At 36.4% G+C, this 57168-nt stretch carries 64 protein-coding genes, 1 tRNA gene, 8 pseudogenes and 2 other annotated features (2 of these 75 running past the window's edge); of the genes and pseudogenes, 1 reads left to right on the plus strand and 72 read right to left on the minus strand.

From position 1 onward, the window contains the following. From rpsI to OEI98_RS12515, 67 genes and pseudogenes are all read right to left on the minus strand, one after another. Positions 1–102: the beginning of a 30S ribosomal protein S9 gene (rpsI, locus tag OEI98_RS12180; protein WP_003870239.1), read on the minus strand. Its footprint begins 291 nt before the window's first position; the window shows 102 of its 393 coding nt (coding positions 1–102); its start codon is at positions 100–102; its stop codon lies off the left edge, out of view. 14 nt (positions 103–116) lie between these two features. Continuing rightward, a complete protein-coding gene (rplM, locus tag OEI98_RS12185; protein ID WP_004402339.1) occupies positions 117–548 on the minus strand; it encodes a 50S ribosomal protein L13 in 432 nt (143 codons plus the stop codon). Between the two features lie 88 nt (positions 549–636). Then, positions 637–1371, minus strand: coding sequence for a tRNA pseudouridine(38-40) synthase TruA (gene truA, locus OEI98_RS12190; RefSeq protein ID WP_004402341.1), 735 nt, complete (start codon positions 1369–1371; stop codon positions 637–639). 2 nt (positions 1372–1373) lie between these two features. Then, complete coding sequence (locus tag OEI98_RS12195) at positions 1374–2180, minus strand: energy-coupling factor transporter transmembrane component T family protein (protein ID WP_266038119.1); 807 nt, start codon at positions 2178–2180, stop codon at positions 1374–1376. After that, positions 2173–3032 (minus strand): annotated as a pseudogene (locus OEI98_RS12200) (energy-coupling factor transporter ATPase). The gene OEI98_RS12195 and the pseudogene OEI98_RS12200 overlap by 8 nt, the downstream one beginning before the upstream one ends. Then, positions 3023–3855 (minus strand): annotated as a pseudogene (locus OEI98_RS12205) (energy-coupling factor transporter ATPase). Before OEI98_RS12205 ends, OEI98_RS12200 begins: the two co-directional pseudogenes overlap by 10 nt. Positions 3856–3937: 82 nt before the next feature. Next, positions 3938–4276, minus strand: coding sequence for a 50S ribosomal protein L17 (gene rplQ / locus OEI98_RS12210; protein ID WP_003868588.1), 339 nt, complete (start codon positions 4274–4276; stop codon positions 3938–3940). A 13-nt stretch (positions 4277–4289) separates the two neighbouring features. Then, positions 4290–5237, minus strand: coding sequence for a DNA-directed RNA polymerase subunit alpha (locus OEI98_RS12215; RefSeq protein WP_003870245.1), 948 nt, complete (start codon positions 5235–5237; stop codon positions 4290–4292). 47 nt (positions 5238–5284) lie between these two features. Next, positions 5285–5905: a 30S ribosomal protein S4 gene (rpsD, locus tag OEI98_RS12220; protein WP_003870246.1), complete on the minus strand. Its 621-nt coding sequence runs from the start codon at positions 5903–5905 to the stop codon at positions 5285–5287. A 12-nt stretch (positions 5906–5917) separates the two neighbouring features. Beyond that, positions 5918–6310: a 30S ribosomal protein S11 gene (gene rpsK, locus OEI98_RS12225; protein WP_003870247.1), complete on the minus strand. Its 393-nt coding sequence runs from the start codon at positions 6308–6310 to the stop codon at positions 5918–5920. A gap of 18 nt (positions 6311–6328) precedes the next feature. Continuing rightward, a complete protein-coding gene (gene rpsM, locus OEI98_RS12230; RefSeq protein WP_003868584.1) occupies positions 6329–6697 on the minus strand; it encodes a 30S ribosomal protein S13 in 369 nt (122 codons plus the stop codon). An 11-nt stretch (positions 6698–6708) separates the two neighbouring features. Continuing rightward, a complete protein-coding gene (gene rpmJ / locus OEI98_RS12235) occupies positions 6709–6822 on the minus strand; it encodes a 50S ribosomal protein L36 (RefSeq protein WP_003373491.1) in 114 nt (37 codons plus the stop codon). Between the two features lie 15 nt (positions 6823–6837). Continuing rightward, positions 6838–7056 carry a translation initiation factor IF-1 gene (infA, locus tag OEI98_RS12240; protein ID WP_003870248.1) on the minus strand — a complete coding sequence of 73 codons (219 nt, stop codon included), beginning with the start codon at positions 7054–7056 and terminating at the stop codon, positions 6838–6840. A gap of 24 nt (positions 7057–7080) precedes the next feature. Further along, a pseudogene (locus OEI98_RS12245) lies at positions 7081–7346 on the minus strand (RNA-binding protein). 15 nt (positions 7347–7361) lie between these two features. After that, entirely contained in the window at positions 7362–8108 is a 747-nt protein-coding gene (gene map / locus OEI98_RS12250; RefSeq protein WP_003870250.1) for a type I methionyl aminopeptidase, read from the minus strand. After that, a complete protein-coding gene (locus tag OEI98_RS12255) occupies positions 8105–8758 on the minus strand; it encodes an adenylate kinase (protein ID WP_266038143.1) in 654 nt (217 codons plus the stop codon). The genes map and OEI98_RS12255 overlap by 4 nt, the downstream gene beginning before the upstream one ends. Before the next feature lie 13 nt (positions 8759–8771). Next, complete coding sequence (secY, locus tag OEI98_RS12260; RefSeq protein WP_014063489.1) at positions 8772–10028, minus strand: preprotein translocase subunit SecY; 1257 nt, start codon at positions 10026–10028, stop codon at positions 8772–8774. Position 10029: 1 nt separating this feature from the next. Next, positions 10030–10471, minus strand: a pseudogene (gene rplO, locus OEI98_RS12265) (50S ribosomal protein L15). A 28-nt stretch (positions 10472–10499) separates the two neighbouring features. Continuing rightward, on the minus strand, positions 10500–11003 hold the full coding sequence (rpsE, locus tag OEI98_RS12270) for a 30S ribosomal protein S5 (RefSeq protein ID WP_004402350.1): 504 nt from the start codon (positions 11001–11003) through the stop codon (positions 10500–10502). A 15-nt stretch (positions 11004–11018) separates the two neighbouring features. Further along, positions 11019–11383: pseudogene (rplR, locus tag OEI98_RS12275) on the minus strand (50S ribosomal protein L18). A gap of 11 nt (positions 11384–11394) precedes the next feature. After that, a pseudogene (rplF, locus tag OEI98_RS12280) lies at positions 11395–11936 on the minus strand (50S ribosomal protein L6). Positions 11937–11958: 22 nt separating this feature from the next. After that, positions 11959–12357 (minus strand): 30S ribosomal protein S8, encoded by a 399-nt coding sequence (gene rpsH / locus OEI98_RS12285; protein WP_003868574.1) that lies wholly within the window; start codon positions 12355–12357, stop codon positions 11959–11961. Positions 12358–12375: 18 nt separating this feature from the next. Next, complete coding sequence (locus OEI98_RS12290; RefSeq protein WP_003868573.1) at positions 12376–12561, minus strand: type Z 30S ribosomal protein S14; 186 nt, start codon at positions 12559–12561, stop codon at positions 12376–12378. 16 nt (positions 12562–12577) lie between these two features. Further along, a complete protein-coding gene (gene rplE, locus OEI98_RS12295; protein ID WP_003870256.1) occupies positions 12578–13117 on the minus strand; it encodes a 50S ribosomal protein L5 in 540 nt (179 codons plus the stop codon). A 24-nt stretch (positions 13118–13141) separates the two neighbouring features. Beyond that, positions 13142–13465 (minus strand): 50S ribosomal protein L24, encoded by a 324-nt coding sequence (gene rplX, locus OEI98_RS12300; RefSeq protein WP_003870257.1) that lies wholly within the window; start codon positions 13463–13465, stop codon positions 13142–13144. A 12-nt stretch (positions 13466–13477) separates the two neighbouring features. Continuing rightward, entirely contained in the window at positions 13478–13846 is a 369-nt protein-coding gene (gene rplN / locus OEI98_RS12305; protein ID WP_003868570.1) for a 50S ribosomal protein L14, read from the minus strand. Positions 13847–13867: 21 nt separating this feature from the next. Continuing rightward, the gene (gene rpsQ / locus OEI98_RS12310; protein ID WP_003870258.1) at positions 13868–14122 is read right to left on the minus strand and encodes a 30S ribosomal protein S17; all 255 of its coding nucleotides are present in this window, start codon (positions 14120–14122) and stop codon (positions 13868–13870) included. A 17-nt stretch (positions 14123–14139) separates the two neighbouring features. Next, positions 14140–14349, minus strand: a complete 210-nt coding sequence (rpmC, locus tag OEI98_RS12315) for a 50S ribosomal protein L29 (RefSeq protein WP_003870259.1) — start codon at positions 14347–14349, stop codon at positions 14140–14142. Beyond that, entirely contained in the window at positions 14339–14773 is a 435-nt protein-coding gene (rplP, locus tag OEI98_RS12320; protein ID WP_003870260.1) for a 50S ribosomal protein L16, read from the minus strand. The genes rpmC and rplP overlap by 11 nt, the downstream gene beginning before the upstream one ends. A gap of 3 nt (positions 14774–14776) precedes the next feature. Continuing rightward, complete coding sequence (rpsC, locus tag OEI98_RS12325; protein ID WP_003870261.1) at positions 14777–15442, minus strand: 30S ribosomal protein S3; 666 nt, start codon at positions 15440–15442, stop codon at positions 14777–14779. A 13-nt stretch (positions 15443–15455) separates the two neighbouring features. Continuing rightward, positions 15456–15791, minus strand: coding sequence for a 50S ribosomal protein L22 (gene rplV / locus OEI98_RS12330; protein WP_003868565.1), 336 nt, complete (start codon positions 15789–15791; stop codon positions 15456–15458). Between the two features lie 17 nt (positions 15792–15808). Beyond that, on the minus strand, positions 15809–16090 hold the full coding sequence (rpsS, locus tag OEI98_RS12335; protein WP_003868564.1) for a 30S ribosomal protein S19: 282 nt from the start codon (positions 16088–16090) through the stop codon (positions 15809–15811). Between the two features lie 22 nt (positions 16091–16112). Next, positions 16113–16940, minus strand: a complete 828-nt coding sequence (rplB, locus tag OEI98_RS12340; RefSeq protein WP_004402352.1) for a 50S ribosomal protein L2 — start codon at positions 16938–16940, stop codon at positions 16113–16115. Between the two features lie 24 nt (positions 16941–16964). Continuing rightward, positions 16965–17258: a 50S ribosomal protein L23 gene (rplW, locus tag OEI98_RS12345; RefSeq protein WP_003870263.1), complete on the minus strand. Its 294-nt coding sequence runs from the start codon at positions 17256–17258 to the stop codon at positions 16965–16967. Next, positions 17258–17878, minus strand: coding sequence for a 50S ribosomal protein L4 (gene rplD, locus OEI98_RS12350; RefSeq protein ID WP_003868561.1), 621 nt, complete (start codon positions 17876–17878; stop codon positions 17258–17260). Before rplD ends, rplW begins: the two co-directional genes overlap by 1 nt. A gap of 17 nt (positions 17879–17895) precedes the next feature. Continuing rightward, positions 17896–18528, minus strand: a complete 633-nt coding sequence (rplC, locus tag OEI98_RS12355) for a 50S ribosomal protein L3 (protein WP_003870264.1) — start codon at positions 18526–18528, stop codon at positions 17896–17898. 83 nt (positions 18529–18611) lie between these two features. Beyond that, positions 18612–18920 carry a 30S ribosomal protein S10 gene (gene rpsJ / locus OEI98_RS12360; RefSeq protein ID WP_266038157.1) on the minus strand — a complete coding sequence of 103 codons (309 nt, stop codon included), beginning with the start codon at positions 18918–18920 and terminating at the stop codon, positions 18612–18614. Between the two features lie 189 nt (positions 18921–19109). Further along, a complete protein-coding gene (gene tuf, locus OEI98_RS12365; protein ID WP_003870265.1) occupies positions 19110–20312 on the minus strand; it encodes an elongation factor Tu in 1203 nt (400 codons plus the stop codon). A gap of 14 nt (positions 20313–20326) precedes the next feature. Continuing rightward, positions 20327–22395: pseudogene (gene fusA, locus OEI98_RS12370) on the minus strand (elongation factor G). A gap of 51 nt (positions 22396–22446) precedes the next feature. Next, entirely contained in the window at positions 22447–22917 is a 471-nt protein-coding gene (rpsG, locus tag OEI98_RS12375) for a 30S ribosomal protein S7 (protein ID WP_266038161.1), read from the minus strand. A gap of 78 nt (positions 22918–22995) precedes the next feature. Continuing rightward, positions 22996–23370 (minus strand): 30S ribosomal protein S12, encoded by a 375-nt coding sequence (rpsL, locus tag OEI98_RS12380; RefSeq protein WP_003868702.1) that lies wholly within the window; start codon positions 23368–23370, stop codon positions 22996–22998. A 54-nt stretch (positions 23371–23424) separates the two neighbouring features. Then, positions 23425–23679 carry a ribosomal L7Ae/L30e/S12e/Gadd45 family protein gene (locus OEI98_RS12385; protein ID WP_003870268.1) on the minus strand — a complete coding sequence of 85 codons (255 nt, stop codon included), beginning with the start codon at positions 23677–23679 and terminating at the stop codon, positions 23425–23427. 95 nt (positions 23680–23774) lie between these two features. After that, a complete protein-coding gene (gene rpoC, locus OEI98_RS12390) occupies positions 23775–27329 on the minus strand; it encodes a DNA-directed RNA polymerase subunit beta' (protein WP_266038166.1) in 3555 nt (1184 codons plus the stop codon). A 42-nt stretch (positions 27330–27371) separates the two neighbouring features. Continuing rightward, the gene (rpoB, locus tag OEI98_RS12395) at positions 27372–31091 is read right to left on the minus strand and encodes a DNA-directed RNA polymerase subunit beta (RefSeq protein ID WP_266038168.1); all 3720 of its coding nucleotides are present in this window, start codon (positions 31089–31091) and stop codon (positions 27372–27374) included. A gap of 288 nt (positions 31092–31379) precedes the next feature. After that, positions 31380–32801: an ISLre2-like element ISTet1 family transposase gene (locus OEI98_RS12400; RefSeq protein WP_003869387.1), complete on the minus strand. Its 1422-nt coding sequence runs from the start codon at positions 32799–32801 to the stop codon at positions 31380–31382. A gap of 121 nt (positions 32802–32922) precedes the next feature. Next, positions 32923–33300 carry a 50S ribosomal protein L7/L12 gene (gene rplL, locus OEI98_RS12405; protein ID WP_003870271.1) on the minus strand — a complete coding sequence of 126 codons (378 nt, stop codon included), beginning with the start codon at positions 33298–33300 and terminating at the stop codon, positions 32923–32925. 37 nt (positions 33301–33337) lie between these two features. Further along, positions 33338–33871 carry a 50S ribosomal protein L10 gene (gene rplJ / locus OEI98_RS12410; RefSeq protein ID WP_003868697.1) on the minus strand — a complete coding sequence of 178 codons (534 nt, stop codon included), beginning with the start codon at positions 33869–33871 and terminating at the stop codon, positions 33338–33340. Positions 33872–33884: 13 nt separating this feature from the next. Further along, positions 33885–34007 (minus strand) — a sequence feature (ribosomal protein L10 leader region). Between the two features lie 47 nt (positions 34008–34054). Further along, positions 34055–34747, minus strand: coding sequence for a 50S ribosomal protein L1 (gene rplA, locus OEI98_RS12415; RefSeq protein ID WP_006569571.1), 693 nt, complete (start codon positions 34745–34747; stop codon positions 34055–34057). Positions 34748–34793: 46 nt separating this feature from the next. Then, positions 34794–35216 (minus strand): 50S ribosomal protein L11, encoded by a 423-nt coding sequence (gene rplK, locus OEI98_RS12420; RefSeq protein WP_003868695.1) that lies wholly within the window; start codon positions 35214–35216, stop codon positions 34794–34796. A 46-nt stretch (positions 35217–35262) separates the two neighbouring features. Next, entirely contained in the window at positions 35263–35787 is a 525-nt protein-coding gene (nusG, locus tag OEI98_RS12425; protein ID WP_003868694.1) for a transcription termination/antitermination protein NusG, read from the minus strand. A 32-nt stretch (positions 35788–35819) separates the two neighbouring features. After that, the gene (gene secE, locus OEI98_RS12430; protein ID WP_003870275.1) at positions 35820–36017 is read right to left on the minus strand and encodes a preprotein translocase subunit SecE; all 198 of its coding nucleotides are present in this window, start codon (positions 36015–36017) and stop codon (positions 35820–35822) included. Between the two features lie 29 nt (positions 36018–36046). Continuing rightward, entirely contained in the window at positions 36047–36196 is a 150-nt protein-coding gene (rpmG, locus tag OEI98_RS12435; RefSeq protein ID WP_004402360.1) for a 50S ribosomal protein L33, read from the minus strand. Between the two features lie 184 nt (positions 36197–36380). Further along, positions 36381–37583, minus strand: coding sequence for an elongation factor Tu (gene tuf / locus OEI98_RS12440; protein ID WP_003870265.1), 1203 nt, complete (start codon positions 37581–37583; stop codon positions 36381–36383). A 131-nt stretch (positions 37584–37714) separates the two neighbouring features. Continuing rightward, positions 37715–37790, minus strand: a tRNA-Thr gene (locus OEI98_RS12445). Positions 37791–37851: 61 nt separating this feature from the next. Continuing rightward, the gene (sigH, locus tag OEI98_RS12450; RefSeq protein WP_004404857.1) at positions 37852–38496 is read right to left on the minus strand and encodes an RNA polymerase sporulation sigma factor SigH; all 645 of its coding nucleotides are present in this window, start codon (positions 38494–38496) and stop codon (positions 37852–37854) included. 81 nt (positions 38497–38577) lie between these two features. Next, on the minus strand, positions 38578–39084 hold the full coding sequence (locus OEI98_RS12455; RefSeq protein WP_003870681.1) for an NYN domain-containing protein: 507 nt from the start codon (positions 39082–39084) through the stop codon (positions 38578–38580). Further along, on the minus strand, positions 39084–39827 hold the full coding sequence (rlmB, locus tag OEI98_RS12460) for a 23S rRNA (guanosine(2251)-2'-O)-methyltransferase RlmB (RefSeq protein WP_266038178.1): 744 nt from the start codon (positions 39825–39827) through the stop codon (positions 39084–39086). Before rlmB ends, OEI98_RS12455 begins: the two co-directional genes overlap by 1 nt. A gap of 9 nt (positions 39828–39836) precedes the next feature. After that, positions 39837–40265, minus strand: coding sequence for a Mini-ribonuclease 3 (locus OEI98_RS12465; protein WP_003870683.1), 429 nt, complete (start codon positions 40263–40265; stop codon positions 39837–39839). Continuing rightward, positions 40250–41650 carry a cysteine--tRNA ligase gene (cysS, locus tag OEI98_RS12470; RefSeq protein WP_004404864.1) on the minus strand — a complete coding sequence of 467 codons (1401 nt, stop codon included), beginning with the start codon at positions 41648–41650 and terminating at the stop codon, positions 40250–40252. The genes OEI98_RS12465 and cysS overlap by 16 nt, the downstream gene beginning before the upstream one ends. Continuing rightward, positions 41637–42302, minus strand: coding sequence for a serine O-acetyltransferase (cysE, locus tag OEI98_RS12475; protein ID WP_266038182.1), 666 nt, complete (start codon positions 42300–42302; stop codon positions 41637–41639). Before cysE ends, cysS begins: the two co-directional genes overlap by 14 nt. Positions 42303–42336: 34 nt before the next feature. Continuing rightward, positions 42337–42552, minus strand: a binding site (T-box leader). Next, on the minus strand, positions 42550–44007 hold the full coding sequence (gene gltX, locus OEI98_RS12480; RefSeq protein WP_006569574.1) for a glutamate--tRNA ligase: 1458 nt from the start codon (positions 44005–44007) through the stop codon (positions 42550–42552). (Overlaps the previous feature by 3 nt.) Positions 44008–44338: 331 nt before the next feature. Further along, positions 44339–44578 carry a hypothetical protein gene (locus tag OEI98_RS12485; protein ID WP_003870687.1) on the minus strand — a complete coding sequence of 80 codons (240 nt, stop codon included), beginning with the start codon at positions 44576–44578 and terminating at the stop codon, positions 44339–44341. A 93-nt stretch (positions 44579–44671) separates the two neighbouring features. Next, a complete protein-coding gene (locus OEI98_RS12490; RefSeq protein WP_006569576.1) occupies positions 44672–46384 on the minus strand; it encodes a proline--tRNA ligase in 1713 nt (570 codons plus the stop codon). Positions 46385–46428: 44 nt separating this feature from the next. Further along, the gene (gene ispF / locus OEI98_RS12495; protein WP_004404878.1) at positions 46429–46926 is read right to left on the minus strand and encodes a 2-C-methyl-D-erythritol 2,4-cyclodiphosphate synthase; all 498 of its coding nucleotides are present in this window, start codon (positions 46924–46926) and stop codon (positions 46429–46431) included. Next, positions 46919–48161: pseudogene (locus OEI98_RS12505) on the minus strand (lipase family alpha/beta hydrolase). The gene ispF and the pseudogene OEI98_RS12505 overlap by 8 nt, the downstream one beginning before the upstream one ends. A 66-nt stretch (positions 48162–48227) precedes the next feature. After that, positions 48228–48911 carry a 2-C-methyl-D-erythritol 4-phosphate cytidylyltransferase gene (gene ispD, locus OEI98_RS12510; protein WP_006569578.1) on the minus strand — a complete coding sequence of 228 codons (684 nt, stop codon included), beginning with the start codon at positions 48909–48911 and terminating at the stop codon, positions 48228–48230. 82 nt (positions 48912–48993) lie between these two features. Beyond that, a complete protein-coding gene (locus OEI98_RS12515; RefSeq protein WP_266038191.1) occupies positions 48994–50097 on the minus strand; it encodes a PIN/TRAM domain-containing protein in 1104 nt (367 codons plus the stop codon). A 282-nt stretch (positions 50098–50379) separates the two neighbouring features. On the opposite strand from OEI98_RS12515, the gene OEI98_RS12520 reads away from it, so the two are divergent. Next, complete coding sequence (locus OEI98_RS12520; protein WP_003870691.1) at positions 50380–50775, plus strand: hypothetical protein; 396 nt, start codon at positions 50380–50382, stop codon at positions 50773–50775. Positions 50776–50801: 26 nt separating this feature from the next. Here OEI98_RS12520 and radA read toward each other — a convergent pair whose 3' ends face one another. The 5 genes from radA to OEI98_RS12545 all read right to left on the minus strand — a co-directional run. Continuing rightward, positions 50802–52163, minus strand: coding sequence for a DNA repair protein RadA (gene radA / locus OEI98_RS12525; RefSeq protein WP_003870692.1), 1362 nt, complete (start codon positions 52161–52163; stop codon positions 50802–50804). A 46-nt stretch (positions 52164–52209) separates the two neighbouring features. Then, complete coding sequence (locus OEI98_RS12530) at positions 52210–53475, minus strand: Nramp family divalent metal transporter (protein ID WP_003870693.1); 1266 nt, start codon at positions 53473–53475, stop codon at positions 52210–52212. A gap of 95 nt (positions 53476–53570) precedes the next feature. Further along, positions 53571–54035: a metal-dependent transcriptional regulator gene (locus OEI98_RS12535; protein ID WP_003870694.1), complete on the minus strand. Its 465-nt coding sequence runs from the start codon at positions 54033–54035 to the stop codon at positions 53571–53573. Positions 54036–54107: 72 nt separating this feature from the next. Beyond that, a complete protein-coding gene (locus tag OEI98_RS12540) occupies positions 54108–56558 on the minus strand; it encodes an ATP-dependent Clp protease ATP-binding subunit (protein ID WP_003870696.1) in 2451 nt (816 codons plus the stop codon). Between the two features lie 12 nt (positions 56559–56570). Beyond that, a protein-coding gene (locus tag OEI98_RS12545; RefSeq protein ID WP_004404893.1) for a protein arginine kinase crosses the window boundary here: on the minus strand, positions 56571–57168 show its 3' portion. Its footprint extends 422 nt past the window's final position; the window shows 598 of its 1020 coding nt (coding positions 423–1020); the start codon falls outside the window, past its right edge; its stop codon occupies positions 56571–56573.

Here is a 57168-nt window from a genome sequence, read left to right on the forward strand (position 1 = left end):
AGGTTTATTATTAATTATTATATTTCCCTTTCCAGGCATAAGCCTTACTCTCGCTACAGCTTCTTTTCTTCTTCCTGTTCCGTAATATTGTACTGTTGCCATAGGATATCCTCCTTTCACTCTATGTCTAATTTTTCAGGCTTTTGAGCTTGATGCTTATGCTCAGAGCCCCTATATACTTTCAATCTTTTAATCATTCTGCGACCAAGTCTGTTTTTAGGCAACATGCCTTTTACAGCGTGGTATATTACAAACTCAGGTTTTGTCTGCATTAATTTTTTATACTGAACTTCTTTTAATCCTCCTGGATACCCTGTATAATATTTGTAATACTTATCTTCTAATTTATTGCCTGTCAACACAATTTTTTCGGCATTTAAAACTATCACAAAATCTCCTGTATCTACATGAGGTGTGTAGGTTGGTCTGTGCTTACCCATTAGTATTTTAGCAATTTGGCTTGCTAATCTTCCTAAGACTTTACCCTCAGCATCTATAACAAACCATTTTCTTTCGACCTCGTCAGGTTTAGCCATATATGACTTCATCTTTTATATAACCTCCTTGTCCGTGGTAAATTTCCAACATAGGGCACAATTTCGCATAATATTATTTTAATTCACAGCACTACAACTGTCAATACATAATTTTTATTAAATACAATCCTTGTGGCGGAGCAGTTACGCCTGCTTTTGTTCTGTCTCTTGATTTTAAAATATCATAAACTTCATCTTCTTTTATTTTTCCAAGACCTACATAAACTAGTGTTCCTACAATTATTCGCACCATGTTATACAAAAAGCCATTGGCTTCTATTTCAATGTTGATAAAATCTTCATTTTTTTCAATAGTTAAATCATACACTGTCCTTATAGTACTTGTTTTGCTACTTCCTGAAGCTCTAAAAGCAGAAAAATCGTGAGTCCCAATCAAGTAAGAAGCAGCTTTTTTCATTTCTTCTATATTTAAAGGATAGCCTATATGCCAACAATAATTTCTCATTGTAGGCATTGGAAATTTTCTATTAAGAATAATGTATTTGTATCTTTTTCTTTTTGCACTATATCGAGCGTGAAAAGAGTCTTCCACATCCTTTGCTTGGACAACTACTATATCATCGGGTAATACGCTGTTTAGAGCATAGGGCAGTTTTTCTGCAGGTATTTTAGTATTAGTTCTAAAGTTAGCTACTTGATATAGAGCATGAACACCTGTATCAGTTCTACTTGCACCTATTAAATTAACTTCTTCTCCTGTTACCTTCTTTATTGCTTTTTGCAATACCTCCTGAACTGTCACTGCATTCTCTTGGTATTGCCAACCGTGATAATTGGTACCGTCATATTCTACTACAATCATTACGTTTCTCATTTTTACCACGTCCAAACTCTATTCCATACAATTAGCAATACCATTATAAGGGTCACAGCTAAAGCTTCATAATCTCGTGGTTGGATTTTAAGCTGTTTCATTCGCGTTCTATTTTGCCCGCCTCTATAACACCGAGATTCCATGGCAACTGCTAATTCGTCAGCTCTTCTAAAAGCACTAATAAATAGAGGTACTAAAAGAGGCACTAGTCCTTTTGCCCTTTTTACTATATTGCCACTTTCAAAATCGGCTCCTCTTGCCATTTGAGCTTTCATGATTTTTTCTGCTTCTTCTATTAATGTAGGTATAAATCTTAAAGCAATTGTCATCATCATTGCTAATTCATGAGCCGGTACCCCTATCCGACTAAAGGGTTTTAAAATATGCTCTATTCCATCTGTCAAAGAGATAGGAGAAGTAGTTAAAGTAAGTAGTGAAGTACCGATAATCAAAAATATGAGTCTTAACCCCATAAATACAGCTAATCGCAACCCACTAGTAGTAATTTTCAAGGGTCCTAAAGTATACAATATCGTTCCCCCAGGGGTAAAAAACATATTTAAACTCACCGTCAGTAAAAGAATTATAATAACTGGTCTTAATCCTTTTAAAATATAGCTAAAAGGTATTTTTGAAATTGCTATTACCAAATAAAGGTAAAGAACCGCAAAAATGTAACCTGAAAGTTTATTTATAAAGAATATGGCCACTATAAATATAAAAGTGATAATTATTTTGATTCTCGGATCCAACTTATGAACTACCGAATCACCAGGGATATATTGCCCAATAGTTATATTTCTAAACATTTTTAGTCCCCCTGAGATAACGAATTATATATTCCTTTGCTTCTTCAATTGTTAATATATCTTCTGGAATTGCTACGCCTTTTTTTGTAATTCTCTTGCGAGAGAAGTTATTTGTGGTACCCCTAATCCCATCTTTTCTAATTTTTCAGCTTCTCTAAATACTTCCCTTGGAGTTCCAATAACTTCTATTCTTCCTTTGTTCATCACAATTATTTTATCTGCAAATCTAGCTATATCTTCCATGCTATGGGATACCAAAATTGTTATCATATTATATTTATCATGAATTTCTTTAATTTTGTTTAAAATCTCTTCCTTCCCCTTTGGATCAAGGCCTGCAGTAGGTTCATCTAATATCAAAATTTTAGGCTTCATCGCCAATATTCCTGCTATCGCAATCCTACGTTTTTGGCCACCTGATACTTCAAAAGGGGATTTATCTGCTAATTCTCTACTGATTCCAACAATATCCATTGCTTCATATACTCTTTTTTCAATTTCTTCTTCGCTAAGTCCCAAATTAGTAGGACCAAAGGCTATATCTTTAAAAATGGTTTCTTCAAAAAGTTGATATTCAGGATATTGAAAAACTAATCCTACTTCTTTTCGTACATCTTTCAAACTGACTTTTTTGTCTGTTATATCTACTCCATTTATATATATTTTCCCTGAAGTGGGTTTTAAAAGCCCATTTAAATGTTGTATTAACGTAGATTTACCCGACCCTGTGTGCCCGATGATTCCCACGAACTCTTCATCCTGTATTTCAAAAGTAACATTATTTAAAGCAACAGTAGCATATGGCGTCCCTTCATTATACACAAAGCTTAAATTTTCTACTTTTATCGGCATAAAAATTCCACCATTTCTTCTACTGTTAAAATATCTAAAGGGACGTCAAAGCCTTCTCTCTTCAATTGGTATGCCAACTCTGTAACTTGGGGCACACTAAGGCCAATCTTTTTAAAAGAGCAACTTCTTTAAATACTTCTTTAGGAGTACCATCTAACACTACTTTTCCATTATCCATTACAATAACTCTATCTGCATCTACTACTTCTTCCATAAAATGTGTTATGAGTATTACAGTAATCCCATCTTCTTTGTTGAGCTTTTTTATGGTAGAAATGACTTCCCTTCTTCCTATTGGGTCAAGCATTGCCGTTGGCTCATCTAAAATTATGCACTCTGGCTTCATTGCAATTATCCCAGCAATGGCAACTCTTTGCTTTTGTCCACCTGAGAGCATGTGAGGAGGATAATCTTTGTATTCCCACATACCTACCGCTTTAAGGGCGTATTCAACTCTTTCTCTTATTTCATCAGGTGGAATACCTAAATTTTCTGGGCCAAAAGCTACATCCTCTTCAACAATAGTAGCAACTATTTGATTATCTGGATTTTGAAAAACAAGCCCAGCAGTCTGTCTTATATCCCAAAAATGATTTGTATCTTTGGTGTCCATTCCTTTTACATGTACTTTTCCCTCTGTCGGCAATAAAAGTGCATTAAAGTGTTTAGCAAGTGTTGATTTACCTGACCCATTATGACCAATTATCCCTATAAACTGCCCTTTTTCAAACTGTAAATTTATATCCTTTAAAACTAGGTGTCGAGTTTGTTCTTCGGCATGATATTCAAAAGATAAATTTTGTGTAGTTATTATGTGTTCCATTAAGGACACCTTCTTTTAAGTTAAACTCCTTTATGAAAAATAGGGATTAAGTTGCAGCACCAAACTTAACCCCTTCGATTGTTTACACTAATTCAATAATTACTAATGGTGCGCCATCTCCTCTGCGAGGCCCAAGCTTTAAAATTCTCGTGTAACCACCTTGTCTGTCTTTGTATTTTGGTGCTATTTCGTCAAATAACTTCTTTACTACACTTTCATCTAAGATATAGGCTAAAGCCTGCCTTCTTGCGTGTAAATCGCCTCTTTTACCGAGAGTAATCATTTTTTCAGAAATGCTGCGAACCTCTTTTGCTCGTGCCTCTGTTGTAGTTATTCTACCATATTTCAAAAAGTCTGTGACTAAATTTCTAAGCATAGCCCTCCTCTGGTCAGAAGGACGGCCTAATTTTCTGTAACCCACCTTCAACCCTCCTTTATTCGTCTGCCTTTTTTAAGCTAAGTCCTAATGCTTCGAGTTTTTGTTTAACCTCTTCTAAAGATTTTTTACCCAAATTTCTGACCTTCATCATCTCTTCTTCTGTCTTTTGAGTGAGCTCTTGTACTGTATTTATTCCAGCTCTCTTTAAACAATTATAGGACCTAACAGACAAGTCTAATTCTTCAATTGTCATATCAAGAGGTTTCTCGACTTTTTTCTCAGGTTTGTCCACAAAAATATCTGAACTTTTGTATTCGCCAGTAAAAGATATAAACTTTTGAAAGTACTTAATCAACATATCAGAAGCCATACTAATAGCTTCTTTTGGCGTTATAGTTCCATTTGTCCATACTTCCAAAGTAAGTTTATCATAGTCTGTAACATGGCCTACACGAGTATTTTCTACATTGTAGCTTACCCTTTTTACTGGTGTAAAAATAGAATCAACTGGAATAACGCCTATCGGTTGGTTAGGCTCTTTGTTTTTATCTGAAGGCACATAACCCTTTCCCTTGACAAACACAATCTCCATATGGAGTTTACCATCATCACTTAAAGTAGCTATATGATGGTCAGGGTTTAAAATTTCTATATCAGCACTGCCTTTTATATGACCTGCAGTAACTTCTCCTTTTCCTTCTACATCTATGCGCCCTACCACCGGTTCATCTGAATGCAATTTAACTGCCACTTCTTTAAGGTTAAGTATAATTTCTACTACATCCTCTTTAACTCCTGGTAGGGTTGAAAATTCATGCAATACTCCATCTATTTTGACAGATTTAGGAGCAGCACCAGGAAGAGAGGACAAAAGTACTCTTCTTAAGGAATTCCCAAGAGTTATGCCATATCCTCTTTCTAAAGGCTCCACTACAAATTTCCCATACGTCCCATCTTCCGACTGCTCAACAATCTCTATTTTTGGTTCAATCATTTCAAACACTGTGAACCCTCCTTTTAACTGTTTTATGAGGGTAACCGATTATATCATTACTTAGAATACAACTCAACAATCAAGTGCTCTTGGATAGGTAGATCTATGTGTTCTCTTCTTGGCAATGAAACTACTCTACCTTCAAAAGCATCTTTATTGAGTTCTAACCAATCAGGTACATTTCTTGATACTTCTAAATTATTCTTTATTAATTCCATTGAACGGCTCTTTTCCCTCACAGATATTACATCTCCTGGCTTTACTAAGAAAGATGGTATATCAACTTTCTTACCATTTACTTCTATATGACCATGGCTTACCAATTGTCTCGCTTGTGGCCGAGATGCTGCAAAGCCCAACCTATACACTACATTATCAAGACGTCTTTCTAAAAGTTGTAACAAATTTTCTCCTGTGATTCCTTTCATTCTCTCTGCTTCTTCATAATATCTGACAAATTGTCTCTCTAAAACGCCATAGTACCTTTTGAGTTTTTGTTTTTCTCGTAGTTGCATGCCGTAGTTAGTGAGTTTTTTCTTTTCTTGTCCATGTTGTCCTGGTGCATATCCTCTTCTTGCAACAGGACATTTGTCTGTATAGCATTTATCTCCTTTTAAATATAATTTCATGCCTTCTCTTCTGCACAATCTGCAAGTTGGTCCTATATATCTTCCCATAATCGCACCTCCTTATACTCTTCTCCTCTTAGGTGGTCTGCAGCCATTGTGAGGAATTGGAGTCACATCTTTTATAAGACTCACTTCAAGCCCAGCAGCCTGTAAAGCCCTTATTGCTGCTTCTCTACCTGCACCAGGTCCTTTAACATAAACATCAACTGTTTTCATTCCATGATCCATTGCTGCCTTAGCTGCTGATTCTGCCGCCATTTGCGCTGCAAAGGGAGTTGATTTTCTTGAGCCTTTAAAGCCTATTGTACCAGCACTTGCCCAAGAAATTGTATTTCCAGCAGGATCCGTTATAGTCACAATGGTATTGTTAAACGTAGAATGAATATGGGCAATTCCTCTTTCTACGTGTTTTTTCTCGCGTTTTCTGCCAGCTCTTTTTACTCTTTTAGCCATTATTTCCCCTCCTTATTCTTACTTCTTCTTCTTAGCAACAGTTTTCCTTGGACCCTTTCTCGTTCTAGCATTAGTCCTTGTTCTTTGTCCTCTTACGGGTAGTCCTCTTTTATGCCTTATTCCTCTGTAGCATCCTATATCCATTAACCTTTTGATGTTCATAGCAACTTCTTTTCTTAAGTCGCCTTCAACTTTGTATTCTTTATCAATTATCTCTCTCAATCTAGAAACTTCTTCTTCTGTTAAATCCTTGACCCTTGTGTCTGGATTTACACCTGCTTTAGCAAGTATCTCATTTGAACGAGAACGTCCAATACCATATATATATGTCAAAGCTATTTCCACTCGTTTATCTCTTGGCAAGTCAACGCCTGCAATTCTCGCCATTTTCACACCTCCTAGCCTTGTTTTTGTTTATGCTTTGGATTTTCACAAATTACCATAACTCTACCTTTTCTTTTTATAACTTTACATTTTTCGCAAATAGGTTTTACAGATGGTCTCACCTTCATCTCGCACCCTCCTTATCACTTTCCACGCCATACTATTCTTCCACGACTCAAGTCATAAGGAGACAATTCTACTGTCACCCTGTCTCCTGGAAGTATTCGTATAAAATTCATTCTCAGTTTTCCGGATACATGGGCTAATACTTTATGCCCATTATCTAATTGTACTTGAAACATAGCATTTGGTAAAGCCTCTATCACTGTGCCCTCAACTTCAATAACATCATCTTTTGCCAAGGATATCCATTCCTCCTTATTGACTTAGGATTTATAAGGTTCTAAAAATTTTCTGATTTCTTCATTAGTTAATTTATCGCCCTTTTGAATTTTTTCTTTAATCTGCCAAATCACGTCATTATATCTTTGAAGGTGTTTAAACTTTTTTTCTTAGGTTTTTCTATCTTTCGAAGGTCCCCATCAGCTACAAGAACGTGTTGGTCATCAAACTTTCCTACAACTACAAAAACTCTGCCTTTGTCGCGACCTGCTTTGCTCCTCACTACCTGACCAATTTGCAAGTCTTCCATTAATAAATTCACCTCTTATAAAATGGTCAGTATTTCTGGGTCCCCATCCGTAATAACAATAGTATTTTCGTAATGGGCTGATAAACTGCCATCAACAGTCACTACTGTCCAATTATCTTCTAATGTTCTTACTGCATAATGTCCCGCATTTACCATCGGTTCTATAGCAAGGCACATACCTCTTTTTAATCTAGGCCCTCTTCCAGGGGGACCAAAATTAGGAATCTGTGGATCTTCATGCATTTTTATACCTATCCCATGTCCAACATATTCTCTTACTACTGAAAAGCCATGACTTTCTACATAAGTTTGTATTGCGTGAGAAATATCAGATAACCTATTCCCTTCTCTCGCGTATTTTATACCCTCAAAAAAGCTATTTTTTGTGACCTCAATCAATTTTTGTGCTTCCTTCGATATATCTCCAACAGGAAAAGTTCTTGCTGCATCTGCATTATACCCTTTATAGGTAGCTCCAAGGTCTATACTTATAATATCGCCTTCTTTAAGTTTTCTTAAACTTGGTATCCCATGAACTACTTCTTCGTTTATTGAAGCGCAAATACTAGCAGGAAAACCGTATAAACCTTTGAAGGCAGGTTTACAGCCATTTTTTATTATAAAGTCTTCTGCAATTCTATTAAGCTCTAACGTCGTAACTCCTGGCTTAATTGCCCTTTCTAAAACCTCAAAGAGATTTGCTATTACCTTGCCAGCTGTTCTCATCAAATCAATCTCATTTTTAGACTTGATATATATCATTTGCCTCTGTCTCCCAAAGCCTTTTTTATATCTTCAAATACTTCTTCTACCGATTTATTTCCATCAATATTCACTAAAATGTTTTTCTTTGTATAATACTCAATCAAAGGCTTAGTTTGACTTTCATAAACTTCTAGTCTTTTCACAACTGATTCTAACTTATCGTCGGAACGCTGTATAAGTTTTGTGCTACATTTGTCACATACATTGTCAACTGCAGGAGGAGAAGTCTTTATGTGATAAGTAGCACCACAATTAGGACATACTCTCCTGCCAGTAATCCTTTCTATCAAAGCATCTTCCTCAACTTCAATGTTTAGAACGCAATCAAGATAGGTTCCTTTTTGCTGCAAAAATTTATCCAATTCTTCCGCTTGTGTTACATTTCTTGGATATCCGTCTAACAAAAACCCTTTTTGGCAATCATCTTTTTCTAATCTATCTTCCACTATTTTATTCGTAACCTCATCGGGGACCAATAAGCCTTTGTCCATGTATTCTTTTGCTAGTTTCCCTAAGTCAGTATTATCTCTTAAATTTTGTCTAAAAATATCTCCTGTCGAAATATGAGGAATGTCAAACTCCTTAGCAATTTTCACAGCTTGTGTCCCTTTGCCAGCACCTGGGGGTCCTAAAAGTATTACTCTCATAAATCCTCCCCCTTTATTTCAAAAATCCTTGATAGTTCCTCATGATAAGGTGTCCCTCAATTTGTTTCATAGTATCAAGTGCCACACCAACTGCTATTAAAAGTGCTGTACCTCCAAAGTAAAGTTGTAACCCCGTTACATTCATTAAAATTACTGGCATTGTAGCAATAAATGCTAAGAATAATGCTCCTACAAAAGTAACTCTATTCAATACCCTTGTAAGATAGTCTGTAGTTGGTTTCCCTGGCCTTATTCCAGGAATAAATCCACCATATTTTTTTAAATTATCTGAGACATCTACTGGATTGAAGATTACTGCTGTATAGAAATAAGTAAATCCTATTATCAATAATATATCTAAAATATTGTATATTAGCCCACTTGTGCTAAGCCATTTTTGCACAAAGTTGTAAAATGACGACCGTGGGAAAAAGGTTGCTAATTGTTGCGGAAACTGTAATAGTGAAAGAGCGAATATAATAGGAATAACCCCTGCCATGTTTATTCTTATAGGAATGTGAGTACTTTGGCCACCATAAACTTTTCTGCCAACAACCCTTTTGGCATATTGCACCGGAATTCTTCTTTGCCCTTCTGTTGCTAGAATTATCAATACTATCATTATAAGCTCCGCAACTACAAAAGCAATAGCACCAAAAATATTAGCAGTACCTGCTTGAATATATTCACTTGTCAGATATATCATGTTAGGAATCCTAGAAATTATCCCCGCAAAAATTATTAATGAACTTCCGTTGCCTATTCCATTTTCAGTAATTTTTTCACCTAACCACATCAGAAAAGCAGTACCTGCCGTCAAAGTTATAACAATGACCGTCAAGTTAAAAAATGTAGGATTGATAACTGCACTCTTTAGCCCAATTGTCATTCCTATAGCTTGTATCAAGGCAAGTACAACTGTTAAATATCTGGTATACTGAGCAATTTTCTTTCTTCCCTCTTCCCCTTCTTTTGCCATTTGTTCAAGAGAGGGAATTGCTATTGTCAAAAGTTGCATTATAATTGAAGCGTTAATGTAAGGCACAATGCTCATGGCAAAAATCGTAAATTCTCGAAAAGCACCACCGGATATTATGTCAAAAAATCCGAACAATTGCCCTTGACCAAGTATTTGAGCAATCAGCTTTGGGTCAACTCCTGGCACAGGAATATGGGACCCTAATCTAAATATCACTAGCATTCCTAAAGTATAAAGTATCCTTTTCCTTATATCATCGACCTTCCAAGCATTGACAAGGGTTTGAAACACTTTAAATCACCTCTGCCTTTCCCCCAACGGCTTGTATTTTTTCAATGGCACTTTGACTAAATTTATGAGCCTTAACAGTGAATTTTTTGCTTAAATCTCCGTCACCTAATATCTTAACCCCATCTTTTACATCTTTAATTATACCACTTTCTATTAAAACTTCAGGAGTAATTACCGTTCCATCCTCAAACCTTTCTTCTAAAGTTCCAACATTTACAATTGCATATTCTTTTGAATATGTTAGTAAAACCTCTTTTTGGGAGTCTTCTTGTAAGTGGCATTTGACCTCCTTCAAAGCCCGGACGCACTCCACCGCCACTTCTTGCTTTTTGCCCTTTTTGTCCTCTGCCTGAAGTTTTACCATGTCCAGAACCTATTCCTCTTCCTACTCTTTTTCTTTCACGTCTTGCTCCTTCAGCTGGTTTTAAATCGTGCAGTCTCATCTTTGCACCTCCTATATTGCTTTTGTGTTTATTCAAACAGTTGGCTTACTGGAATTCCGCGTAATCTCGCTACTTCTTCTGCTGTTCTAAGTCTTTTTAACCCTTCAATTGTAGCATAAACCATATTAGTTGCATTAGAAGACCCAAGTGACTTCGTCAAAACGTCTTTTATGCCTGCAGACTCTAACACTGCGCGAACAGGTCCTCCTGCAATAACACCAGTACCTTCTCTGGCAGGTTTCAAGAGTACTTTTCCAGCGCCAAATTCCCCTATGACTTCATGAGGAATAGTAGTTCCTACAATTGGAACTTTAATTAAGTGTTTTTTTGCATCCTCTATAGCTTTTCTAATTGCATCTGGAATTTCTGCAGCTTTACCTCTTCCTACTCCTACATAGCCTTTATCGGCGTCTCCAACTACAACTGTGACGCTAAATCTAAAATTCTTACCGCCCTTCACAACTTTTGCAACACGATTTATGCTTACGACTCTTTCTTTTAAATCTAACTTTGTCCAATCAACTCGAGCCATTCATTTCCCTCCTTGTTAGAAATTTAATCCCGCTTGCCGTGCAGCATCAGCCAATTCTTTTACTACACCGTGATAAATATAGCCGCCCCTATCAAATACAACATCTTTTATGCCTTTTTCTAAAGCTCTCTTTGCAATCAGCTCTCCTACCAATTTAGCAGACTGCTTATTTGCTCCTTTTGCAATGCCTCTAAGTTCAGGATCTAACGTAGAAGCATGGACAAGAGTATGCCCTTTAGTATCATCGATAATTTGCGCATAAATGTGTTTCAAACTTCTAAAAACATTAAGACGTGGTCTTTCTGGTGTTCCAAAAACTTTTTTCTTACTCTTAAATGACGTCTTTTTCTTAATTCGTTCCTATTTGGTTTTGTAATCATCATCTCACCCCTTACTTCTTACCAGTTTTACCTTCTTTTAATCTCACAACTTCTCCTGCATATCTTATACCCTTGCCCTGATAAGCATCTGGTTCACGGACTCTTCTGATGTTTGCAGCAACTTGACCTACTTTTTCTTTATCGGCTCCCCTTACAATTATTTTGTTATTACCTTCTACAACAATTTCAATCCCTGGCTCTTCTTCTATTTCTACCGGATGAGAGTATCCAACATTTAACACTAATTTCTTCCCTTGTTTTGCTGCACGATATCCTATCCCTACAATCTCTAATGTTTTTTCAAAGCCTTGAGTTACGCCTTTTACCATATTTGCTATTATTGCTCTTGTAGTTCCGTGCATTGCTCTTTCTTCTTTATCGTCGCCATTTCGAGTTACAATTACTTGATTATCTTTTACTTCTATATTTACAATCGGCGGAAACTTTTTTCTAAAGTGCCTTTTGTACCTTTTACAGTTACTACATTATCAGGACTTACTTTAACTTCTACTCCCTTTGGTATTTCTATTGGCAATCTACCAATTCTAGACACTGACCACACCTCCTTATTGAAATCACCAAATGTAGCAAATAACTTCTCCTCCAACTCCTGCTTTTCTTGCTTCTTTATCTGTCATGATTCCCTTTGATGTTGAAATAATTGCAATACCCAATCCTCCTAATACTCTTGGCAATTCATCGTGCCTTGCATATACTCTCAAACCAGGTTTGCTTATTCTTTTCAAACCAGATATAACTCTTTCTTTGTTAGGGCCATACTTTAATGTTAGTTTGAGAATACCACCTTTTCCATCGTCTATTTCTTCTACTGATTTTATAAACCCTTCTTTTAGCATAATCATTGCAATAGCCCTTTTCATGTTTGAAGCAGGTATTTCTACTGTTTCATGTCTTGCAATGTTCGCATTTCTTATTCGAGTTAGCATATCTGCTATAGGATCTGTCATTACCATTGTACTACCTCCCCTCTTTTACCAACTTGCTTTTTTAACACCTGGTATCATTCCTTGATGGGCATACTTTCTGAAGCATATACGGCACATGCCAAATTTCCTCAAGTATGCATGAGGTCTGCCACAAATTTTGCACCTATTGTATTCTCTTGTCTTGTATTTTTGAGGCTTTTGCTGCTTTACTATCAAAGCCTTTCTTGCCATATAATTTTACCCTCCTTTACTTTGCAAATGGCATACCTAAAAGTTCTAACAATCCCTTCGCTTCTTCATCGGTTTTAGCAGTTGTAACAATAATTATATCCATTCCTCTTATCTTATCTATCTTATCATAGTCAATTTCAGGAAAAATTAATTGTTCTTTGATTCCTAAAGCATAATTCCCTCTTCCATCGAAAGAATTAGGAGAAACTCCTTTGAAGTCTCTCACACGAGGCAAAGCTATATTGAAAAGTTTATCCATAAATTCATACATTCTTTCTCCGCGCAAAGTAACTTTTACTCCAATTGGCATTCCCTTACGAATTTTGAAATTTGCGATTGACCTTTTAGCTCTTGTAATAACTGGTTTTTGTCCCGCAATCATTGTCAAATCATTGACTGCTGCTTCCAGCGCCTTAGGATTTTCTTTTGCTTCACCCACACCTATATTTATAACAACTTTTTCAACTTTAGGAACCTGCATTATATTTTTATAGCCAAAACGTTCCATCAGCGCTGGCACAACTTCTTTTTCGTATTTTTCTCTCAGCCTTGACATAATGAGCCTCCTTCCTTTTTATAATTATAGCGTTTCATTGCACCTCTTGCAGTAACGTACTTTTTCGCCATTTTCAAGGACTTTTACCCCATAGCGAACTCCTCTTCCACAATTTTCACAATAGAGCATAACCTTCGAACTGTAAATTGGCGCTTCTTGGTGAATTATTCCACCTGGTTTTTGCGGATTTGTCGATTTCCTGTGTTTTGTCACAACATTAACGCCTTCCACAATTACTTTGCCTTCTTTAGGAAAGGCTTGCAATACTTTGCCTTTCTTACCTTTATCCTTACCTGAAATTACAACAACCATATCTCCTTTTTTTACGTGCAATTTATTCTGTGCCATTTTCCACCCTCCTTAAAGCACTTCAGGAGCCAAAGAAATAATTTTCATGAAGTCTTTTTCTCTCAATTCTCTTGCAACTGGTCCAAAAATACGAGTACCTCTTGGTTGTTTATCATCCCTTATAATAACCGCAGCATTATCGTCAAATCTTATATAAGTGCCATCTTTTCGAGCAATTCCTTTCTTTGTCCTTACGATTACCGCTTTAACAACTTCACCTTTTTTCACAACACCACCGGGTGTTGCACTTTTTACAGAAGCAACTATTACATCTCCTACATTTGAAAACTTTCTATTTGAACCGCCTTCCAAGCGAATACACATAATTTCTTTTGCACCTGTATTATCTGCTACTTTCAATCGAGTTTGAGGTTGAATCATTTGAGTTTACCTCCTTTCAAATTATTCAGCTCTTTTAACTATTTCAACTAATCTCCATCTTTTTTCTTTGCTAAGTGGTCTTGTTTCCATTATCTTTACTATATCTCCAACATTGCATACATTATTTTCATCGTGAACTTTGAACTTTTTGGTTCTTTTTATTGTCTTTCCATAAAGAGGATGTCTTACTCTGTCTTCTACAGCAACTACAATAGTTTTTTGCATTTTATTGCTTACTACTGTTCCAATTCTAACTTTCCTGTGGCCTCTTTCCAAGTGAATGCCCTCCTTCCTTATGCTTTATTTTGCCTAATACCTAATTCCCGCTCTCTCAAAATTGTCTTTATTCTCGCAATTGTTTTTCTTACATCTCTTATCCTCATAGGGTTATCTAATTGGCCGGTAGCAAGTTGAAATCTCAAATTAAAAAGCTCTGCTTTTAAGTCCGAAAGCTTTTGAAGCAATTCCTCATTGGTAAGTTCTCTTATTTCCTTAGCTTTCATTATCTTCACCACCCAATTCTTCACGTTTTAAAAACTTTGTCTTTATAGGCAGTTTATGCATTGCAAGCCTTAAAGCCTCTTTTGCAACTTCTTCTGATACTCCACCTATTTCAAAAAGAACTCTACCTGGCTTTACAACTGCTACCCAAAATTCTGGTGACCCCTTCCCTGAACCCATACGAGTTTCAGCAGGTTTTTTAGTAACCGGCTTATCAGGGAAAATTTTTATCCACACTTTTCCGCCTCTTTTTATAAACCTCGTCATTGCAACCCTTGCTGCCTCAATTTGGGTGGCTGTAATCCAACCAGGTTCCAGCGCTTGCAACCCATATTCTCCATAAGTCAGGGTATTACCACGAGTAGCATTTCCTTTTATTCTGCCCCGTTGTTGTTTTCTGTATTTCACTCTTTTTGGCATTAACATGTTTTACTTACCTCCTTCCGCGGTTACCTGCTTTTTAGGCTGTGGCAGTATCTCTCCTTTATTTATCCAAACTTTTACTCCTATTTTCCCATAAGTAGTATTTGCCTCTGCAAAGCCATAGTCAATATCCGCTCTTAAAGTTTGAAGCGGTACAACTCCTTCATGATACCTTTCAGTACGAGCAATTTCTGCACCAGCCAATCTACCCGAACAAGCAATTTTAATACCTTTAGCACCTAATTTCATCGCTCTTGCTATGGCTTGTTTCATAGCCCTTCTATAGGATATCCTTTTTTCAATTTGAGCTGCAATATTCTCAGCTACTAGTTGTGCACTAAGTTCAGGAGTTTTGACTTCCACAATATTAAGGATAACTGTCTTATTAGTCATTTTTTCCAATTCTTCTCTTAACTTGTCAATACCTGCTCCACCTTTGCCAATTACCATTCCTGGTTTTGCAGCATGAATATCTATTTTTATCCTATTGGACGCTCTCTCAATAACTATTTTAGGAATCCCAGCTGAATACAGTTTTTCTTTTATATAGTTTCTTATTTTAATATCTTCTATTAAGAGTTTTGAAAAATCTTTGTCATCCGCATACCATTTAGCTAGCCAATCTTGTGTAACTCCAACTCTAAGTCCATATGGATGTACCTTTTGGCCCACGCATATCCCTCCTTTATTCTTTTTCCTTCACGACTATCGTTATATGACTGGTTCTCTTCCTCATAATATCTGCTCTTCCCATCGCTCTTGGGAAAACTCTCTTCATTGTAGGGCCTTCATCTGCCACAGCCTTTGCTACATACAGATTATCTCTATTCATTCCATGGTTATTTTCAGCATTAGCAATGGCTGATTTAAGAACCTTGGCAACTATTCCTGAGGCTCTTTTTGGAGTAAACCTTAAAATAGTTAAGGCTTCATCCACATGCTTGCCACGAATCAGGTTAAGAACTAATCTTACCTTTCGAGGCGAAATTCTTACATATCTGGCTATTGCCCTTGCCTCCACGTTATCTCCTCCTTTGCCTATTTAACTTTGGAAGTTTTTTCAGTATCAGCATGTCCGTGGAAGGTTCGAGTAGGAGCAAATTCTCCTAACTTGTGCCCTACCATCGCTTCAGTTATATAAACAGGTACATGCTTTCTGCCGTCATGAACAGCTATTGTATGTCCAACCATTTCTGGCACAATTGTCGAGCTCCTTGACCATGTTTTGATTACTTTTTTCTCATTCTTTTTATTCATTTCAACAATCTTTTTAAGAAGTTTTGGATCAACATAGGGACCTTTTTTTACAGATCTGCTCAAGGCATTGACCTCCTTTCACCAACTATTTGCGTCTCTTAATGATAAATTTATCCGAAGCTTTACCTTTCTTACGTGTCTTATAACCCAATGCAGGCTTGCCCCATGGTGTAAGTGGCCCTGGATGTCCGATAGGTGCTTTACCTTCACCACCACCATGTGGATGGTCAACCGGATTCATCGCTGAACCTCTAACAGTTGGTCTTCTTCCAAGCCATCTTGACCTTCCTGCTTTACCTATCTTTACATTTTCATGGTCTAAATTTGATACTTGTCCAATGGTTGCACGACAGTCAGCCTTTATCAATCTAATTTCTCCTGAAGGCATTCTAACTTGAACATAATCCCCTTCTTTAGCCATAAGCTGTGCCGCTGTACCTGCCGCTCTCACTAATTGTCCACCTTTTCCTGGTATAAGCTCGATGTTATGGATTATTGTACCTACAGGAATATTCCTTAAAGGCAAAGCATTTCCTACCTTAATGTCTACATTTTCACCAGATTCTACTATATCTCCCACTTTTAGTCCATAAGGAGCAATGATATATCTTTTTTCCCCATCTAAATAATGTATAAGTGCAATATAAGCTGTTCTATTTGGATCGTACTCAATAGCAGCAACTTTTCCTGGTACTCCGTCCTTATCTCTCTTGAAATCTATAATCCTATATTTTCTCTTATGTCCGCCACCACGATGTCTGACAGTAATTCTCCCGTATACATTTCTTCCACCCGATTTAGTTAAAGTAACAACTAAGGATTTCTCTGGCTTATCCTTAGTAACTTCCTCAAAAGTCAATACCGTCATTTGACGTCTGCCGGGAGATGTCGGCTTAAAAGATTTTATTCCCATTTCTTTCCCTCCTTAAACTTAAAATTATGCCTGCAACCCTTCAAAGAATTCGATACCTTTACTATCTGGAGTAAGCTTCACTATTGCTTTTTTGTAAGCTTCTGTCCTTCCTTCATATTTTCCCATTCTCTTTGGCTTTCCTTTGTAATTCATTGTATATACTTTTTCCACTTTGACCCCAAATATGTCTTCTACAGCTTTCTTTATTTGAATTTTATTTGCTCTTTTATCCACAATAAAAGTATATTTTCTCTCACTCATGAGGTTCATACTTTTTTCAGTTATTACTGGGCGTATTATAATGTCGCGTGCCTCCATTAGGCGTACACCTCCTCGACTATGCCCACGGCATCCTTTGTTATGATAAACTTGTCGTATTTTAAAATATCATAAGTATTCAAATAATTAGCATATAAAGTTTTAACACCTGGTATATTTCTTGCTGAAAGTTCTACGTTCTTTTCCCCTTCAGGTACCACTATTAACGCGCTATCAACATTAAAATTCTTAAGAAGTTCAACAACTTTTTTAGTCTTTGGCTGATCTAATTTGAATTCATCTAATACAATTATCTCGTTATCTCTAACTTTAGATGAAAGAGCAGATTTTAAAGCTAATCTTTTTACTTTTTTAGGTAACTTATAGCTGTAATCTCTTGGCTTTGGTCCAAAGACAATACCACCTTTAATCCATTGAGGAGCTCTTATACTTCCTTGACGTGCTCTTCCTGTTCCCTTTTGTCTCCAAGGCTTTCTTCCACCACCACGAACTTCGCCGCGGGTTTTGGTCGAATGGGTACCCTGCCTTTGATTCGCCAAATAATTTAGCACTGCTTCATGCATAACAGGAACATTTACTGGCACGCCAAAAACTGAATCCTTTAGTTCTATTTCTCCTACCTGTTCCCCTTTTACGTTGTAAACCGCTACCTTAGGCATCTTTCTTCCTCCTTTCATCACTTGCTCTTCACGGAATCTTTTATAATGAGCAAGGAACCTTTAGGTCCTGGCACTGATCCTTTTACTAACAATAAATTTAATTCAGGATCAACTTTTACAACTTCGAGGTTTTGTATAGTTACTCTTTCATGTCCCATATGCCCAGGCATAATTTTGCCTTTAAAAGTTCTTCCTGGGTCTGTGGTAGCACCCATCGAACCTACTCTTCTATGATATTTGGAACCGTGAGACATAGGTCCTCTATTAGCGCCATATCTCTTTACAACACCTGCAAAGCCTTTACCTTTTGAAATACCTGTTACATCTACTCTATCTCCTGGTTTAAAAATATCTACCTTTATTTCGCTACCTACTTCATATCCACTTATGTCATCTAACTTAAATTCTCTTAAATATCTCTTAAAAGGCACTCCTACTTTTTTAAAATGCCCTATTAAAGGTTTTGTAAGTCTTTTCTCTTTAACATCTCCAAAACCAACTTGAATAGCATTGTATCCATCAGTCTCCACTGTTTTTTTCTGTACGACAACACAAGGACCTGCTTCAATTACTGTGACAGGAATTACTTCTCCTTTTTCATTAAATATTTGTGTCATACCGTGCTTTTTACCTAAAATACCTTTTTTCATTCTTTTATCCACCTCCTGAAATCAGCGGACGCTTTTGCGTCTTAATTTCTTTTTTATTTTTTTGTTTCTTTCCTTATTACCTTTTACAGTTTTATTTCAATATCCACACCAGATGGTAAATCTAATCTCATAAGAGCATCTACTGTCTTAGGTGTTGGATTTAAAATATCAATTAATCTCTTATGAGTTCTTATCTCAAACTGTTCTCTTGAATCTTTATATTTGTGAGGAGCTCTTAAAATAGTTATAATATCTTTTTCTGTTGGCAATGGAATAGGTCCAGAAACCTCTGCACCTGTCCTCTTTGCAGTCTCCACTATCTTTTGAGCCGATTGATCTAAAATAGCATAGTCAAAAGCCTTTAAACGTATGCGAATTTTTTGCTTGGGCATTTTACTTTCCCTCCTTCTATCAATCATCAACACTTTTCTATATCCACATATCCAGGCGTTTTATTGTCAAAAAAATCTTACCTGCGACACCAGCTTTAATATTTTATCTCAAGTTCTAAATCATTGCAAGACTTGACATATCAATATTTTTGTGCTAATAGCAGCTGCTATTAGCACAAAAATATGATGCTATTCTATGATAGCTGACACGACGCCAGCACCTACTGTACGGCCGCCTTCTCTTATAGCAAACTTCAAACCTTCTTCCATCGCTATCGGTGTTATTAACTCTACTTTTATCGTTACGTGGTCCCCTGGCATTACCATCTCTACTCCATCCGGCAAGTTTATTACACCTGTAACGTCTGTCGTCCTAAAGTAAAATTGTGGCCTGTATCCATTGAAAAATGGTGTGTGCCTTCCTCCTTCTTCCTTCGTCAATACGTAAACTTGTGCCTCAAATTTCGTGTGCGGCTTTATCGTCCCTGGCTTCGCTAATACTTGCCCTCTCTCTACTTCGTCCCTCTGTACTCCTCTTAATAATACTCCTATGTTGTCTCCTGCTTGCGCCTCATCCAGTGTCTTCCTGAACATCTCTACCCCTGTTACTACTGTCTTCCTTGATTCCGTCGTCAATCCTATTATCTCTACTTCGTCTCCTACCTTTACCTTCCCTCTCTCTACTCTCCCTGTCGCAACAGTTCCTCTTCCTGTTATCGTAAATACGTCCTCTACTGGCATTAAGAATGGCTTGTCTATGTCTCTCTCCGGTGTCGGTATATATTCGTCTACTACATCCATTAACTGCCATATCTTCCCGCACCATTCGCACTCTCTCTTACCACATCCACACTCTAATGCCTTAAGTGCTGACCCTACTACTATCGGTGTGTCATCCCCCGGAAACTCATATTCATTCAATAATTCCCTTACTTCCATCTCTACTAATTCTATTAATTCTGGATCGTCTACCATGTCTGCCTTGTTTAAAAATACTACTATATATGGCACTCCTACCTGCCTCGCCAATAATATGTGTTCCCTCGTCTGTGGCATCGGTCCGTCTGCTGCTGATACTACTAATATCGCCCCGTCCATCTGTGCTGCCCCTGTTATCATGTTCTTTACATAGTCAGCATGACCTGGACAGTCTACGTGCGCATAGTGCCTCTTCTCTGTCTCATATTCTACGTGAGTCGTGTTTATCGTTATTCCCCTTGCTCTCTCCTCCGGCGCCTTGTCTATCTCGTCATATCCCTTCGCCTCTGCCATTCCTGCCTTCGATAATACCATCGTTATCGCTGCTGTCAACGTCGTCTTACCATGGTCTACGTGACCTATCGTCCCTACGTTTACGTGGGGCTTCTTCCTCTCAAATTTTTGCTTCGCCATCCTCTTTTCCTCCTTTACTTCTTTTCTAATATTTGATCAGCAATATTTTTAGGAACTTCCTCATAATGATGGAACTGCATAGTGTAAGTTCCTCTTCCTTGAGTTTTTGACCTTAAATCAGTGGCATATCCAAACATTTCAGCAAGTGGCACAAATGCTCTTATAACTTGGGCTCCAGCTCTTGCTTCCATTCCTTCAACTCTTCCACGTCGTGCATTTATATCTCCTATTATATCTCCCATGTATTCTTCTGGAACCACAACTTCCACTTTCATAATAGGTTCCAAAAGAACAGGATTTGCCTTTTTCATACCTTCCTTAAATGCTATAGAACCAGCTATTTTAAATGCCATATCTGAGGAGTCAACTTCATGGTAAGAACCATCTACCAATGCCACTTTTACATCGATAACAGGATATCCTCCAAGAACACCGTTTTGCATAGCTTCTTGAACACCTGCGTCAACTGCAGGAATATATTCTTTTGGAATAACTCCTCCTACAATGCGGTTTTCAAATGTATAGCCTTCTCCTCTTGGAGCCGGTTCCATCTCCAACCAAACATGACCATACTGACCACGTCCACCAGACTGCCTGATAAATTTACCTTCAATTTTAACAGGTTTAGTGATAGTCTCTTTGTAAGCAACTTGAGGTTTACCTACATTGCAATCAACATTAAATTCTCTTCTTAGCCTATCAACAATTATCTCTAAGTGCAATTCTCCCATACCAGCTATTATTGTCTGTCCTGTCTCTTGGTCAGTATATGTCTTAAAAGTAGGGTCTTCTTCAGCTAGTTTCAATAAAGCCATAGTCATTTTTTCTTGAGCAGCTTTAGTCTTAGGCTCTATAGCAACAGAAATAACTGGTTCTGGAAAATCCATTGATTCTAAAAGTATTGGATGATTCTCATCACAGAGCGTATCTCCTGTTGTAGTATCTTTTAGTCCAACGGCTGCAACTATATCACCTGTGTATACAGCATCAATTTCTTCTCTGTGATTTGCATGCATTCGCAGGATTCTTCCTACTCTTTCTTTTTTACCTTTTGTAGAATTCAACACATATGACCCCGCATTTAAAGTCCCTGAATATACTCTAAAAAAAGCAAGTTTACCTACATAAGGGTCCGCCATAATTTTAAATGCCAACGCTGAGAAAGGCTCTGAATCATCAGCTTTTCTCTCTATCTCTTCTCCTGTGCCTAATGCCATACCTTTTACCGGTGGCAAATCAAGTGGAGAAGGAAGATATCTCACTATCGCATCCAACATAGGCTGAATCCCTTTATTTTTATATGAAGAACCACAGACAACTGGTACTAATTCACCATTTATAGTTCCTTTTCTTAAGGCTTTGTGAATCTCCTCTTCAGTTATTTCTTCACCTTCTAAATACTTTTCTAAAATAGTTTCATCTTGCTCAGAAACTGCCTCTAATAGTTTTTCTCTATACTCCTCAGCTAAATCTTTTAAGTCATCAGGTATTTCAGTCTCATCCATTACAGTACCTAAATCATCTTCATATATTATGGCTTCCATTTTAATTAAATCCACAATGCCTCTGAAAGTATCTTCTTTTCCAATAGGAATTTGTATAGCTACAGGATTAGCTCCCAATCTTTCCTTTATCATTTTTATTACATTGAAAAAGTCAGCACCTATTATATCCATTTTATTTACATAAGCAATTCTCGGAACATGATATTTGTCAGCCTGTCTCCATACAGTTTCAGATTGAGGTTCAACACCTCTTTTGCAGAAAAAACCGCAACAGCTCCGTCTAATATTCTTAGAGACCTTTCAACTTCTACAGTAAAGTCCACGTGTCCCGGCGTATCAATAATGTTTATTTTATGCCCTTTCCAATAACAAGTAGTAGCCGCAGAAGTTATAGTTATACCTCTTTCCTGCTCTTGTACCATCCAGTCCATTGTAGCAGTACCTTCGTGGACTTCTCCTAACTTATGAACTTTTCCTGTGTAAAAAAGTATTCGCTCGGTAGTAGTGGTTTTTCCTGCATCTATATGCGCCATAATACCAATGTTCCTAACTTTATCTAAGCTGTAGTCTCTTGGCATCTTCCATCCTCCTTTCTTGTCCCTTAGTTCACTACCCCCTATAAACTACTTTTACCATCTATAGTGAGCAAATGCCTTGTTAGCTTCCGCCATCTTATGAGTATCTTCTTTCTTCTTAACACTTCCACCAGTATTATTTGCAGCATCCATTATTTCTGCTGCTAATTTTTCCATCATAGATTTGCCACTTCTTTGCCTTGCATACTCTACAAGCCATCTTATTCCAAGAGATAGCCTTCTTTCAGGCCTTACTTCCACAGGAACTTGGTAAGTGGCACCACCTACTCTTCGAGGCCTTACCTCAAGAACAGGCATGACATTATTTAAAGCTTCTTCAAAAACTTCAAGAGGATCTCTTCCTGTCTTTTCTCTTATTATGTCAAAAGCTCCATAACAAATTTTTTGAGCTAAGCTCTTTTTACCATCCCACATTGCTTTATTAATTAGTTTTGAAACTTTTTTACTATTATATACAGGATCAGGAAGGACCTCTCTTCTTTCTACATGACCTTTTCTTGGCATCCTTTTCCCTCCTTTTGTGTAAAAACTTTACAATAATTAACTCTACTAGATACATTTATAGTTCCATTTCATCTTTTTTTACTTTTTAGGCTTTTTAGCGCCATACCTTGAACGAGCTTGCTTTCTATTGGCAACACCCGCAGCATCAAGGGCTCCTCTGATAATCTTGTACCTTACACCTGGGAGGTCTTTAACCCTTCCACCTCTTACTAAAACTACAGAGTGTTCCTGCAAATTGTGACCTATACCAGGGATGTACGCTGTAACCTCTGTACCATTTGTTAGCCTTACCCTTGCTATTTTTCTCAATGCTGAATTTGGCTTCTTAGGAGTTGTAGTCTTTACTACAACACAAACTCCTCTCTTTTGAGGATTACCCTCTAAAGCTGGAGCAGCAGATTTATATTTTACTGGCTTTCTTCCTTGTCTTACTAACTGATTTATTGTTGGCATTTTTGCACCTCCTTCCAAATAAATCAAGAAATAATTACCCCCTCAAAGGGGTAATTATTTCTTTTCACCTATAATATCCGCTGCAGCGGCAGCATTTACATCAATACCACACATTACCCCAAGTTCTTTCATAGTATCGACGTATACTATTCTAATTGATTTTTCCTCACATAGTTCTTTTATTTTTTTAGTAACATGTTCTTCCGCATCTTTTGCAATGTAGACCTGAAGTACATTGCAATTCATTATTGCTTTTAGAGTCTGCTTCGCTCCAACCACCCGCTTAGAAGGGCAATCTTGTCCCGCCATTCGCCTTCCTCCCATCAGGACAGCGGTTTTTAACACACTTAATAATTTTATCATTAAGCAGTTTAGCTGTCAACAGTAGAATTTCGTTTCAATCTTTAGTTGCTTGCCTTTACTTCTGTTTCTTCTTTTTCTTTATCTTGTCTTTCCTGTTGGTCATTCACTTTTTTTACAACAGAAATATTTCTATAGCGTGACAAACCTGTTCCAGCAGGAATTAGTTTACCTATTATCACATTTTCTTTTAATCCTAAGAGCGGGTCTACTTTACCTTTTATAGCCGCATCTGTAAGCACTCTTGTCGTCTCTTGGAAAGAAGCAGCTGATAAGAAAGAATCTGTTGCCAAAGCCGCCTTTGTAATTCCCAAAAGAGCTCTTCTTCCAGTAGCGGGTCTTAATCCTTTTTCAATTGCTTTTTTGTTTTCATCTTCGAATTTAAACATATCTATAAGCTCTCCAGGAAGCATTGAAGTATCTCCTGGGTCTTCTACTTTTACTTTTCTCATCATTTGTCTTATTATTACTTCAATATGCTTATCATTTATTTCAACACCCTGCAATCTATAAACCTTTTGAACCTCTTGTAGCAAGTAAGTCTGTACTGCAAATATTCCTTTTATCTTTAAAAGGTCATGAGGATTTACAGACCCTTCTGTCAACTCATCCCCAGCTTGTATTACCTGACCATCATGAACTTTAAGTCTTGAACCATAGGGAATGAGATAAGTCTTAGAAATATTGTTTTCTTCATCTGTTACAATGACTTCTCTTCTCTTCTTTGACTCATTGATTCTTACAACACCAGAGATTTCAGAAATTACAGCAAGTCCTTTTGGTTTTCTTGCCTCAAAAAGCTCTTCTACCCTTGGAAGACCTTGTGTAATATCTGCACCAGCTACACCGCCAGTATGGAATGTTCGCATTGTAAGCTGTGTACCTGGTTCGCCTATAGCTTGTGCAGCAATAATGCCCACTGCTTCGCCTATATTTACAAGTTCACCTGTTGCAAGGTCTCTACCATAACACATTCTACATACGCCGTGTCTTGACTTACATGTCAAAAGTGACCTTATCTTTACCTTTGTAATACCTGCTTTTTCGATTTTTTCTGCTTCCTCTTCGTTTATCAACTCATTTCTTCTGACAATTATATTGCCTTCATTATCAACCACGTCTTCAGCCGCAACTCTTCCTATTATTCTGTCAGCTAATTTTTCAATTATTTCATTTCCTTCTCTTATTTCTTCTACATAAATTCCTTCATCGGTTCCACAATCATCTTCTCTGACTATGACATCTTGGCTCACATCAACTAATCTTCTCGTCAAATAACCAGAGTCTGCAGTTCTTAAAGCTGTATCCGCAAGACCTTTTCTTGCACCGTGAGTAGATATGAAGAATTCCAACACATTAAGACCCTCTCTAAAGTTAGACCTTATAGGAAGCTCAATAATTCTTCCTGAAGGGTCTGCCATAAGACCTCTCATACCTGCTAACTGCCTTATCTGGTTTTTACTTCCTCTTGCTCCTGAATGAGCCATCATAAATATAGGATTAAATTTGTCCAAGCTTGCCATCAAAGCTTCTGTAACTTTTTCTGTAGTCATGTTCCATGTCCTTATTACGCTCTCATATCTTTCTTCCTCGGATATGAGACCACGTCTGAATTGGCTTTCAATTTTACTTACCATTTCATCTGCTTCTTTTAGAAGCTTCTCTTTTTCTTTAGGTATTACCATGTCAGATACACTGACAGTAATAGCTGCTTTTGTAGAATATCTGAAACCTAACTCTTTGATTTTATCAAGAGTTTCTGCTGTCTTTGTTGGCCCGTGTAATCTGTATACTCTATCTAAAATTTTCCCCAATTTAGATTTATCTACTAAATCATTAATTTCTAAGTCAAAAGCAGTTTCAGGATTAGTTCTATCTACATAACCTAAATCCTGTGGAATTGCTTCATTAAATATAATTTTTCCAACTGTTGTCTCAATTATTTTTGATTTTTTGACTCCATCAATTTCTTTTGTCATCTTCACTTTTATCTTAGCATGGATGTGAATGTATCCCAGTTGATATGCCATAATAGCTTCTTCAGGGCTGGAGAAATATTTGCCCTCACCTGGAACTCCCTCTTCATCTGCTGTTAAGTAATAACAACCTAATACCATATCTTGAGTAGGAGTCATAACAGGCTTTCCATCTTGGGGCTTGAGTATGTTATTAGCAGCCAGCATTAAAAATCGCGCTTCAGCTTGTGCTTCCATTGAAAGAGGTACGTGGACAGCCATCTGGTCACCATCAAAGTCTGCATTGTAAGCCGTACACACAAGAGGATGAAGCTTTATAGCTCTTCCTTCAACTAACACCGGTTCAAAAGCTTGAATACCCAATCTATGAAGTGTAGGTGCTCTGTTTAGTAACACAGGATGTTCTTTAATAACTTCCTCTAATACATCCCATACCTCAGGCTTTACCTTTTCAACCATTCTCTTAGCACTTTTTATATGCTGCGCCAAACCCTCATCTACTAATTTCTTCATTACAAAAGGCTTAAAAAGCTCTAATGCCATTTCTTTTGGCAAACCACATTGATAAACTTTAAGCTCCGGCCCCACTACTATAACGGAACGACCTGAATAATCTACCCTTTTACCTAAAAGATTTTGTCTGAATCTTCCTTGCTTACCTTTTAGCATATCAGAAAGGGATTTTAAAGGTCGGTTGCCTGGGCCTGTAACAGGTCTACCTCTTCTGCCATTGTCTATCAAAGCATCTACTGCTTCTTGTAGCATTCTTTTTTCATTTCTTACTATAATATCTGGAGCCCCTAAGTCTAAAAGCTTTTTCAATCTGTTATTTCTATTGATTACTCTCCTATACAAATCATTAAGGTCTGAAGTTGCAAAGCGCCCACCATCCAACTGCACCATAGGTCTTAAATCAGGCGGAATTACAGGTATAACATCTAAAATCATCCATTCAGGGCGATTGCCGGAATCTATAAAAGCTTGCACTACTTCTAACCTTCTAATTGCTCTTACCCTTTTTTGGCCAGTAGATTCACGTATTTCAGCTCTCAATTCTTTGCTCAATTTTTCTAAATCTATTTCTTGTAACAATTCTTTTATAGCTTCGGCTCCCATCCCTGCTCTAAATCTGTTGCCATATTTATCAAGGTAATCCCTATATTCTTTTTCTGATAATAATTGCTTTTTAGTAAGAGGAGTATCGCCGGGGTCAATAACCACATATGATACAAAGTACAGCACTTTTTCCAATGCTCTTGGAGACATATCAAGAAGAAGCCCCATTCGACTTGGAATCCCCTTTACATACCATATATGTGCAACAGGGGCAGCAAGTTCAATGTGCCCCATTCTTTCCCTTCTAACTTTGGACCTTGTAACTTCAACTCCACATCTATCACAAACTACACCTTTGTATCTCACTCTCTTGTATTTACCGCAATGGCATTCCCAGTCTTTTGTAGGTCCAAAAATTCTTTCACAAAAAAGGCCATCCCTTTCTGGTTTTAACGTTCTATAATTGATAGTTTCAGGTTTTTTCACCTCACCTCTTGACCATTCTCTTATTTTTTCAGGTGATGCTAACCCAATTTTAATAGCCTCAAAATTTCTTAACTGAAACAAGGAGTGTCGCTCCTTTCTTCAATAAATTTTGGTTTTAACTAATTAAATGTCAAAATCTTCGTCAATCATCAAATCGTCATTTTCTATATCAAAACTATCTGGCTCAAAATCAATATCCTCTGGCAGTTCTTCAATCTCTTCTTCAAAGCCTTCTTCGTAGCTTTCTTCATACACTTCTTCTGGTGGCGTATCTTCGCGGCCTTCTATATTGATATTAAGAGTAGCATCTGGCACATCAGAATCGTCATCATCTTCAAATTCTTTTAATGGAATTTCTTGATTATCTTCTGTGATAACTTTGACATCTAATGCTAAGCTTTGAAGTTCCTTAACCAATACCTTAAAGGATTCAGGAATACCTGGTTCTGGTATGTTTTCACCCTTGACAATAGCTTCATAGGTTTTTACACGACCTGATACATCGTCAGATTTCACAGTCAAAATCTCTTGTAAAGTGTGAGCTGCACCATATGCCTCTAATGCCCATACTTCCATCTCACCAAATCTCTGTCCACCAAACTGAGCTTTTCCACCCAAAGGTTGCTGAGTAACCAAAGAATATGGTCCAGTAGACCTTGCATGCATCTTATCATCAACAAGATGGTGAAGTTTCAGCATGTACATATAACCTACTGTAACTTTATTATCAAAAGGCTCACCTGTTCTTCCATCGTACAATTGCACCTTGCCGTCCGGAGAAAAACCCGATTTAGCTAAAAGCTCCTGTATGTCTTCTTCCGTTGCTCCATCAAAAACAGGTGTAGCAATCTGCCATCCCAATGCTTTTGCAACAAGACCCAAGTGAACTTCTAAAACCTGACCAATGTTCATACGGGATGGAACACCTAATGGGTTTAAACATATCTGCAAAGGGGTACCGTCTGGCAAAAATGGCATATCTTCTACTGGAAGTATCCTTGAAATAACACCTTTGTTACCGTGGCGCCCTGCCATTTTGTCTCCAACAGAAATTTTCCTCTTTTGAGCAACAAATACTCTTACCATCTGGTTGACTCCTGGTGGCAATTCATCACCATTTTCTCTAGAATAAACTTTAACATCTACTACTATACCTGACTCACCGTGAGGAACACGCAAAGAAGTATCTCTTACTTCTCTTGCCTTTTCTCCAAAAATAGCTCTTAAAAGTCTTTCCTCAGCTGTAAGTTCAGTCTCACCTTTTGGAGTAACTTTACCTACCAATATGTCACCAGCGGTAACTTCTGCACCTATACGTATTATTCCTCTCTCGTCTAAATCTTTTAAAGCATCTTCGCCTACATTCGGTATTTCTCTCGTTATCTCTTCTGGACCTAATTTCGTATCTCTTGCTTCTGCATCATACTCCTCAATATGAATAGAAGTTAAAGAATCATCTCTAACCAATTCTTCACTTATCAAAATAGCATCTTCATAGTTGTAACCTTCCCAAGGCATAAATCCTACTAAGACATTTTTCCCAAGTGCAAGTTCACCGTAGTCAGTAGAAGGTCCATCGCATATAACTTGCCCTTTTTTCACTTCATCTCCTTCATTTACAATAGGCCTTTGGTTTATACAAGTTCCCTGGTTTGACCTCTTAAATTTAAGTAAATTATACTCATCCCTTCTACCGTCCTTTGTTCTAATTACAACTTTATCAGCAGCGACTTTTTCCACTACTCCATCGTTTTTCGCTAATACTACTACACCAGAATCAACAGCTGCCTTATATTCTATACCCGTTCCAATTATTGGCGCTTCAGGTTTTATAAGGGGTACTGCTTGCCTCTGCATGTTAGACCCCATCAAGGCTCTATTCGCATCATCATTTTCCAAGAAAGGTATCATAGAAGTAGCAACAGACACTATCTGTTTTGGTGAAACGTCCATGAAGTCCACTTCTGTTGGAGGTACAGCTATTATCTCTTCTTTTAATCTACATACCACTTTCTCATTAATAAACCTGTTGTTTTCATCTAATGGTTCGTTAGCTTGAGCTATAATATATTCATCTTCTTCATCTGCAGTCATATATACAATTTCATCTGTAACTGTACCAGTAGTTTTATCTACTCTCCTATATGGAGCTTCAATAAATCCATATTCATTTACACGAGCATAGGTAGTCAAAGATCCAATCAAACCGATATTAGGTCCTTCAGGAGTCTCAATTGGACATATCCTTCCATAGTGAGAATAATGAACGTCTCTTACTTCAAAACCCGCTCTTTCTCTACTAAGTCCTCCAGGACCTAAAGCACTTACTCTTCTCTTATGAGTAAGTTCTGCCAAAGGGTTAGTTTGGTCCATAAATTGAGAAAGCTGGGAGCTTCCAAAAAACTCTCTAATAGCTGCTACAACTGGGCGAATGTTTATAAGGTTTTGAGGAGTAATTTCATTCACATCTTGGATTGTCATTCTTTCTTTGACTACTCTTTCTAATCTCGCAAGTCCAATTCTAAATTGGTTTTGCAATAATTCCCCTACAGACCGCAGTCTCCTATTTCCTAAATGATCTATATCATCTATTGAACCTATTCCATGAGTTAAATTTAATTGGTAACTTATAGTGGCTATAATGTCATCTTTAGTAATGTGCTTAGGAACAAGTTCATCCATTCTATTTTTTATTTCGTTTATTACCGCCTCTTCATCAGAGAAATTGTCAAGTATTTCCTTTAATATACTTAAATTTACTGCTTCTTTTATATTTAAGCTAGATACATCATAAGGCATTGGATATTTATTTATATCCACCGTATTATTGCCTATTACTTTTACTACTTTACCCTCTACTAACACTTCTACTACATTTATGCCGCAATTTTGAATTTCTTCTGCCTTTTCTTTTGAAATTTTCTCTCCTTCTTCTACTAATATCTCACCTGTAACAGGGTTGACAATCTTTTTTGCACTCTTTAAGTTTGCAATTCTCGTTTTTAACGCAAGTTTTTTATTAAATTTATAGCGTCCAACTTTTGCTAAATCATACCTTTTTGCATCAAAAAATAATGCATACAAAAGGCTTTTAGCACTCTCGACAGTAGGCGGCTCCCCCGGTCTTAATCTCTTATAAATTTCTATTAAAGCCTCTTCTTCAGATTTTGTAGTATCTTTATCTAAAGTAGCTTTTAATTTTTCCTCTTCCCCTAAAAGGTCAAGAATTTGAATATCAGTACTATAACCCAAAGCCCTTAATAATACAGTAATTGGAACTTTTCTTGTTCTGTCAATTCTAACATATACTATATCATTGGAATCTTCTTCATATTCCAGCCAAGCGCCTCTATTTGGAATTACAGTTGCAGAAATTAATTTTTTCCCAAATTTATCAAATTGTTGTTCATAATAGACTCCTGGAGACCTAACCAATTGGCTTACAATTACACGTTCTGCGCCATTTATAATAAAAGTACCCTTTTCTGTCATTAAAGGGAAATCTCCCATAAATACTTCAGATTCCTTAATTTCCCCAGTCTCTCTGTTGGTAAGGCGTACTTTGACTTTCATCGGCACAGCATATGTAGTATCTCTGTCTTTACATTCTTCTACTGAATACTTGGGGTTATTTTCTAATCGATAATCAACAAATTCTAAAGCCAAATTCCCCGTAAAGCTCTCTATTGGGGAAATTTCTCTAAAGACTTCTCTCAATCCCTCCTCTAAAAACCATTTGTAGGACTTCTTTTGAACTTCAATAAGGTCGGGCATTTCTAATACTTCGTCGATCTTGGCAAAGCTCATTCTTGTCTTGTTGCCCACTTGTACAGGACGTACCATCCATTTCACCCCTTAAAAAATGTAAATTACCAAAAGTTTTCAACTTTTGGATTGCGCACAAAAGAACCCTATTTTACCATTATTATTCACCAACAGTCGTCCTCTTATACATATACATATATTAACAAATAAAAAAGGCCACTATTAATGCAATTTATTATAATAGCACAAGTGAAGATTTATGTCAACAATTCCCCATAAAAAGATAGTGTCAAGATACTGTAGGATATTTTTTTAAAGACAACCCCTGAAATTGCTTAAATCAAGGTTTCCATTATTATGTGTTTTTTATATCACTCTTTCATATTTTATTGCTTTTAAAATTCTATATATTGGTGTTACTTTGCCCATGTTTAATACTGTAATATTGTTTATTTGTTCTTTTGTATACGTTTTAGCTCTCTTTACTGCCTCTTTTATTTGCTTCTTTGTTAATTTATAACCTTCATTGTTGTTTTTGCGCTTTTTACGCCATTCTACTTCTCTTAAATTGCCTCCATTTTTCTTAAATACTCTTAATTTCGCCATTAGCTTTAATCCTTCTCTACTCCATCCTAATGGGTTCCTGCTTAACCTGTCTGAAAATACATGGCTTATATGCCCTTCTGCACTGCACCCTATTGCATCCTCATCTTCTTTGTATATTTTTATCCCTTCCCAGTTGTTTAATATGTATTTCTTTACTTCCCTTATTTTCTTCTTCTCTTGCTCTGTTTGTGCTATTTTTGATAGTTCATTAAATGCTTCTTTTAATTCTTTTTCATTCCCTTCATTTATTGCTCTCCATATCCTATCTCTATATCTTGGCTCTTTCGATGTTGCCATGAGTATGTATTTGTTTAAATGATACCTGTCTAATACAAATCTTGATTTTGGTATCCACTCTATCCCTTCTTTTATCCATCTTGCTCCATCACCTGCTATGTATATCTTCTCTATTTTTTCTTCTTTGTAATTGTCATTTATGTAATTTGCTACGTCTATCCATATGTCTTCTGGCTTTTGTCCTACATATGCTTTGTAATGGACATTCTTTAGCTCAGACCTACCGTTCTTTGTCTCTTTGCCTTCATGTATGTATACAAGTCGTGGCATTTCTTTTCCCCCGTCTTGTAAGGATACGTGGTCTTCATCTGCTTCTATGTATAATACTTTTATTTCTTTCTTTTCTTCTACTTCTTTTTTTATTTCTACTTCTCCTATCTCTCTTATTGCATTTAATACTGTCTGTCTACTTAATTCTACTGGGCTTGCTTCTTTACTGCTTTTTTCATAGGATTCTTCTGTCGCTTTTTCTACTATCTTTACTTTTACTCCTTCTTCTATCCTCTCATGCCTACCTATCCCTAATGCGTCATCTGTTAAGTAGGTGTATCTCCCATCTTCTTTTGATTTGTAATATGTCCTTTTATATTTTATTTCTCCTACTGTCGTTATTAAAGTCTTTTCATCTTCCCTTTCTACTACCCATTTCTCTTTCCTTCTCTTGTCTTCTTTTATTATCTTATCTAATTCTTCTATAATTGCTACCATTGTTTCTATACCTAATTTGTCTACCATTTCTCTAACTTTTAATGAAAGTTCTGTTATATCCATCCCTTCTTCTAATAACTTTTTAAAAATTTCTATCACATTATTGATGTAATTACATGCATTTTGTAGTATAATATCTTCAAACTTAATTTTTTTCACAAGAGACACCCCTTTCATGTTTTTTTGGTTTTCCACAATCTATTTTATCACAGGGGTTGTCTCTTGTTTTTTTATCATCTAAAAATCCTACGATAATTTTACACTATGCCATAAAAAAATAAGGGCAAAATTTTTGCCCTTATTTTATTTCTACTTTTGCACCAACTTCTTCGAATTTTGCTTTGATTTGATTTGCTTCGTCTTTGCTTACTCCTTCTTTAACTGGCTTTGGAGCACTTTCTACTAAATCTTTTGCTTCTTTTAGTCCTAAGCCTGTTACTTCTCTCACAACCTTGATAACTTTTATCTTGTCGCTACCTACTTCTTGTAAAATAACATCAAATTCTGTTTTTTCTTCAGCTGGTGCTGCTGCTGGTGCTCCAGCTGCTGGAGCTGCTGCAACTGCTACAGGAGCTGCCGCAGATACGCCAAATTCCTCCTCTAAAGCTTTTACCAATTCAGCTAATTCTAGAACTGTCATATTTTTTATGGCTTCCAAAATTTCCTCTTTGTTCATTTTCTCTACCTCCATCTTAAAATTTTTATTTTTGTTTTCAAGCTTCAGCTTGCTTTTTCTCTTTCACTGCATTTAAAGCATAAAGCAGGCTTCTCAACGTGCCAGACAACACGAAAACGAGGTTGGTAATAGGAGCTTTCATGCTGCCCAAAGCTTTCGCCACAAGCTCTTCCCTTGAAGGAAGCTCTGCCAAAGCCTTAATTTCTTCAACTGTCACTAACTTCCCATTTACAAGACCTGCTTTTAACTCAATTCCCTTGTGGTCTTTCATAAATTCCACAAGAACTTTAGCAGGCGCAACAGGGTCATCATATCCAAAAGCTACAGAAGTTGGCCCTTCAAAATATTTAATTAAATCATCTCCATAGCCTAGTTCCTTAGCTGCAATAGTCATTAAAGTATTTTTGTAGACTTTGTACTCAGAATTAGCTTCTCTAAATTTGCGTCTTAATATAGTATCATCTTCTACAGTCAAGCCACTAAAGTTTGAAAAAATCACTGTTTGTGCTCGTGACAATTTGTCTTTAAACTCTGCTACGATTTGTTGCTTTTTCTCTTTTGCTGTGCCCACCTTCCCACCTCCTTAAAAAATTTAAAAAGGATCCCGTAGACACGAGGATCCCTTTTGGGAATTTATTTCTAAAAACCTCGGTGGGATTTACGTGCAAAAGCACACCCACTGTCTACGGTCTTTTTATTCAATTTCAACGTCACTTATTATACCTTACATCTTTTTGTCTGTCAACAACTTTTATTAAAAAATCTTTAAAGGATTAACCTTCACACCTGGTCCCATTGTAGAAGATAACACTACACTTTTGATGTATTGTCCTTTTGCGGCTGCTGGTTTGGACTTGATTATAGCATCCATAACTGCTCTGAAGTTTTCTAATAACTTCTCTTTCCCAAAGGATTTTTTCCCTATAGGAACGTGAATTATACCTGCTTTATCCACCCTGTACTCAATCTTACCAGCTTTAATTTCTTTAATAGCTTTTTCTAAATCAAAAGTCACAGTACCTGATTTAGGGTTTGGCATTAATCCTTTTGGACCTAATATTTTACCTAATCTCCCTACAGCTGCCATCATATCAGGAGTTGCAACTACAACATCATAATCAAACCAATTTTCATTTTGAATTTTTGCAACTAATTCTTCTGCTCCCACATAATCAGCACCTGCTGCTTCTGCTTCTTTAGCTTTTTCCCCTTTTGCAAAAACTAATACTTTCACACTTTTTCCTGTTCCGTGAGGAAGCACTACTGTACCTCTTACCTGTTGGTCAGCATGTCTTGGGTCAACACCTAGTCTTACAGCTAAATCAATTGTTTCGTCAAAATTTGCCTTTGCAGTTTTCAAAACAATATCTATTGCTTCATCACTGGAATACTGCTGTGTTTTGTCATATAACTTTAAGCTCTCTAAATATTTTTTCCCACGTTTCATTTTCTAACCTCCTTGTGGTATTATCGGACTTTCCTCCCACTTATTTTTATACAATCTCTATACCCATGCTTCTTGCAGTACCTGCTATCATCCGCATAGCAGCCTCTATATCAGAAGCATTTAAGTCTTTCATCTTGATTTCAGCAATTTCTCTAAGCTGCTCCCTTGTAATTTTTCCTACTTTTTGTTTGTTAGGTTGCGGAGAACCTGACTCTATTCCAGCTGCCTTTTTGAGTAGCACAGCTGCTGGTGGAGTTTTAGTTATAAAACTAAATGACCTGTCTGCATATATTGTAATAACAACAGGAATTATTAGCCCTGCGTCTTTGGCTGTCCTTTCATTGAACTCTTTACAAAAAGCCATTATATTAACACCGTGAGGTCCTAAAGCAGTACCTACTGGTGGCGCAGGAGTAGCTTTTCCCGCTGGCAACTGTATTTTTACAACTGCTGCCACTTTCTTTGCCATGATTACACCTCCTTACCAAATTAAAATAGCTTATGAGTTTCTACTTTTATATTTTTTGAAGTTGTACAAGGTCAAATTCAACCGGTGTCTCTCTCCCAAACATGGAAATTAAAACTTTCGCCTTTTGTCTTTCTGGATAAATCTCTTGAACTACTCCAATAAAATTCTCAAAAGGCCCAGAAATAACCCTGACAGTATCTTTTACATTAAGGTCAACTGCAGTTGGAATCTCTTTTATACCTAAAGCTCTAACTTCCGCTTCAGTTAATGGTACAGGTTTAGATCCAGGGCCTACAAATCCTGTAACACCCCTGGTATTTCGCACAACGTACCAAGTATCATCTGTCATAACCATTTTCACCAAAACGTAACCCGGGAAAATCTTTCTCTCGACAGTTTTCTTTTTACCGTCTTTAATCTCAACAACTTTTTCCGTAGGTACGATGATTTGGTGAATTAAATGCTGCAAATTCCTATTCTCTACAATTTTCTCTAAATTAGCCTTAACTTTGTTTTCATATCCAGAATAGGTATGAACCACATACCACTTTGCATTTTCTTTTTCTGGCATAGTCAACCTCTGGGGACTCGCCCCAACCTCCTTTAAACTTTAATAATGAGCTTTAATAGATAACTAAAAACTGAGTCAATCAAAAAAATGAATACTGTAAAAAGAGCTACTACTATTAATACAATTTCCGTATAAGTTATCATAGTTTCTCTGCTTGGCCATGTCACCTTTTTCATTTCTGCCCTTACATCTTTGAAAAACTTGACAATTTTTCTTCCTTCACCGGCCATTTCCTCACATCCTCTTAAAGTTTTAAAAACTACTTAGTCTCTCTATGCAAGGTATGCTTTTTGCAGAATTTGCAGTATTTCATTAATTCTAACCTATCAGGGTCATTCTTCTTATTTTTTGTTGTATGATAGTTTCTATTCTTACACTCAGTACATGCCAATGTAATTTTTACTCTCAATTATTACACCTCCCGGTGATTCGACTGCTTAGTCAAATTTATCATAAATATAACTTCTTGTCAATCACCAAAAACAAAAAGTCTGTGTCAAAGATTTGTAGGTAGCTCATTAGTTGACATTTTGCACAGTTTGCTAAAGCATTGATTTAACTCAAAAGAAGCCAGGTTTGAACCCGGCTTCTCTTTATTCTATGATAGCTGACACGACGCCAGCACCTACTGTACGGCCGCCTTCTCTTATAGCAAACTTCAAACCTTCTTCCATCGCTATCGGTGTTATTAACTCTACTTTTATCGTTACGTGGTCCCCTGGCATTACCATCTCTACTCCATCCGGCAAGTTTATTACACCTGTAACGTCTGTCGTCCTAAAGTAAAATTGTGGCCTGTATCCATTGAAAAATGGTGTGTGCCTTCCTCCTTCTTCCTTCGTCAATACGTAAACTTGTGCCTCAAATTTCGTGTGCGGCTTTATCGTCCCTGGCTTCGCTAATACTTGCCCTCTCTCTACTTCGTCCCTCTGTACTCCTCTTAATAATACTCCTATGTTGTCTCCTGCTTGCGCCTCATCCAGTGTCTTCCTGAACATCTCTACCCCTGTTACTACTGTCTTCCTTGATTCCGTCGTCAATCCTATTATCTCTACTTCGTCTCCTACCTTTACCTTCCCTCTCTCTACTCTCCCTGTCGCAACAGTTCCTCTTCCTGTTATCGTAAATACGTCCTCTACTGGCATTAAGAATGGCTTGTCTATGTCTCTCTCCGGTGTCGGTATATATTCGTCTACTACATCCATTAACTGCCATATCTTCCCGCACCATTCGCACTCTCTCTTACCACATCCACACTCTAATGCCTTAAGTGCTGACCCTACTACTATCGGTGTGTCATCCCCCGGAAACTCATATTCATTCAATAATTCCCTTACTTCCATCTCTACTAATTCTATTAATTCTGGATCGTCTACCATGTCTGCCTTGTTTAAAAATACTACTATATATGGCACTCCTACCTGCCTCGCCAATAATATGTGTTCCCTCGTCTGTGGCATCGGTCCGTCTGCTGCTGATACTACTAATATCGCCCCGTCCATCTGTGCTGCCCCTGTTATCATGTTCTTTACATAGTCAGCATGACCTGGACAGTCTACGTGCGCATAGTGCCTCTTCTCTGTCTCATATTCTACGTGAGTCGTGTTTATCGTTATTCCCCTTGCTCTCTCCTCCGGCGCCTTGTCTATCTCGTCATATCCCTTCGCCTCTGCCATTCCTGCCTTCGATAATACCATCGTTATCGCTGCTGTCAACGTCGTCTTACCATGGTCTACGTGACCTATCGTCCCTACGTTTACGTGGGGCTTCTTCCTCTCAAATTTTTGCTTCGCCATCCTCTTTTCCTCCTTTACTTCAATAAACTTGTCCTGGTGTTTCTTAAAATTGTGTCATAAAAGTAACCCTTTATACATTAATAGGATTAAAAAGCACAACTTCTATGATAAAAAAACATCAATAACAAAATTGGAGCCCGCGACCGGGATCGAACCGGTGACCTCCGCCTTACCAAGGCGACGCTCTGCCTACTGAGCTACGTGGGCAAAAGGGAATATCACGACTCCGATTTTTGATTTTACTATAAAGTCTTCTAAATGTCAATAGTTAGCTGTTTCTCATTTCAAGATATCTTTCTAATTTTCTTTTTACACGCTGTAAAGCATTGTCTATAGATTTAACATGCCTGTTTAAATCTTCAGCAATTTCTTGATATGATTTACCATCCAAATATGATACCAAGACCTCCCACTCTAATCCACTCAATAATTCTTCCATCTTGCTCTCAATGTTAACGTATTCCTCTTTGCTTATTATTAACTCTTCAGGGTCGGCAATGCATTGGGTAGAAACAACGTCCATAAGAGTCCTATCAGATTCTTCATCAAAGATGGGCTTATTGAGGGAAACATAAGAATTAAGCGGTATATGTTTCTGTCTTGTTGCGGTTTTAATTGCAGTAATAATTTGACGAGTCACACATAATTCCGCAAAAGCTTTGAAAGAGGTGAGCTTGTCACTTTTGTAATCTCGAATTGCTTTATAAAGGCCTATCATTCCTTCTTGAATAATGTCTTCCTTATCGGCACCTACTAAAAAATAGGCACGAGCTTTTGCTTTTACAAAACTTTTATACCTTTCAATAAGGTACTCTAAAGCAACTTCGTCTCCTTTTTGAGCTCTAAAAACGACCTCCTCCTCTTCCATTTGGTCATATGGTTGATAGTAATCCTGCTGCGCCCCAGATTTCACCAATACCGCCCCCATTTATTATTCCGGCAACTTTATACGTTATAATTATACATTATATTGGTAAAGGTAGTCAAGCTAATTTTAACTGTTTTCTGCCATTTTGCGCAGTTTTTTTACTATTTCATTATCAAGTCGCTCTTCCAAATTGTCTTTATAAACTGTATTCACATAGCTTTTTTTATGTCTTTCAATATATCTATTCATTTCTTCATAAAGTTCTTTTGCAGACATTCTTATTGCACCATGAGCTAAAACCACCTGCTGCACAGTCCAATCGGAACTTACCACAACAACCTGTTCTTTTTTCGCTAATTCTACTACTTTTAACTCTATAAAGTGATCTGCCGATTCTCCTTCTTTTGTGTAAACAACCTCAATACCATTGATTTCTTCATGTTTTTCTAGACTTCCTTTTACATACATTGCATCAAAAACTAATATTATATTTATCCCCGAATATCCTTTAAAATCAGCCAACATATCTATTAACTTGTCCCGCGCATCTTCCAAATTTTTTTGCGCTTCTTCTTTTAGTATCTGCCAGTTGTTTATTACATTATAGCCGTCTACCAACATGTACAAGGACATCACGCCTTACCTTTTCTTTTTGATACTACCTGATAAATCAAAATGGAGGCTGCTACAGAAGCATTTAAAGAATTTATTTTACCTTTCATCGGTATCTTAACCACAAAATCGCAATTTTGCAAAACCAATTTAGAAACCCCTTTTCCTTCACTGCCAATTACAATAGCAAGAGGAAAATCATAATCCAGCTCTTCAAAACTTTTTCCCGCATTTACATCTGTTCCAACAATCCATAAGCCTCTTTCTTTTAAACCTCGTATTGTATTGTTAATATTTGATACTTTTGCTATTCTCATATGTTCTACTGCTCCGGCAGAAGTTTTTACAACAGTAGCATTTACTCCTACAGCCCGCCTTTTTGGAATTATTATCCCATGGACTCCAAAAGCCTCTGCGCTTCTTATAATCGCACCCAAATTGTGAGGGTCTGTTATCTCATCTAATATCAACAAAAAAGGCTTTTCTTTCCTTTGTTCAGCATATTCCAAAAGGTCATCTACATCGAAGTATTTATATACAGCACCTACAGCCACGACCCCTTGGTGATTTTGACTACCGGCTAATTTACTTAAAATATCATTATCAGTAGTAGAAACTACAATACCTGCTTCTTTGGCAAGATTTATTATCTTTGAAATATTTCCTCCTGCTGTTTTAGAAACGTATATTTTTTCAATTTTCTTCCCACTTTTTATAGCTTCGATTACTGGATTTCTACCAAGAATTACATTCTGCTCTTCCATAATCATCACCTATTCTTCAATAACTTGTACAGAAAGCTCAAGAATGTTTTTTAATCTTTCAAATTCTCCTGCAAGATATAAATAACCTAGCAAAGCTTCAAATCCCGTAGCATACCTATAGGCCTGTACTTCTACTCCTTTAGGCATAGTATTAGACTTTACATTTCTTCCTCTTCTAACTACGTCTTTTTCCTCTTCTGTGAGAAAATCATAAATTCTTTTTACAGATTCTGCCTGAGATTTAGCTTTTACATACTTAACTGTCTCTTTGTGCAAAAAATTAACAGACCGATTTTCTTTTGCTGCAATCATGGTGCGAATGTATAAGCTATACACAGCATCTCCAATAAAAGCTAAAACAAGGGGGGATAAACTTAACACCCCCTTCTTCGTAAGCAACTCTGAATTTTCTAAAAACCCCATCATACTCTTTTCCATCTTACTCCCTCTGGCGTATCTTCCAAAATTATTCCCTTTTCTCTCAGTCTATCTCTTATTTCATCAGCTAACTTCCAATTCTTTTCTTTTCTTGCTTTTTGCCTTTCTTCTATTAAAGCAAGTATTTCTTCGTCATTGAGCTCAGTCTCCACGCCTCTGTAAGAAAGTCCTAAAACTTCTGAGAGTTTTAAAAACATATCTAAAATATATTCTACCAATTTCTTTGAAGAATTTCTACTGAGATTTGCATTGGAGGTTTTTGCCATTTCAAACAAAACTGATATGGCATCCGCAGTGTTAAAATCGTCATCCATTGCCTCTTCAAATTCTTTTTTATATTCTTCAAACTTTTCCATCAACTTCTTCTCTTCTTCGTTTAATCCCCCATCCTTGCACACATTGGCCAAATGTTTTAAATTGGCCACTGCATTTAACAATCTTTCATAAGCAGAATTTGCCTGCTCCATTAAATCTAAACTAAAATTAATGGGGCTTCTGTAGTGAGCCATAAGCATAAAAAGTCTTAAAACTTCAGGATTGTATTTCTCTGTTATTTCTCTTACTGTAAAGAAATTCCCTTTAGATTTTGACATTTTTTCATTATTTATATTTAAATACCCTATATGCATCCAATATTTAGAAAATGGTTGTTCATATGCTGCTTCACTCTGAGCAATTTCGTTCTCATGATGAGGAAAGACCAAATCAGGACCACCAGCATGGATATCTAAAGTTTTGCCCAAATATTTCGTAGACATAACAGAGCATTCTATATGCCATCCTGGCCTTCCCTTTCCCCATGGACTGTCCCACGCAGGTTCACCGGGCTTTTGAGCTTTCCAGAGAACAAAATCCAATGGATTTTTCTTTTCTTCATTTATCTCAATTCTTGCGCCTGCCTGCAATTCTTCTATATTTTTGTGAGAAAGCTTCCCGTAATCCTTAAATTTCGCAGTTTCAAAATAAACATTTCCATTTACCACATAAGCATATCCTTTGTCGATTAAAATCTTTATAAATTCGATTATATCTTCTATATGCTCTGTAGCTTTAGGATGAACTGTTGCTCTTTTTATACCCAAATTATCTGCATCTTTAAAATATTCGTCTATATATTTTTCCGCTACTTCTTTTGTAGTAACATTTTCTTCTTGGGCTCTTTTAATTATTTTATCGTCAATATCAGTAAAATTTTGAACGTAATTTACTTTATAACCTTTATATTCTAAATATCTTCTCACCGTATCAAATACAATAAAAGCCCTCGCATTTCCTATGTGGATGTAATTATATACAGTAGGTCCACAAACATACATGTTCACTATCTTATCATTTAAAGGTTCCAATTCTTCTTTTGTCCTTGAAAGAGTATTATACAGCTTCATCTTTCTCTTCCTTCCTTTCAATTAAAATTTGCTCCAACCTTTCAATCCTCTTTCTTAATTTTTGCAATTCCTCTTCCACAGGGTCAGGAAGTTTACCATGCTCTAAATCCACCACATATGGAGAAGCTATACGTATATTATCTTTTTTTACACAGCGAGCAGGTACTCCGACTACTGTGCTATTAGGTGGTACATCTTTTAAAACAACTGCACCCGCACCAATTTTAGAATTTTCTCCTACTACTATAGGGCCTAATACTTTCGCACCACTTCCTATAACCACATTATCTTTTATAGTAGGATGTCTTTTACCTTTTTCCTTTCCTGTACCTCCTAAAGTTACCCCTTGATATATTGTCACATTGTCACCAATCTCTGTAGTCTCCCCTATTACAACTCCCATACCGTGATCGATAAAAAATCTCCTACCTATCTTAGCACCGGGATGTATTTCAATCCCTGTGAGAAATCTATTAAACTGCGAAATAAGCCGGGGAATTAAAATTAAACCTTTTTTATGCAAATAGTGGGCAATTCTGTGTAGTATTATAGCGTGGAGCCCGGGATAACATAATATAACCTCCAGCACGCTTTTGGCAGCAGGGTCTCTTTCAAAAATAACTTTGATGTCTTCTTTTAAAGTTTTAAACATACCAAACACCTCCTTAAAAATTTACCCCCCTCATCTCAGAGACGAGGGGGGACTCCCGTGGTTCCACTCTGCTTGAGTTTTAAACTCCACTCATTTTAGATAACGGCAAAGGCCGGTAACCCCCTACTCAAAGTTCAGGGATACAGCTCGGAGATGCACTTCTTATAACATATCCTCGAGCTACTCGCAGCCTATGGTAGCTCTTCTCTGAAGGCTTATGTTATAATACTCTTCTCCTCATCGCTTTTTACTTTATTAAATTTATCGCTTTTTTAAGCCTATTTATCACTTTATCCTTCCCCAAAAGAGGAATAATCTTCACCAATTCAGGTCCATGGTCTTCTCCTGTTATTGCTACTCTGATTGGCATGAAAAATTCTTTCCCTTTTACATTCGTTTCTTTTTGCAATTTTTTAAGCAAATCTTTAACATATTCCTCTGTTATTTCATCAGCTTCCTCTATGGCTTTTTTAACTGCTTCTAGTACAGTTTTACTATTTGGACTATTCAATATTTTCATCGTTTCATCAGTATACTCAACTTCTTCTACGAAAAACATCTTAGCTTTCTCAGTAATTTGAGCCACATATTGGAGTCCATCTTTGTAAAGGAATATTACATCCTTTAGCCAATTATACATCACATCATCTATTTCGTCAATGTATCCTGCCGCTTTTAAATGAGGAATAGCCAAATCAACAATTCTCTCAATAGAACTTTTTTGTATATATTGTTGATTCATCCAATTAAGCTTTTCAATGTCAAAAACAGGATTAGCACTGTGAATCCTTCTGAAATTAAATTTCTTTATTATTTCTTCTTTTGACATGATTTCTACATTATCCTCCGGTGACCAACTTAAAAGAGATAAAAAGTTAAACATAGCTTCTGGCAAATATCCCAATTCTCTATACTGGCCTATATAAGTATTCCCATGCCTTTTAGAAAGTTTAGTCCTATCTGGTCCCAATATTAAAGGCGCATGGGCAAACTTAGGAATTTCAAATCCTAAAGCCTTGTAAATGAGTATCTGCTTCGGAGTATTGTATATATGGTCTTCTCCTCTTATGACATGGGTAATCTTCATAAGAGCGTCATCTATTACAACTGCAAAATTGTAAGTAGGCATTCCGTCTGATTTGACAATTACCATGTCCCCGCCTAAAGTATCACTTTTTATTGTAATTTTTCCTTTTATCATGTCTTCAAACTCTATAACTTCATCGTCAGGAATAATAAACCTTATTACAGGTTTTCTTCCCTCTCTTATAAAGGCCTCTTCTTGCTCCTTTGTAAGATACCTACACCTTCCAGAATAACGAGGTATATCTCCTCTTTCTACTGCATTTCTTCTATCTTCTTCTAATTCCTCCGGAGTGCAATAGCATCTATATGCCTTTTTTTCTTCAATAAGTTTCTGGGCAAATTTATGATAAATTTCAAGTCTTTCACTTTGCCTATAAGGACCATAGGGACCTGGTTTGTCTGGCCCTTCGTCCCATTCTATACCTAACCACTCTAATTCTTTAAAGATTAATTCTTCAAACTCTTTTGAAGACCTTTCTAAGTCCGTGTCTTCAATCCTTAAAACAAAAGTAGCCCCTTCACTTCTAGAAAAAAGATAATTAAATAAAGCAGTTCTTATATTCCCTATATGAATAGCTCCAGTTGGGCTTGGCGCAAATCTAACCCTCAAATTGCTCATGTGTGTCACTCCATCCTTTTTTAGTTAATACTTTATACTAGATTTAATTATAACAAATTTTGCGCTTTTTAAATAGATGAAGTGACAATTGTGTGTGTAAAATTTTGTAGATTAGGTGACGTTTTGCGCAAAGCGCGACTTGACTGAACAGTTGCTAAACTTAGCGAGACCGAAAGATGAAGGCGGGGCCGGAGGCAAGGATGCCGGAGGCGGGCACCTGAGGCATGGAAGCCGATTGTGCCCGGAACCCCGCCGGAGTCTGAGGTCGAGCGTTAGTTTAGCCTGTGAGGTCACCGGAGCAAGTGGTGCAAAACGTCAGCTTTAAAAAACTTTATTTTAAATTCATGTATTTTACCTTCACTGTAGGAATAGCACTTAATTCCTCCGCCAATTCCTCCATAAATTTTTGTTCTCCTCTTACATTCAAAGTAATGAAACCGCTGCCATTTTGTGAATCATGTATTCCAAACCTTGCAATTATCTGGTCTCCGTGCTTTGTCAAAACTTCTTGAACTTTTGGGCCAAATTCGCTCCTTTTCTCCACACTAATACCCATTATATAAATATTCACAAGAGTCCCTCCTTTTTATCAACCTTTTGACAAATATTTTTTCACATACAAACTTTCTTTATGCAAAATAAGGGATTCCCTTCAAGGAACCCCTCACATCTTCTCTTTTATAATATTTTTCACCTTTTCCACAACATCAGAAATTTTTACCTCTTCTGCTTCTTCTTTTTCTCTCAATTTTATTTCCACTATTCCATCATCTACTTTTTTCCCTACTGTAATCCTTATAGGTATTCCTAACAAATCGGCGTCATTAAATTTGACACCAGCTCTCAAATCTCTATCATCTATTAAAACCTCTATTCCCTCTTTTTGCAAAGCAGCATATATATCTTCGGCTACTCGATTTTGAGCTTCATTAGAAACATTCACAGGTACTATAATCACATGATAAGGTGCAACACTCATAGGCCATATAATACCTTTCTCATCATGGTGTTGCTCTATAATAGCAGCAACCGTTCTATTAATTCCTATTCCATAGCAGCCCATTATAATTGGCTTTTCATTTCCCTCTTCATCTACATACTTAGCTCCTAATGCATCACTGTACTTTGTCCCCAACTTAAAAATATGTCCTACTTCTATACCTCTGTCAATTTTAAGCGGTGAACCACACCTTGGGCACTTATCTCCTTCAATAACATTCTTGATATCTGCCACAACATCAGCTTTAAAGTCTCTACCATAGTTGACATTTTTAATATGATAATCTGTCTCATTTGCTCCTACTATAAAATTCCTCATTTGCGGAATCTCATTATCTACTATTATCATTACTTCTCCTTTTAATCCTATAGGTCCTGCAAATCCCACTTTTGCTCCTGTAACCTTTTCAACTATTGATGCATCTGCCAATTCTAATTCCTCTTCTCTTATTCCTAAAATATTTAAAAGCTTTGTTTCGTTTAAGTCTCTATCTCCACGAACTAATGCTGCTATAACGTTGTCCTTTGCCTTGTATATAAGAGTTTTTACAAATTTATCAGGAGTAATTCCCAAAAAATTAACCAACTCTTCAATTGTTCTAACATTTGGTGTATATACTTTTTCTTTTGGCAACATCTCTTCATCTATTTCTTGGTTGATAAGGCATTCTGCCTTTTCCTCATTTGCAGCATAACCACAATTGTCACAGTAAGCTATTACTGCTTCCCCTACACCAGAAATTACCATAAACTCTTTTGAGTCTTTTCCTCCCATAGCACCTGAATCAGCTTCTACGACCAAATATTTAAGTCCACATCTATCAAATATTCGGCAGTAAGCCTCATACATTTTATTAAAGGACTTATCCAACCCTTCCCAATCCACATCAAAGCTGTAAGCGTCCTTCATTATAAATTCTCTACTTCTCATGACGCCAAATCTCGGGCGCCTTTCATCTCTAAACTTAGTTTGAATTTGATATAAAATAAGAGGAAGCTGCCTATAAGACTTCACTTCATTTCTAATAAGGTCTGTAAAAACCTCTTCGTGTGTAGGCCCTAAGCAAAAGTCCCTTTCATTTCTATCTTTTAGCTTAAACATCTCAGGGCCAAATACATCCCATCTTCCACTTTCTTTCAAAAGTTCTGCTGGAATAAGAGCAGACATTAATACCTCTTGACTGCCAGCTCTGTCCATCTCTTCTCTTACAATTTGCTCCACTTTTCTAAGTACCCTTTGTCCTAATGGCAAGTAAATATATACCCCTGAAGCCAATTTCCTCATCAATGCAGCCTTTAACATTAAAATATGGCTGGGAATTTCAGCTTCAGCAGGAATTTCTCTTAAAGTCGGAACTAACAGCTGCGATAGTCTCATCTTCATCCTCCTAAGTACATAATTTTAAGTAAATTTTATTTTACCTACTTTTTTATGTCAACACCTAATTCTTCTAAACTGACAATAACATAGGCTTTTATTCCCTCTTGTCTACCTGTAAAACCTAATCCTTCCTCTGTTTTTGCTTTTACATTTATTCTTTCTTTCTCAATTTTTAATAATTCCGATAATTTTATTCTTATTTGCTCTTTATAAGGAGATAACTTAGGCCTTTGCGCTACAATAATACAATCCACATTATTTACTCTAAATTTATTCTCTATTATTGCCAACACTTTTTTTAATAAAAGGCTACTATCAATATCTTTATAGGCTATCTCCGTATCAGGAAAGTGCTCCCCTATATCCCCTAAACCAGCTGCTCCTAAAATAGCATCAATTAAGGCGTGTATCAAAACATCTGCATCAGAATGGCCTGCCAAACCTTTATCATGGGGAATTTCTACTCCCCCCAGTATTAACTTTCTTCCTTTTTCAAACTTGTGGACGTCATATCCCAACCCTACTCTCACTTCAACCATCCTTTACTCTAAAATTCCCTTCTTTATCAACTTCTAAACTCATGCTTACACCTCTTGCAAAGCGAGATGTTTTAATCTTTTTTACAAAATTCCCCTTATTAGTCTCAATATATACCTCCGAAACAAAAGGCTCTCTTACAGAAATGCGATATTCTCCTTCAGGTTTTAAATTTAGATGCCATGTGTATTTTCCCAAGATATCATAACTTGTAGCATTTTTACTTCTGTCCAGCACCACAATTTTTTTGTCTGTTATCATGCTCAAATATGATACAACTTTTTCTAAAATAGAAACTTGTGGCCTTTCTTTAACACCCAATATTTGTTGCAAATAAGGAATAGAATCATTTAAAATCCCAATATGACCTGTTTTTACAATAAATTTTTCTCCTTCTACCCCTAACGCTCTTTTTAAGGACTGTACCGTCCCCTTTATCGTCCCTTATTACACCTACTGGCTTGCCATCTGGCCATACTATCTCACTTACTGGTTTTTCTACTTGAATAAACTTATTAGTATATATTCCATCTCCTGAAAAAACATAGATTTTCTTGACTCTGTCGTATAAAACTCCTACTTGCTCATTTAAACTATTCAAAAATTCATTTATAACTTTCATATACTCAATATTTTTAAACAAAATTTTATCATATCGAGTAGGATACATAAAAATATAATTCCCATATTCGCGAGAAGGCATTAAGTCTTTCACAGAGGGGATATATTTTCTAATAACAGTTATGGCATCACTCTCTCCTTTTATTTTTGAAAAAATCCACAAAAACCCTTTAAAGAGCATGTTTATAAAATCATCATCCTCTGGGGCTACAGTACCCCCTTCCCAACCATAATAAGCATTTGCCGCTCCAAAATGGGGAGTAGCTAAAAATATCAATCTATCCACATCAAATTGATATTTATCGCTTTGAATATAACTTCTCGCCAAAAGTCCTCCCATGCTATGGCATATCAAATCTACTTTATGGCTGCCAGTCTTAGCTTTTGCCTCTTCAATAGTCAGTTTAAGGGTATCAACAGAATCCGGCACACTTTTCCACCATTCATAATAACATATAAATAGATTTTTCCCTTCTACTAAGCCTAATTTGCCCAAATTTTCTATAAAAGGATTATAAGCATGTGACGCAGGACCAAAACTCCATATTTTCCCTAAAGGAGTTGGAGTAAAAATAGAACCAAACATCCCGTGTACAAAAACTACAGGGTTATCCATAAAATCACCCTCATACAATTTAATAGAAAATTCTCTATTAAATTATATGAGGATTCGCGAAAAACGTTATTTTTTTAAAAAAGCCTCTGCTACAATCAAATCCTCGGGCGTAGTTATCTTTATATTTCTATAGTCCCCTTCAACTACTTTTACTTTATAACCCAATCTCTCCACTAATACTGTGTCATCTGTCCCCAAAAAACCATCCTCCAGTGCCTTTTGATGAGCTTTAATAATCAAATTCCTTTCAAATACCTGAGGGGTTTGAATTGCCCATAAATATTTTCTATCAGGGGTATTTAAAATAAAATTTTTCCCATCAACTACTTTTATAGTGTCTTTGACAGGTACTCCCAATGCTACTGCTTTATGCAAATAAGCTTCTTTTAAAGCTTTTATAACTGTTTCTTTCTCAATTAAAGGCCTTGCTCCATCATGAATTGCTATAATTTCGCAATCTACCTTTGTATTTGTAATTCCATTATAAACAGAATACTGCCTTTCACTACCTCCTTCTACTAATTTAATTGGTTTTTTGAAAATATACTTTTTTACTACATTTTCTTGGCAATATTCCATTTCTTCCTTTGATACAACAACAACAATTTCCTTAATCCAATCAATTTCATCAAAGGCTTTGAGAGAATAATACAAAACTGGTTTACCTGCTATAGTAAGGTATACTTTATTTACTGTGTGCCCCATTCTAATGCCTTTACCTGCCGCCACTACAACTGCACTTGCATTCATTTTCTCTACCTCACAAGTAAAATAATGCACACTCCAATTATATCATTTCCCCACAAAAAAACACAGGTTTCCCTGCGTTTTTTCATATAGCCTTTTCTTGTTCTGCTTGTTTGGGCTTTGCAAATATCATCCTCCCTGCGGCAGTTTGCAAAACACTAGTAACAAGCACTTCTATAGTATTACCTATGAATTTTTTACCACCGTCTACAACAATCATCGTGCCATCGTCCAAATAAGCAACTCCCTGCCCGGCCTCTTTGCCATCTTTAATAACTTGCACCACCATTTCTTCTCCAGGAAGAACAATTGGTTTTACCGCATTGGAAAGTTCATTTATATTCAAAACAGGGACCCTGTGAAATTCCGCTACTTTGTTTAAATTATAATCATTAGTTATTATTTTGCCTTTTAGCATTTGGGCAAGTTTCAAAAGTTTTGTATCTACTTCTGCCGCATCAATTTCCTTATCTACAATTTCCACTTTGATATTTAACTCATTCTGTATTTTATTTAAAACATCCAGTCCTCGTCTACCCCTATTTCTCTTTAAAGAATCAGAAGAATCCGCAATATGCCTTAATTCCTCTAATACAAAAGCCGGAATTATTAAAGGTCCTTCAATAAAGCCTGTCTTACATATGTCAAATATCCTGCCATCTATAATTACACTGGTATCCAAAATTTTTGGGATTCCACTATACTCGTTTTTAACAGTCTTTTGCGGTCCCAATTTTTTCATAAAGGAAAACACATTTAAAATATCTTCTTTTTTCTTTAAAGAAATTCTAATGCCTAAATACCCCAAAAATAAATTCAAAAGAATTGGCACTACTTTACCTACAACTAAAATAGGATAAAGAGGCGCGCTTAGCAAATTAGCCACAATAAGCCCTACTATTAACCCAAATGCTCCTATTAAAATTTCATCAATCGGCATATTCTGAAGTTTTGCTTCCAACCACTGTTCAAAGTCTTTCCCCCACTTTATAAATTTAGGAGAAATGACATAAAATATGATTCCACCTATTAAAGTACCTATAATATAAGCTATCACTGTTGAAAAATAATTTAACTGTATAGGCACAAAGTTCTGGTCTTTTACAAGATCTAGCAAAAGCATTGTCAATTCAAAACCCGCCGCCATTCCCAGTAATCCAATTCCACTTCTTATAATTTTATACAACACTTTTTCACCTCCTATCTCTATTATTGGCTATTTTTCACATTATTATAAGCAGTTTGGGGGAATAATTAAAAATATTTCACAATTTTTACACGTATAAAGTGGTTGTTAATTACAGTATACTACTTATGTAGATGGATTGTCAATTTAACAAAAGATTAAAATTACATTAATGCTATATAATGTATTTAAATGCCATTCTAAATATTGACATGGTAATGGTTTAAGTCTATAATAAAAGCAAGAGAAATCTTAAAAACTCATAGAACGGGAGTGGACAAAAAAATGAAGGATATTATTGTAGACGACCTTCAAAACACAGTAGATGAATACCTTCTGCGCCATAGAAGTATTATGGATATAATGACAAAAATACAAGAGAGCAGTGCCCGCATAAATAGAGCTGTTGCTAAATCAGTAACCGAGTGCGGTTGCATAAGGATAAATGCTAGCAAACAAGAAACTCCCCCGGATGCAACTTTGGAAGAGGCCCACAAATATTTCAAAACCCATCTTGAGGGCCAACTCTGTGAAAACTGTAAAGAAGTTATAGAAGCAGAAATAGGTAACAATATCTTTTACATAATCGCTTTGTGTAATGTTTTAGGACTTAATTTTTACGACATACTCCTAAAAAAACACAAAGAGTTAAACACTTTAGGCATATTTAACATGTTATAAAATAAGCGTCTTCCTTAGGAAGACGCTTATTGTTTTATCTTTCTTAAAAAATCCATAATTTCTTTTATATCTCTTACCTTAATAATTTTTATATTCTCAAACTTTTTTATTTCTTTTGTTTTCATCTCAGGAATAAAAACTTGAGAAAATCCCATCTTTTGTGCTTCACCTATTCGTTTATCTATATTGCTGACTCCTCTCACTTCTCCCGTCAATCCCACCTCTCCTATAAAACAAACATCTTCAGGAATAGGTATATTAAAATATCCAGAAAGAGATGAAGCAATTATTCCAAGGTCAGCAGCTGGCTCTTGAATTTTCATTCCTCCAGCCACATTTACATATGCATCAAATTGTGAAAGATTTATGCCCAGTCTTTTTTCTATAACTGCCAAAAGCAATATAAAACGATTGTAGTCAAATCCAGTGGCCATTCTTCGCGGCACTCCAAAAGTAGTCTTACATATCAAAGACTGCACTTCCATTAAAATTGGCCTCGTCCCTTGAATAGAACATACAACAGCAGTCCCTGAAACATCTTTCGGCTTATTTGAGAGAATAAATTCAGAAGGATTGCTTATCTCACAAAGCCCATCCTCCTCCATATCAAAAACTCCTATTTCGTGAGTTGCGCCAAAACGGTTTTTTACAGCCCGCAATATCCTAAAAGACTGGGTCCTATCCCCTTCAAAATACAAAACTGTGTCTACCATATGTTCCAAAACTTTAGGGCCTGCTATTGCCCCTTCTTTTGTAACATGTCCTATCAAAAAAATACTTATGTCTTTTTGTTTTGCAATCTCCATCAGCCTTTGAGTCACTTGCCTTACCTGAGACACACTTCCTGGTATTGTCTCACTTTCCTCAGTGTACATTGTCTGTATAGAATCAATAATAACAAAATCCGGCTTATTCTCATCAATTTTTCTCTCTATCTCTTCTATATTTGTTTCGCACAAGAGATATATTTGTTGCTTTTCTTTCAAAATTCTATCTGCCCTCAGTTTAATCTGTTGAATTGATTCCTCTCCTGACACATAAAGTACCTTTCTGTTATCAGAAATATTACCTGCTACTTGTAATAGCAAAGTAGACTTCCCAATTCCTGGGTCACCACCTATTAAAACAAGAGAACCTTTTACAATTCCGCCACCTAAAACCCTGTCAAACTCTTCAATCCCTGTCTTTATTCTTTCTTCTTCTGAAAAAGTTACATCTTCGAGAAGAAATATTTGCGATCTATCTTTATTTTTCCTAAAATTTTTTGAATCCTCTATCGTTTCTTCCTCAAAAGAATTCCAGCTGTCACAATTAGGACATCTTCCCATCCATTTACTGCTTTCAAAGCCACACTCTCTACACACAAATTTTGTAGTTGATTTGGCCATACCTCCACCATCTTTCGCAAAATTCTCTTTTAATTATATCACACTTTTAAACCTCTCCCATAAAAGTGAAATACAGAAGCAGCCCATTTAAAAAGATTATAACAGAAGCCACAATTATGCCAATGACTTTTTCAATGGGTGTGTTTACAAATTCTCCCATAAACTTTTTCTGAGAAGTAATTAAAAGCATTGGTATTATAGCCATAGGAAGTTCAAAACTTAAAATTACTTGGCTTATGATAAGGGTTTTCAAAGGGTCAATACCTAATAAAATAATTATTAGTGCTGGCATCATGGTTATAAGTCTTCTTACATTTAGTGGAATATTTAACCCTACGAAACCTTTCATTATAGTCTGCCCTGCCATTGTACCTACTGCAGATGATGACAAACCAGAAGCCAAAAGTGCAATGCCAAAAGCCCAACTGGACAAAGACCCTAACAATGGTTTTAAAGACATGTGAGCCTCTTCAATAGACTCAACCACCATGCCGTTTTTATAAAAAACAGCTGCTGACACTATTAACATAGCCGCATTTATTATAAATGCTATATTCATTGCTACTAAAATATCTATCTTTTCCATCCTCAAATGTTCCTTCTTTTCTTCTAATGTATTTCCTGTATTTCTATATTGAACTAACTGGGAATGCAAATAAATCACATGAGGCATTACTGTCGCCCCTAATATTCCCACAGCTATTAGCATAGCTTCTCCACTTGGTATAGAAGGAATTATAGTATGATACATCACTTTTCCCCAATCTGGTTTTGCCAAAAAAAGCTCAAAAGCATAAGAAAGGCTAATAATAGCAACTAAAGCAAAAATCACTATTTCAACTATCTTTTGACCATATTTTTCTAAGTAAACAATGATAAATGTGATCACTCCTGTCAAAAGGCCTGCATACATAAGAGGAATGTGAAAAAGCAAATACAATCCTAAAGTACCACCTAAAAACTCCGCCAAATCTGTAGCCATAGCCGCCAATTCTGCTGCTATCCACAAAAGCCAATTAACTTTCCTTTTAAAAATCAAATTACACATTTCCGGTAAATTGCGTCCCGTTGCAATTCCTAATTTTGCAGACATATTTTGCAAAAATATGGCCATAATATTGCTACAAAGTACCACCCATATTAAATGGTAGTTAAATATAGAACCCCCACTTATATTCGTGGCAAAATTTCCAGGATCAACATAGGCAACACTTACCACAAAAGCTGGTCCAAAATATTTTAAAACTTTTTTAAAGGTCTCACGGAGAGAAAAAAATTTTTTAGTCGCTATGATGGACTCACGATTTTCCAAATAAATCCCCCCATTTTAGACAAAGCTAAATTTATTTGCCTTATTTAAAATATGTGTTTCTTTTTTGTCCTGTTACATAAAAAAACAACCCGCATTTACGGGTTATTTTTCTGATACTTTTCTTTTATTTCTGGATTTTCCTCCAAAAACCTATTAAATTTTCTCATTTTTTCTAGCGTTTCAATAGATATATTGTGTTCAATTAATTCTGTTTGCTCTAACAATCCCTCCTTAACCCCTAAATTTTTTAAAAATTCCTCCACAGTAGAATGCCTATCCAATAAAAACTTACCCATTTCTTTGCCCTTTTCTGTTAAACCTATCACTCCATATTTTTCATACTCCACAAATCCTAATTCCTTTAACCTTTGAAGCATTTTAGTAGTTGAAGGGGCTTTTACATTTAAAAGTTCAGAGAGAAGATTTACACGAATATATGGGTTTTTTAGACTTTCCCTATAAATCATTTCTATATAGTCTTCCATAGCTGATGTAAGATGTTTCCTCTCCTGGGAATGAATTTGGTAACCTCTTACAGTATAAAACCTATCTTTTTCCATATGCTCACACCTTTTTTAATCCTTCAATAGCATATATATTATCTTTAAATAAAAAAAAGACTTAGCACGAGGCTAAGCCTTTTGCACAGCATCTTTTTTTACAAAGTCTATTTTACCATCTTTAGCAGTTACAATAAGTTCATCTCCTGGTTTGACTTCCCCTTGCAACATCAATTCTGATAATTGATTCTCTACAATTCTTTGTATAACTCTTCTTAAAGGCCTTGCACCGTAGTTGGGGTCATATCCTTGTTTGATAATTTCCTCTTTGGCTTCAGGAGTAAACTCCAGTTTAATGTTGTTCTCTTTTAGTCTATTATTCAATTCTTTAATCATTATATCAGCAATCTTTTCAATATCTTCTTTTGAGAGTTGATGAAATACAATTATCTCATCCACCCTATTTAAGAATTCAGGTCTAAAGGTCTTTCTCAACTCTGCCATCAATGTTTCTTTTATTTTGTCATAAGAGGCTTTGTCTTCTTTTTCTTGAGGCATAAATCCTAAGGTAGATTGCTTTTTCAAAAGTTCTGCTCCCACATTTGATGTCATGATTATAACTGTATTTTTAAAGTCCACAGTTCTACCTTTTGAATCTGTGAGTCGTCCATCTTCTAATATTTGAAGGAGAATGTTAAACACGTCAGGATGCGCTTTTTCAATTTCATCCAGCAAGATTACTGAATAGGGCTTTCTTCTTACTTTTTCTGTTAATTGTCCTCCTTCTTCAAATCCTACATATCCTGGAGGTGAACCGATAAGTTTAGATACAGTGTGTCTTTCCATGTATTCTGACATATCAAGCCTAATCATAGCATTTTCGTCACCAAAAAGAGCTTCTGCCAAAGCCTTTGTAAGTTCTGTTTTACCAACACCAGTAGGACCCAAGAAGATAAATGAACCTATTGGCCTTTTTGGATCTTTTAAGCCTACTCTTGCCCTTCTTATAGCTCTTGCCACTGCTTCTACTGCTTCATCTTGTCCTATAACTCTTTCATGCAATACCTCCTCTAAGTGGAGCAATCTCTCTGATTCCTCTTCAGCTAACTTTTTAACAGGTATTCCTGTCCACAGAGATACGACTTGTGCGATTTCTTCAGGTCCTACACTTTTTTCATTAGAAAGAGAATTTTGTTGCCATTTAGCTTTTAATTTTTCTAATTCTTCTCTCAATTTTTGTTCTTCATCTCTTATTTTTGCAGCTTTTTCGTATTCTTGAGTTCTTATCGCTTCTTCCTTCTCTTTTATAAGGTCATTGATTTTATCTTCCAGTTCTTTTATCTCTGGAGGAGCTGTCACTGTCTTTAGTCTTACGCGAGAAGCTGCTTCATCTATTAAGTCTATAGCTTTATCAGGTAAAAATCTATCTGCAATATATCTGTGAGAAAGTCTAGCTGCTGCTTCTAAAGCTTCGTCAGTAATTTTAACCCTATGATGGGCTTCATACTTATCTCTCAAGCCCTTTAATATCTCAATAGTCTCCTCCACAGTTGGTTCATCTACAATTATTGGTTGGAATCGTCTCTCTAATGCAGGGTCTCTTTCTACATATTTTCTGTACTCATCCAAAGTAGTAGCTCCAACTACTTGAATTTCACCTCTTGCAAGTGCCGGTTTTAGAATATTTGATGCATCTATTGCACCCTCTGCTGCACCTGCTCCTATCAAAGTGTGCATCTCATCTATAAATAGTATCACATTTCCTGCCTTTATAACCTCATTTAATACTGTTTTTAACCTATCTTCAAATTCGCCTCTGTACTTTGTACCTGCTACCATAGAAGCCATGTCTAAAGTTACAACTCTTTTATCTTTCAAAATTTCAGGAATTTCTCCTTCTACAATCTTTTGCGCAAGACCTTCTACAATAGCAGTTTTACCGACACCCGGTTCACCTATTAGGACAGGGTTATTCTTTGTCCTTCTGCTTAAGATTTGTATAACTCTTTCAATCTCTTTTTCTCTTCCTATTACAGGGTCAAGTTTGCCGTCTCTTGCAAGCTCAGTTAAATCTCTTCCAAATTGATTTAAAGTAGGTGTATTGGTATTTTTAACTTTTGCAGCCTTTGCAGGTCCTCCTGCAGGCTCTTCATTAAGCATTTTTACAATCTCCTCTCTCACCCTATTGAAATCTATACCTTGTTCCATTAAAATTCTTACAGCAACTCCTTCGCCTTCTCTTAAAAGTCCTAACAAAATATGCTCTGTCCCTACATAGCTGGTATTAAATCTCCTTGCCTCACTAAGACTTAGCTCTAGTACTCTTTTTGCCCGAGGGGTATAACCTACGACGTCTCCTGGAATATTTCCCATTCCAATCAAAGACAATACCTTCTCTCTTGTAGTTTCATAAGTTACTCCCAGTTTTTTTAAAACTCTTGCTGCAATTCCTTCATCTTCTTTTAACAATCCTAATAAAATGTGTTCTGTCCCTACATAGTTATGATAAAAAGACCTCGCTTCCTCTTGAGCCAAATAAAGAGCTTTTTGAGCTCTTTCTGTAAATCTTCCAAACATCGCCATAACAAACACCTCCTATAAATTATCTTTTTTGTTTATTTGACTTACTACATATTCTGCCCTTTTAACATCTCTCTCATAGGGGTCTAATTGAATGCCATAAATTTTTTGTAAATTAGCTGGTTGTATATGTGTAGTGAGAACATCAATTTTATTTATATCCACATCTAATATTCCTAAAATTGCTCCTAATCTCACGTCAGACATTAAAGTCATGTATTCCTTTGTAGACATCACTTTTGCATGAGATAAAATTCCAAAAGCCCTTCCTACTCTATCTTCTATTTGAATTCTTTGTTTTTTGTATAAATCCTCTCTAGCTTTTCTTTCGCTAGAGATAATTTGTCTTGCTACTCCTTCAATATTTTCAATTATTTCTCTTTCGCTTTGGCCAAGAGTGACTTGATTAGAAATTTGATAAATATCTCCTAAAGCTTGAGTACCTTCACCGTATATCCCTCTCACTGCCATACCTATTTTAGAAACAGAGTTTAAAATATTGCTTATTTGCCCAGTGATAGTAAGAGCTGGAAGATGAACCATGACTGAGGCTCGTATCCCTGTTCCTACGTTAGTAGGACAAGAAGTCAAATAACCTATCTTTTCATCATAG

The sequence above is a fragment of the Thermoanaerobacter sp. RKWS2 genome (genome assembly GCF_026240795.1).
In the GTDB taxonomy this organism is placed as follows: domain Bacteria; phylum Bacillota; class Thermoanaerobacteria; order Thermoanaerobacterales; family Thermoanaerobacteraceae; genus Thermoanaerobacter; species Thermoanaerobacter ethanolicus.

Excerpts from the sequence above, each read along its gene's own strand:
- nusG (WP_003868694.1), bottom strand. The coding sequence starts at position 35,787 with ATGCCAGAAAAAGAAAATGCAAAGTGGTATGTGGTTCATACCTATTCT.
- OEI98_RS12290 (WP_003868573.1), bottom strand. The coding sequence starts at position 12,561 with ATGGCAAGAAAGGCTTTGATAGTAAAGCAGCAAAAGCCTCAAAAATAC.
- cysE (WP_266038182.1), bottom strand. The coding sequence starts at position 42,302 with ATGTTTAAAACTTTAAAAGAAGACATCAAAGTTATTTTTGAAAGAGAC.
- OEI98_RS12400 (WP_003869387.1), bottom strand. The coding sequence starts at position 32,801 with ATGAAAGGGGTGTCTCTTGTGAAAAAAATTAAGTTTGAAGATATTATA.
- OEI98_RS12385 (WP_003870268.1), bottom strand. The coding sequence starts at position 23,679 with ATGGCGGGACAAGATTGCCCTTCTAAGCGGGTGGTTGGAGCGAAGCAG.
- truA (WP_004402341.1), bottom strand. The coding sequence starts at position 1,371 with ATGAGAAACGTAATGATTGTAGTAGAATATGACGGTACCAATTATCAC.
- rpsG (WP_266038161.1), bottom strand. The coding sequence starts at position 22,917 with ATGCCAAGAAAAGGTCATGTAGAAAGAAGAGAGGTCCTTCCTGATCCT.
- map (WP_003870250.1), bottom strand. The coding sequence starts at position 8,108 with ATGATATATATCAAGTCTAAAAATGAGATTGATTTGATGAGAACAGCT.
- tuf (WP_003870265.1), bottom strand. The coding sequence starts at position 20,312 with ATGGCGAAGCAAAAATTTGAGAGGAAGAAGCCCCACGTAAACGTAGGG.
- radA (WP_003870692.1), bottom strand. The coding sequence starts at position 52,163 with ATGGCCAAATCAACTACAAAATTTGTGTGTAGAGAGTGTGGCTTTGAA.
- OEI98_RS12540 (WP_003870696.1), bottom strand. The coding sequence starts at position 56,558 with ATGGCGATGTTTGGAAGATTTACAGAAAGAGCTCAAAAAGCTCTTTAT.
- rplN (WP_003868570.1), bottom strand. The coding sequence starts at position 13,846 with ATGATTCAACCTCAAACTCGATTGAAAGTAGCAGATAATACAGGTGCA.
- ispD (WP_006569578.1), bottom strand. The coding sequence starts at position 48,911 with ATGAATGCAAGTGCAGTTGTAGTGGCGGCAGGTAAAGGCATTAGAATG.
- rplC (WP_003870264.1), bottom strand. The coding sequence starts at position 18,528 with ATGAAAAAAGGTATTTTAGGTAAAAAGCACGGTATGACACAAATATTT.
- rpoB (WP_266038168.1), bottom strand. The coding sequence starts at position 31,091 with ATGGTACGTCCTGTACAAGTGGGCAACAAGACAAGAATGAGCTTTGCC.
- ispF (WP_004404878.1), bottom strand. The coding sequence starts at position 46,926 with ATGGTTGAAGTGAGAGTAGGGTTGGGATATGACGTCCACAAGTTTGAA.
- rpsL (WP_003868702.1), bottom strand. The coding sequence starts at position 23,370 with ATGCCAACAATAAATCAGTTAGTAAGACAAGGAAGAAAGCCAGTAAAA.
- rplD (WP_003868561.1), bottom strand. The coding sequence starts at position 17,878 with ATGCCTAAGGTAGCGGTTTACAACGTAAAAGGGGAACAGGTAGGAGAA.
- rpsK (WP_003870247.1), bottom strand. The coding sequence starts at position 6,310 with ATGGCTAAAAGAGTAAAAAGAGCTGGCAGAAAACGCGAGAAAAAACAC.
- tuf (WP_003870265.1), bottom strand. The coding sequence starts at position 37,583 with ATGGCGAAGCAAAAATTTGAGAGGAAGAAGCCCCACGTAAACGTAGGG.
- OEI98_RS12535 (WP_003870694.1), bottom strand. The coding sequence starts at position 54,035 with ATGGAAAAAGATAGGTTTTATACTGTAAGAGGTTACCAAATTCATTCC.
- rplL (WP_003870271.1), bottom strand. The coding sequence starts at position 33,300 with ATGAACAAAGAGGAAATTTTGGAAGCCATAAAAAATATGACAGTTCTA.
- rpsH (WP_003868574.1), bottom strand. The coding sequence starts at position 12,357 with ATGGTAATGACAGATCCTATAGCAGATATGCTAACTCGAATAAGAAAT.
- OEI98_RS12465 (WP_003870683.1), bottom strand. The coding sequence starts at position 40,265 with ATGGAAAAGAGTATGATGGGGTTTTTAGAAAATTCAGAGTTGCTTACG.
- rplA (WP_006569571.1), bottom strand. The coding sequence starts at position 34,747 with ATGAAACGTGGGAAAAAATATTTAGAGAGCTTAAAGTTATATGACAAA.
- rlmB (WP_266038178.1), bottom strand. The coding sequence starts at position 39,827 with ATGGAAGAGCAGAATGTAATTCTTGGTAGAAATCCAGTAATCGAAGCT.
- secE (WP_003870275.1), bottom strand. The coding sequence starts at position 36,017 with ATGGCCGGTGAAGGAAGAAAAATTGTCAAGTTTTTCAAAGATGTAAGG.
- rpmC (WP_003870259.1), bottom strand. The coding sequence starts at position 14,349 with ATGAAAGCTAAGGAAATAAGAGAACTTACCAATGAGGAATTGCTTCAA.
- rplX (WP_003870257.1), bottom strand. The coding sequence starts at position 13,465 with ATGGCACAGAATAAATTGCACGTAAAAAAAGGAGATATGGTTGTTGTA.
- rpmJ (WP_003373491.1), bottom strand. The coding sequence starts at position 6,822 with ATGAAGGTGAGACCATCTGTAAAACCTATTTGCGAAAAATGTAAAGTT.
- rplB (WP_004402352.1), bottom strand. The coding sequence starts at position 16,940 with ATGGGAATAAAATCTTTTAAGCCGACATCTCCCGGCAGACGTCAAATG.
- rpsE (WP_004402350.1), bottom strand. The coding sequence starts at position 11,003 with ATGGCTCGAGTTGATTGGACAAAGTTAGATTTAAAAGAAAGAGTCGTA.
- OEI98_RS12195 (WP_266038119.1), bottom strand. The coding sequence starts at position 2,180 with ATGTTTAGAAATATAACTATTGGGCAATATATCCCTGGTGATTCGGTA.
- rplE (WP_003870256.1), bottom strand. The coding sequence starts at position 13,117 with ATGTCAAGGCTGAGAGAAAAATACGAAAAAGAAGTTGTGCCAGCGCTG.
- rplW (WP_003870263.1), bottom strand. The coding sequence starts at position 17,258 with ATGGAGGCACGCGACATTATAATACGCCCAGTAATAACTGAAAAAAGT.
- OEI98_RS12455 (WP_003870681.1), bottom strand. The coding sequence starts at position 39,084 with ATGTCCTTGTACATGTTGGTAGACGGCTATAATGTAATAAACAACTGG.
- OEI98_RS12520 (WP_003870691.1), top strand. The coding sequence starts at position 50,380 with ATGAAGGATATTATTGTAGACGACCTTCAAAACACAGTAGATGAATAC.
- rplP (WP_003870260.1), bottom strand. The coding sequence starts at position 14,773 with ATGTTAATGCCAAAAAGAGTGAAATACAGAAAACAACAACGGGGCAGA.
- rplK (WP_003868695.1), bottom strand. The coding sequence starts at position 35,216 with ATGGCAAAGAAAGTGGCAGCAGTTGTAAAAATACAGTTGCCAGCGGGA.
- gltX (WP_006569574.1), bottom strand. The coding sequence starts at position 44,007 with ATGAGCAATTTGAGGGTTAGATTTGCGCCAAGCCCAACTGGAGCTATT.
- rpsM (WP_003868584.1), bottom strand. The coding sequence starts at position 6,697 with ATGGCGAGAATTGCAGGCGTTGACTTGCCAAGAGATAAACGAGTGGAA.
- cysS (WP_004404864.1), bottom strand. The coding sequence starts at position 41,650 with ATGAAGCTGTATAATACTCTTTCAAGGACAAAAGAAGAATTGGAACCT.
- rplM (WP_004402339.1), bottom strand. The coding sequence starts at position 548 with ATGAAGTCATATATGGCTAAACCTGACGAGGTCGAAAGAAAATGGTTT.
- rpsD (WP_003870246.1), bottom strand. The coding sequence starts at position 5,905 with ATGGGAAGATATATAGGACCAACTTGCAGATTGTGCAGAAGAGAAGGC.
- OEI98_RS12255 (WP_266038143.1), bottom strand. The coding sequence starts at position 8,758 with ATGAGAGTAATACTTTTAGGACCCCCAGGTGCTGGCAAAGGGACACAA.
- rpsJ (WP_266038157.1), bottom strand. The coding sequence starts at position 18,920 with ATGCCCAAGCAAAAAATTCGCATACGTTTAAAGGCTTTTGACTATGCT.
- OEI98_RS12490 (WP_006569576.1), bottom strand. The coding sequence starts at position 46,384 with ATGAGACTATCGCAGCTGTTAGTTCCGACTTTAAGAGAAATTCCTGCT.